The following is a 57,671-nucleotide window of genomic DNA, read 5'->3' as shown; positions in this document are numbered from 1 at the left end:
GGTGTTTGCCGAAATATCGCCTGGCGTATATCAATCTTCTGTAGATGGTATGAGAGGGCAAATTGGTACATCATATGTTTTAAAAATAGAGCTAGAAAATGGGAAAAAGTATGAGTCACTAGCGGAGATCATGCCTCAAAATGTAGGAATAAAAGATTATGCTATAGACTACACCAGTAAGAAGTACTTGGCCGATAACCTTGAAAAAACAAAAGACGGGCTAAACATTTCTCTGATACCTAATGGATTTGATGGAACATATGAGTTCTATAGATGGAGATGGGAAGGAACCTATCAGGTTGAAACTAATCCAGAGTTAAAAACTAAGAATGTAGAAGGTCAACAAGTGCCCGATCCACCACCTTGTACATTAGAAACAATACCAGATGATGTAAATGATGTTAGATGTAAGTGCTGCATTTGCTGGGTCACTGAACCTTCAAATTCATCAATAGTCTCTTCTAAAACACTGGGTGATTCAAAAACGCTTCTCCACTTTCTTGAAAATACTCAAGGGCGTTTAACAGGTAAATACTATTTCTATGCCCAACAATTATCAATAACAAAAGAAGCCTATGAATTTTGGAATATTATAAAGCAACAAGAAGATAGTGGGTCCCCTTTCTCGATTACAAATACTGAGGTTCCTTCTAACATTGTTTCAATTGAGGATAAAAATGAAAAAGTGATGGGCTTCTTTAGTGCCGCTTCAGTAAAGGATATTGCTTTCTTCGTCAATAAATCTTATTTAAAAACAGATCCTGTTCCAATGGATGTTTTCAAGAACGATTGCCGGGTACTTAAGTATTCTACGAATGTTAAACCTTCATTCTGGTAACTATGAAAATAAAATCCAAAGCTTTATTTTCTGTCATTCTGCTGCTTATTGGGTTTAAATTTTCCATAGCCCAGAATTTAATTCACTTAGCTACAGATCAGCCTTTTTATTTTGCTGGTCAGGAAATGGAGTTTTCCTTTTTATTGGTAGATGCTTTCACTAAAGTAAAGTCTGAAGGTGATGAAGTTGTTTACATAGTGTTAAAAAACAATGCCCAAGGCAATATTATAGAAAACAAGGTTTTTGCTAGAAGTGGTAAAGGTGAATTATCTGTTCAGATTCCGGCAAATACAAAATCAGGGTTTTATGAATTAATTGCCTGGACTAATCATCTTAAAAATTTTGGCCCTGAAAGCTACTTTAGAAAAAAAATAGCAGTATACACCCCCGATTATGATGGTGGATTAAACCCAACTAAATCTGAGCCGTCATTTACATTTGCCGCTGAAGGAGGACATTTAGTCGATAATATAGCTTCCAGAGTGGCTTATCAGCATATAGAGAAATGCGCTAATCTTAGTGCAATACTGATGGAAGATGAGGATAAAGAGATCCTTTCTATTGAATTATCTAGCCAGGGAATCGGAAGTATCATATTCAAACCAAAGACAGGGCACACCTACCAGTTAAAGCATGCCTGTTCTGGAAAACCTGAAAGTTTCTTCTCCTTACCACAAGTAGAAACCGAAGGGTATGCATTCAGCGCTATACAGCGCAGTCAAAAAACTCAACTCATTGTAAGAAGTTCCAATAAATCACATAAAAATGATTCTTTAAAAATAATTGGGTACCAGCAAAATTATAAAGTCTTTGAGGTGAAAGGGAAGATCAAAAAAGACTATTTCCTTGTAGAAATAAATAATCAAGAGCTACCAGAGGGAGTAGTAAACTTTATACTATTAAATGAAAGTGGAGAAATTGAAGGTAATCGAATGGTATTTAATACAGTAGGTTCAGCAGACTCGCTAGATATCAATTTAAATGCTGATAATTTATCAACACGACAGACCGTCAAAATAGAAATTGGAAATAATAAAGAAAATGCCCTTTTATCAGCTTACGTTCTGAGCCAAGAGTCCTATGACCATTTTAACAAGTTATCTGACGGCTTACTTACTTTTTCAAATCGCTATTTTGACTCGAACCCGCTAAATATTAACCAAACCAGAGACTTAGAAAGCAGAATGATTATAGAGTCTGAGAAATATAAAGAGATTCCTGATACATTTATTCCCACCCGTTACTTCCCTAAAGAAAAATACTTTTTAATGAGGGGTAATTTAGTAGATGATAAGCCACTGCCAGATACCACCACGGCCTTTTTCTTTGTGCCTGAGATTAATACCATTTATCAACTAAAAATTGATCGCCTCGGTTTCTTTGAGGAAGCCATACTTTTTGAATATTATGGTAAACAAGAAATTCCGTTCTATTTAATGGCTGGGGATCATCAATTTAAAAATCCTAGAATCATATCCCGTGACTTCGAAGTACTATCGAAATATAATCTTGCACAGGAATTACCCTGGACAGATCACCATAAAACAGCACAAGCTGAGTTTAATGCCAGGCAGCAAATAGAGAGCGTTTATAATCATTATAGCAGCTCAAAAGAAGATGAAAACAATGATGCATCTACCTTTGATATCAGTCAAATGCTACCCGCACCCGATGCCACCTTCAACCTTAATGAATATGTTGCATTCAGCACCATGGAAGAAACGATAAAAGAAATTATTGCAGGTTTATCTGTTAGAAAAAAGAAAGGAGAGGTAATAGTTAGAATATTTGAAGAGAACTGGCTGAAGTTTTATGGTTTGGAAAAAACCTATGCTTTTGAATCTACACCACTTATCCTAATTAATGGAAGACCTTCAAGTGCAGATCAATTACTTGCTCTTAATCCAGTTGATGTTGAAGAAATAAAGATAATTTCTGATTACGAAAAACTCATGAAGCACTTACCTTTTGGGGTTGGTGGTATTGTATTAGTAAAAATGAAAGAAAATGCTGAACTACCTGATATCAATAATTTTGATTTTTTCAATACTACTGGAGTGACCGAACCTATAGAAAAGAAGAATAGCATACCGGTATCTAATGTCCCTGATATGAGGAGCACACTTCTTTGGCAACCATATCAAAAAGTTTCTGAGACTACAACCTTAGAGTTTACAACCTCAGACAGACCAGGGGAATATGTTATACTTGTCGAGCAAATTGATGAGAATGGCAAAATTAGTTATGCTTCAAAGAGCTTTACTGTATCCTTCAATGGGCTGGTTAAAAATGATAAACCTGACTAGGGGTTATACAAAAATCTAATCTAATATCTGTTGTTTCTATAAATTCTATTTTATCAAGATTGGGTAATAATGAAAGTCCTACTTTTTTAGCTTCTGGTATTTTTTCTAAAAAGCGATCGTAAAAACCCTTTCCATATCCAATTCTATCACCAAGTTTGTCAGATATGATAAGTGGCACCAACACTAAATCAATTAAGCTATCATCAGATAAATCACCCTCTACAGGCTCAGGTATTCCCCACTTATTCTCTTCTATAATACAATTATCGTTCAGTATATAATTCTCCAAATGTCCGTTCCTCAATGTTTTGGGAACAAATATTTGGACTTCGGGTCTAGTTGTTCTGACATATTTAATCAACCGGAGTGTATCTACTTCACGTTTGGAGATAATAGGCAGAAAAGTATGAATTGCATTAAAGCTGTAATTCTCAAGCAGTGATATAAATTTCTCCTTAATTTGATGATTACGAAGCTCGTACTCATCATCACTTAAAAACTGTCTTTTAGCTAGATAGACCTCTCGAAGGATTTGTTTACTGGCCATTGTCAAAAATATGAAACCTATAATCAAAAGGGTCAAGTTGATCAATTAGGTTTTTGACAAATTTTGGGTTGGCTAAATAAAAATTTAGAAAATTATCAGTTCTTTCCTGCAAACCTCCATTAGGGAACAAGTAGTCTAATATTGAATCAATTTGGTTAATCTTATCAGAATGCTTTCTCTTCTCAGCTCGAATAAACTTCTTTTCAATAACCTCTAGCTTGTTCTGGGTTCTCACACTTTGAGCTTCAACATGTGCTTTTAAAGTTGGGTCTATCAACTCAGCCTGAGCTTTGATCTTATCAAAAAGATCAACCAACTCATTCATCTGACCATTTAAAAGCACTTTATTATCGGTATTGTCTAAAGCTATCTGCTTAAAAATTTCATTCTTGTCTTTAAGCATCTCCTCCCATGAGATCCCTGTTTTTTCTATCTTATTAAAGATATGTTTGGGTACTACCATGGCAAAATTTCTTGGCATAAGTGCAGGAAATGAAATTTGATAATGGTCAAATATTGGCTTCAATTGAAACCAATAAGCCACTTCTGATGGACCACCTATGTACGCCAGATTAGGTAGTATCACTTCCTGATATACTGGCCTCAGAATAACATTAGGACTAAACTTTTCTGGAGCCTCCTTTATTAATTTTTCAAGCGTGCTTTGATCAAAACTTATATCCGTATCTAAAACTTGATATAGTCCGTCCTGATACTCAATTCTACTTCTCAATTGATCATCAAGATAAAAAAAGTTGATCTCACGTGGAAAAACTTGAGTTTTGTAACCTATCGATTCTAACTTATCAGTGCAGTCACCTACCACCTTTTTTGCAGAATGATTTATTATATCATCCTCAATAACAGGGATGAATAACCTCTTCAGATCTGTATCATCAGCATCAACAACAACCAACCCCTCTTCTCCAAAAAGCTCATTGACATAGATTCTTACAGCCTCCGCCAAGTTTTTGCCTTGTTTATATGCAGATTTAAAGAAATCCGGTATCCCTGGTATTTCATTCGCCAGTTTAGAAAGTTCTTTGGTATCAAATCTGCCTACTGCACCATTTTGATCTGTTTCCCAGATATGCTTCTTGCCATCTAATCTGAAATATTTTATTTCATCATAATCATGATCTTCAGAAGCCATCCAATACACGGGAACAAAATTACAATCAGGATATTTTTCCTTTAACACCTTACAGGTGTTGATAACTGTAATGATCTTATAAATGAAGTAGAGAGGGCCTGTAAAGATGTTGAGCTGGTGACCCGTTGTAATTGTGAAGGTTTTTGATTCAGCTAGCCGCTTAAGGCTTAATTCAAGGCTAGTTGACTTTGAAATATTCGAGTATTGTTTATCCAAAGTCTGACAGAGAATTTTTCTATTTTCCGCACCGAATTTTCTCTCTTTGATCAGCTCCTCAAAATTCTCTACATGAGGAAAAACATTATAATAGTCCTTCAGTGAATCGTTCTCTTTTATGTAGTCAATGAATAGCTTAGAAAATTTATTAGTGACTTCCAGATCAAGAGATGCTAGCTTCATAAAGAGTTATAATCTATTATTTAAATTTATTTCACCACATCGCCATACAAATCAAACTCAGTGGCATCGTTAATTTTCACATTAACAAAATCTCCCAACCTCAGGTAATTATCATCTGATTCAATAATTACTTCATTATCAACTTCTGGTGAATCAAATTCGGTTCTGCCAATAAAAGTTCCACTTTCTGCTCTATCTATTAAGGTTTTGAAAGTTTTGCCAATTTTCGCCTCGTTGATTTCCAGGGAAATTTTTTCCTGTAAGTCCATAACGGCATTGGCTCTTTCTTGTTTCACAGAATCAGGTACATCATCTGTAAAATTATATGCATGGGTGTTTTCTTCATGTGAGTAGTTGAAAATTCCCAATCTCTCAAATCTGGATCGCTCCACAAAGTCATACATCTCCTGAAAGTCTTGCTCTGATTCACCCGGGTAACCCGAAATTAAAGTTGTCCTCAGTGCAATACCCGGCACCTTTTCTCTTATCGTTTGAATTAGCTCCTCCTGCTTCTCTCTGGTTGTTCCTCTTCGCATAGCCTTAAGCATATTGGTAGATCCGTGCTGGAGCGGCATATCCAGATAATTGCAGATATTGTCTCGCTCGGCCATTACATCCAAAATATCAAGCGGGAAGCCAGTAGGAAAAGCATAATGAAGTCTTATCCACTCTATACCTTCAACATCAGAAAGCTTTGACAAAAGCTCTGCAAGGTTTCTTTTTTTATAGATATCAAGGCCGTAGTATGTGGAGTCCTGAGCAATTAAAAGAAGCTCCTTAGTTCCATTTTTAGCCAAATTTTGAGCTTCTAACACAAGATCTTCGATAGGTTTTGAAATGTGTTTACCGCGCATAATAGGTATAGCGCAAAACGAGCATGGTCTATCACATCCCTCTGCAATTTTAAGATAGGCATAATGGTTTGATGTTGTTAAAATCCTCTCTCCAACTAATTCCTTTTTATAGTCAGCCTTAAATTTTTTCAACAACAACGGCAATTCCATTGTACCGAAAAAAGAGTCAACCAATGGTATTTCCTTTTCCAAATCATCTTTATACCGCTGAGACAAGCAACCAGTAACATATAATTTATCAATTAGACCTTCGCTCTTAGCGTCAGCATATCTGAGAATGGTATCTATAGACTCCTGTTTAGCATTATCAATAAAACCACAGGTGTTTACAATTACAATATTAGCATCATCCTCAGCAGATTCATGAGTGGTATCAATTTTGTTGCCACGTAGCTGTGTCAACATTACTTCTGAATCAACAATATTTTTTGAGCAACCTAACGTTACAATATTTACCTTGTCCTTTTTTCTTCCCTTGGTTTTCAAAATCAGTGGTGTTTAAGGAGCAAAATTAAGAAAAATAAAATTGCTTCTTGGTTGACCGAGGGATAGTTATATTTGCAGCCACTTAATGAGAAAAATAACCGGAATTTTGTTTTTAGCCTATCTATTCTTGGTAGGATGTAATGATCCAGATTGTATTCGTCTGGCAAGTACTACAATGGGTATTGGGTTTTATGATATAAATACCGGTGATGCAATGGCTATTAGAGTAAATAAACTACAAGTAGTTGGTATTGAGGCCGCCTTACTTGAAAATATTGAGTCAACAAATAATGTGCTACTCCCTATTAACCCATCAGATACAAGCATAGCGGCTGTTTTCGATACAGAGTTTGGAGTTGATACTCTAATTATAAGTTACAACACCGTGACCCGATTGATTTCTGAAGAATGCGGAGCAGAAATAATGATTGAAAATTTAAGAAAGGTGAGAAACGACTTCGATTCAATAAGATTTGTTAATAGATCTTTACAAATAACATTAGGTGAGTCTAACGTAGTAACAGAAAATGTTAAGATTTTTAATTAGTATCTTATTTGTTCAGGCTTCGCTGATGTCTTTTGGTCAATCAACCGAAAGTAAAATAGATAGCGCATCAGTAGCTAAACCGGTTCAAAAAGATTCGATACAGAAAGCCCCTTCTAAATTTAAACCCACCGGGCTACGAGTAGGTATTGACCTGGTTAGCTTTGGCCAAGGCGTTCAAAAAAATGGTATTAGAGCTTTGACTCAAGCAGATGTAAGGCAATGGAAGTTTAGTGCAGATATAGATATTTACAGATATTTTCTAAATTTTGAATACGGAAAATTTGAAAGATACTGGATTGCGCCAGCGTCAGAATATTATAATGAAGGTACCTTTATTAAAATAGGCCCCGATGTAAATTTCTTCCATAAAGACCCGAAAAAGAATGCGCTTTTCATAGGGCTTAGATATGCCAGATCTAAATATTCAGACTATATAGTCTATGATTATACTAATCCGGTTTATGGAGATAATTCTAAACGTGCCTCAAACGCTGAATTAAAAAGTAACTGGTTTGAGATCACCACTGGATTAAAGGTGCGTTTGACGAAATATGTATGGTCAGGGTATACAGCACGTTTTAAGTTTAGGGTAAATGATAACTATGATAATAATGCATTAGCTCCTCACTGGATCCCAGGTTATGGTGCTGCCACACGTGAATCAGCTTGGGGTCTGGAGTATTGGCTGATTTTTAGAGTTCCTTTCAAGAAGGATAAAATAGAAGAAATAAAATAGGGAGCTAAGCCTCGACACTTACCTCCCTAAAACCAACACCTGTGAATTTTTGCTTTCTAAAATTACATTTCCCGCTATACTACGACTGCTGAAAAATTAGACTATCAGCAAGATGATCGTCATGATTAAGATAAATAGCTCGAACCGATTGATTGACACATTCATATTATTGAATATGCAATGTCATAATTATTAAAATTTTAGGAAATACCTAGTAGCGGGTATTTTGTGAGTTAAATCTAATGAGCAACCTCCATAAATATGCTTTCCGTTCTGTATTTAAAGAAATGAAGTCACGGCAATCACTTACCTCTGAATTACAATTCTATAGGTACCTTTAACATTGCCGCCCGTTGATCCTAAGGTCACTATGTAGCTTCCTGCATTCAGGTTACTGACATCCACATGCGCCTGATCTTTAGCAATGGTTTGGTCTGAAATTTTCGTTCCAGACTTATTATAAATTATCATATGAAGCTCTTCATCTTCAGAGTCCCATTGGATATGTATCTTGTCTGTTGCGGGGTTAGGATAAGGTAAAAACACAAGATTACTTGCTTCATCAAGTCCTAAAATTGATTCAACTATTACCTTTCTGGTTGCAGAAGTAAGTATTAAACCTGGCACTTTCACATTGGTGGCTTCAACATAATACTCTCCGTCATTAATTTCGTCAATTCCATTAAAATAAAGCTCATTTCTGATGCTATCAGCAAGAATCACATCATTCTTAAACCATTGATATTCATTACTTGAGCCTTCAACATTAAAAGATAGTGAGAGAACACTCCCTTCATTGACTATGGTGTCTATTGGAGTGTCTAGCATGAATTGATTACTGTAAGTCAGACCTGGCATAGCTGCTATACTTTCCAAATCAGCAAAGTCTAAATAGTTACTATCGAGTTTAATAGAACTCAATTTCAATAGGCCTGTAACATTTGGAACACCTGTTATTTTATTATCAGAAAAATCCACCTGCTCAAGTTCTGTCATAGTCAAAAATTCTTCTGAGATATCACCATCAAGGTTGTTTTTAGGCAAATTCAGAGTTCTAACATGGCCATCTTTAATAGCAACTCCTTCCCACGAAGAAACCGGATTCATTAACCAATTATTATTTTTATTCCAGTTGACTCCATTAGTAGAATTGTATAAAGCAACTAATGCTAAAGAGTCACTTCCCACATCATAGTTTACCATCAGCTTTCTAATAGCTGAGGTAATAACCAAATCCGGAACTTTAGAACTGCTAACTTCCGCATAATACTCCCCTTCATTCTCTGATCCTATAGTATTAAAGTAGATTTCACTTCTAGTGCTATCTGACAGTATCACATTATCTTTATACCATTGATACTGATTACTAGAACCTCCAACAATGAATGATAAGGCAAGGCTTTTACCTTCATCGATTAATGTGTCTAAAGGAGAATCAAAACTGAATTGATTATCATATGTCAGACCAGGCAGGGCTACTATTGGCTCTAAATCTCCAAAATCTAAATAATTACTGTCTAGTTTGATTGAATTGAGTTGGGTGAGACTTGTTAAATCTGGTACACCAGTTAACTTATTATCTGCTAAGTTTAAACTTTCCAGCTCAGTCATACTTGTAAAGTCCTCGGGAATTTCTCCATCAAGATTATTACTTGGAAGAACTACTCCATTTACAGCTTGATTTTTTATAGAAACTCCTGCCCAGGATGCTACTGGTGCTTCCAACCAGTTGTTATTTCTATTCCAGTTGTCCCCAGAAGTTGCATTATACAATGCAACAAGTGCTAAAGAGTCTGCCTCAAAGCTATGCTCTTTAATAGTCAATCGCTTATTTATCTCAAGCTCTGTAATCTTCTGTTTTATGCCGGATGGCCAGTTGATTACTACCGAGTCTATGGCCGTATTTGTACCAAGACCTACCTGTGCGGTTAGAGAGTTTTGATTAGCGAAGCCATTGGTAGTTAGTATTTGCTGATGGTTTCTCTTCCCATCTGGAGTGTACACATCAACCTTTGCACCTACAGCACTTCTGTTGGAAATAGTACCTTCCAGCTTTATTTGAAGCCAATTGTTTGCGTTACCTTTATTATGGTACAGTCCATTATAATCCAATCCCCAAGTGGCTGTTAGTATATCAAGAAATCCGTCATTATCGTAGTCAACCATCGAGACTCCCCCAAAACCGCTTCCTTCCCCAAATGATGAATTTACTTGCTTTGTAAAGGTATGATCACCATTGTTTTTATAAAGTGCCCATTCAGCACCACCAGACGCTTGCTTTCCTATTAGCAAATCAACCAAACCATCATTGTCGTAATCACCAAAAGCACTCCCTCGCCCACCTTTTACAATCTCTCCAAGTACATCTATGGAAGGCAAAACAGTAAAATTACCGGTACCATCGTTAATATAAAATCTACTTTCAGATTGAGAGACAGAAGGCTGACTTGCCAGATATGCATCATAATCACCATCATTATCAATGTCTGCAAAGGAAATACCCCGATTATATTTGCTGGTATCCGAGGCTACAATTGTTTCATCAAGGACAAATATGCCATCTCCATTATTAAGATATGGCATGCGAATCTTAAAAAGATCCTGCGCAACCCCGTCTAAAATAAAAACATCAATAGCACCATCATTATTGATATCTAAGGCAACTGGGGTCCAACTACCTCCTATTGGAAAAGTATTTGTGTCCTTTCTAAAAGAATCATTGCCTTCATTAATGTACAAATAATTTCCTTCATAGGTTAAGACTAATAAGTCCAAATCTCCATCATTATCTACATCTAACCAGGTACCTGACTTTAAGGCAACATCATCATTAAGGTAAATAGGGGAAAAAGTGCCGTCTCCATTATTCTTTTGAATTGAAGCATAAACTAAAGTATCTGTTGGAAAAGTAACTGAAGGTTCGATTAGAAGATTGGGTGAAAAATAGTCAATGAAACCATCATTATTATAATCACCGAATGCTGCATTCCTTCCTGATGCAAACCCATAATTATTTGAATTGACCTTGGAAAATTTACCATTGCCATCATTTTTAAACATATATGATCTTATGGGATGATTTGCTGCATAATTAGTAACAATCACATCTTCAAAACCATCATTATCAATATCTGCCCATTGACCACCATAATTAAGCTGGAGGTCCTTGCCGTATTGAGTAAGATCTCCACCATCTACTCTATCAAAAAGTTCTCCTTCTATAGGTAGGTCGGGTAAAATAAATGCAAGCGCGGGTGCGCTTTTAAGCACAAGATCAGGGACTAATGAATTTGTCACTGTTAGCTGGTAATCCCCATCATCATTAAGGGTTACCGGCTCAACAGAATACTCTGGGCCAAGAATCTCTTCCCCCCTTATTCTATAACTATTGGCTGAGCCTGGTACATCAAAACTAAAAGTGAAAGCATCTCCAAGATGCACATACCTTTCCTGAATGGAACCAAATTCCTTTTGAGGAACATATACAAATTCATTAATGCCTTCAGGAGCACCCGACTCGAGATCATCAAACTCTAAATAGTTAAGGTCAATAATCAGGCTTTCTATTGCTGAACCCGATAAATCCGGAATATCATAGAACCTATTATCACCAATATCTAGTGACTTTAAAGATGGAGGCAATGAAGGCAAGCTATCCAATTTACTGCTTCTAAATACAAGTTCTTCCACATTAGTTAGTGTTGTCAAATCTATTCCCCAATTGGGATTATAAGATATATCTAAGGTAGTGAGACTTAAGTTCTTTAGGCTTTCAGTCAAGGGTATATCAATTTTAAGATGTTTTAGGTTGGTTAAATTTTCAATACTGGACGGTAAAGAGTCAGCAAATGGATTAAAATACATTCTTAGTGTCTCCAAATTTGTCAAAGACATTATTATTTCTGGAAAAGCACTATTGCTCTTAACATCTCTAATACCCGATAGGCTCAATGTTTTTAAATTGATCAAATTTCCAAACTCACTTGGCAATGGAAGGTCTAATCTATTTTCATTGCTGTAGACAATAGTCCGCGATAACCCATCACCCAAATTGAGATACTCCAGTTTCGTCAAACTTCCTAACTCAGCTGGTAAAGAACCTCTTAGATAAATAGAACTAAGATTTAAATGCTTTAAATTAGAGAGCATGGCAATTTCTGGAGGCAGTGACATGCCGTCATATTCTTCTTTGCCTTCTTCAAAAAAAGAACTATTTGAGATATCAAGTGCCTCTAATGCAGTCAACTGCCACAACTGATCTGGTAAAAATCCATATAGGTTATTATTTGGAAGCAAAATTTCGGATACTCTCCCGCCTTTTAGCTTGATACCATACCATGTATTAACAGGGTCATTGAGCCAATTGGCATTATTTTCCCAATATTGTCCCCCCGTTGCATTGTAAAGTGCAACTAATGCTAATGAATCTGTTTCTAATAAAGGCAACGATAAAGTGATCGGGTTGCTCTTTAACACTACTGAAGGAAAATCAGAATTTGTTACCTTTAAAATATAAACACCCTCATCTGAGCTTGATAAACTTGGAATATTGTAGGTAGGTGCATTTGCAGCATTAATATTTTCAGAATTCTTTTCCCACTGCAAGACATTATTTGAAGATGCATCTGCCCAGCTCGGATTCAATGTGATATTATCACCCAGGTTTAAAGTCCTGAAACCTATTTCGCCAAAGGGCTTCTGAGAAGTATTTGATGTAATTACAGAAGCGTTTAATTCAAAATCTTCAAATGTTAAATAATTATCGGATATACTAAATTCAGATAGGACAGGTAAGGAAGTAAGATCTGATAGCCCATCTAGCTCATTACCATCAATTACAAGACTTTGTAGTGTAGAAATATTGGCTAACTCTGCAGGCAATGCTCCAGACAAACCATTGTCTTTTAAGTTTATCTCAGTCACACCGCCATCCTCAGCAGTAATACCATACCAATAAGAAACAGGTGAAGTTAGCCAGTTGGTCTTTTTATTCCAGTTTGAACCATTAGTACTATTGTAGAGAGCAACTAAAGCTAATGAGTCTGACTCAGAAACAACTGAATATGGCAACTGATACATTTGAAATTCAAATGGTACACTCTCCCATGTGTCAAGCCATTCAATCTTAATCGTTTGGCCTAAGGATAATTCAATGGTTAATTCAGATTGATAGATTGCTGCTCCAATGTCTATGTCATCATTTTCAGCAAGTACAATTCCCCCGCATTCATCGTAAACTTTAAGGTGGGTGTCGCGACCTGTACCTGCTGTCGATATGGTTAGTGCCTCCCTTTGAGTGGAAGTATAGGTAAAATAGTATGGAGCAGTCGGTGTGTAATTCACACCAATCGAAGCAAGAATAGCGGTTTCACAGTCGTTACTCTGAGTGTGTCCGTAATAAGATGATAATAGGGCTAAAATTAAAAACGCAAGCTTTCTCATAGCCTACAAAGATAATTTTATCCTTAAATACTTAAAAAGTATAATGTTTTTATTATTGAAAGAATATTATAAGAGGAGATTGAAATAAAATAAGTAGCTAAGAAGCTGTTAGTCAGTGGTTTGAGGAATTTCAGTTTCTAACTGAGCTAGAATAATTATTTCTTAAACAAAGAATCCACAAACTCTCCTTTATTGAAGACTTGTAAGTCATCTACTTTTTCGCCTACCCCAATGTAACGAACAGGGATTTTGAAGGCATCTGATATGCCAATGACAACACCGCCTTTAGCTGTACCATCAAGCTTTGTAATGGCCAGTGAAGTCACTTCAGTTGCTTTGGTGAATTCCTTTGCCTGGATCATGGCATTTTGGCCTGTGCTGCCATCCAATACTAGCATCACATCATGAGGGGCAGTTTCTACAAACTTCTGCATCACTCTCTTGATCTTAGTTAACTCGTTCATAAGGTTAACCTTATTATGTAACCTGCCTGCAGTATCTATAATAACTACATCTGCATTGTTTTTAACTCCGTACTCCACAGCTTCAAATGCCACAGCCGATGGATCGGTATTCATGCCTTTAGATATCACCGGAACTCCTACTCTTTCTCCCCAGAGTATTAATTGATCAACAGCAGCTGCTCTAAATGTATCAGCAGCTCCTAAAACAACATTGTACCCGGCTTTTTTAAATTGAGCAGAAAGCTTCCCAATAGTAGTGGTTTTACCTACTCCATTGACCCCAACTACCATGATAACATATGGTTTGGCTCCAGTAGGAATAGAAAATTCTGCAAGGTCTTGCGTATTATTTTCAGAAAGAAGAGCGGCAATTTCTTCTTTCAGAATCTTATCAAGCTCATCAACACCAAGATATTTATCCCGCGCAACACGCTCTTCAATTCGCTGAATTATTTTAATCGTTGTGTCAACACCCACATCAGAAGTAATCAATACCTCCTCAAGTTCATCAAGAACTTCATCATCTACCTTTGATTTACCTACAACGGCTTTGCCGAGTTTAGTAAATAAACTTTCTTTAGTCTTCTCAAGACCTTTATCTAGAGACTCTTTTTTTTCCTTTGAAAATAAACCTCCGAATAATGCCATGAACGTGTTTGAGTTGGGTGGATATTCAAATAAAACAAAAAAGTCCCACAAGGGACTTTTTTATAACACATATTTTAAAATGTATTACTTAGTTTTTTGCTAGTGTTTCCTGAATTTTATCAAGAGTCACCATTTCTTCTTTGAAAGTATAAGCTCCAGTCTTGTCAGACTTTATTGCTCTAATCACTTTCGCGAAATTTTTACCTTCACCTTTCTGGAGTGATGCTACTACTTTCTTTGCCATGATTATTTAATTTCTTTGTGAATAGTCATTTTCTTCATGATAGGATTGTATTTTTTCAATTCCAATCTATCAGTAGTGTTTTTTCTGTTCTTAGTAGTAATGTACCTAGAAGTTCCTGGCAAGCCGCTGGCTTTGTGCTCAGTGCACTCCATAATTACTTGAATTCTATTACCTTTCTTAGCCATGATATATTATTTTATAAGCTAGGGTTATACTAATGTGTTACCGTTAGCTCTTGCCTTTTTCAATACAGCACTAATGCCATTTTTGTTGATAGTTCTCAACGCAGAAGTAGTTACTTTAAGTGTAACCCACTTATCCTCTTCAGGGATATAAAATCTCTTCTTCTGGAGATTTATATCAAACCTTCTTTTGGTTTTATTGTTTGCGTGAGAAACATTGTTTCCTACTTGAGGTTTCTTCCCTGTGATCTGGCAAACTCGTGACATCGTTATTAATATTAAATTAAATCCTCTTTTTATTTTGGGTCTGCAAATATCACAAAAAGTATTTTAATTGCCAAACATTGATTTTAAATATTATTTAACCTTTTTCATCATTTCAATCCCAACAAAATTTTCAACTTATATAAGTAAACACCTTTCATGAAAATTAGTGCTGTATTTGCCCAAAATATCTATTGGCCTATCTTCCTTCTTTTTGTCCATACTATAAAGCCCTTTTTGATTGTATTTTCTTAATTTTGACAATCGGATGATTTCTCTCCCGCTTAATGAATGAGGAAAGGATGGCTACTCTCCGAGACGAGTAGTGATGTTCAATCTTTAATCCTTTTAATTATGGAAGCTATCATTAATCAAAAATTCACTTCTCAAGATGCTATTGACTTAGAAGATAAGCATGGCGCGCATAACTACCACCCACTGCCAGTAGTTTTGGCCAAAGGCGAAGGTGTATATGTTTGGGATGTTGAAGGCAAGAAGTACTTCGATTTCCTTTCAGCATATAGTGCAGTTAACCAAGGTCATTGTCACCCAAAAATAGTAGGGGCACTTAAAGACCAAGCTGAAACATTGACATTAACATCTCGTGCCTTTTATAATGACGTTTTAGGTCCTTATGAAAAATACATAACTGAATATTTCAAGTTCGACAAGGTGCTACCGATGAATACCGGAGCTGAGGCGGTAGAAACTGCCATCAAGATCTGTAGAAAGTGGGCCTATGAGAAAAAAGGAATTCCAGAAAACGAAGCTAAGATTATAGTATGTGAAGGAAACTTCCATGGAAGAACAACAACCATCGTTTCTTTTTCTAATGATGAAGATGCAAGAAAGAATTTTGGGCCTTATACTCCCGGCTTTATAAAGATACCTTATAATGACCTGGCAGCACTCGAGACTGCTTTGAAGGAAGAAAACGTTGCTGGTTTATTAATTGAGCCTATTCAGGGCGAAGCTGGGGTTTTTGTTCCGGATGAAGGTTTTATTAAAAAGGCTGCGGCATTATGCAAAGATGCTGATGCTCTTTTTATTGCAGATGAGATTCAGACAGGTATTGCCAGAACTGGTGGGCTATTAAGAGTATGTGGCGATTGTAGCTGTGAAAACAAATGTGAGCAGCAAGCTACTTATACCAGACCTGATATGCTCATTTTAGGTAAAGCGATTTCTGGTGGTGTGTTCCCAGTTTCTGCAGTATTGGCTGATGATGGTATAATGAATGTGATAAAACCAGGCCAGCACGGAAGTACTTTTGGAGGAAACCCACTCGGTGCTAAAGTTGCTATGGCAGCGCTTGACGTTATTTATGATGAAAATCTTATTCAAAATGCAAGAAAGCTTGGCAACATTTTCAGAGAGCGCATGGAGAAATTCATTGCCACTTCAGACCTTATAAAATTAGTTAGAGGTAAAGGCCTTCTTAATGCCATTGTTATTAACGACTCACCGGACAGCTCAACTGCATGGGATCTTTGTGTGGCACTAAAAGAAAATGGACTTCTTGCTAAACCAACACATGGAAATATCATAAGATTTGCCCCTCCATTGGTTATGACAGAGGCCCAACTTCATGAATGCTGCGATATTATTGAAAAAACCATTACGGATTTCTCCAAATAATTATATATATTGTATCATAATTATGGATTACGCGTTTAAAAACTCACCTAAAGACCATTTAACACAAATGGTTTTAGGTGAAAATGGATTTAAAATTGTAATAGATGGAGCTACTTATAATTATAAGTATAGCGACATTACTCGTGTGTGGCTAAACAACCCAGAAGGGTTTATTGCACCGGGTGAATATTCATGTACAGTTAATATCGTTGACAAGAAGCCCATTTATATTACAAGCAAAAATTTCGATCAAAACGGCCTGTTTATTGAGCAGTCCCATCATTACAACTCTTTTGTAAGGGTGCTGCACATGCACATAAAGTCAAATAAGGCCGCTGAATTTAAATTTGGGACTACTCCTGCCAGATACTTAAAGCGTGTAGCAATTATTGCATTGATTTTAACTGCATGTATTGCCAGCATTATAACTTTTAACTCAAATCCATTCTATTTCATTGTACCTTCTGTATTCGGAGTTTTTGTGACCATATACGGGTTGCAGTTTTGTATAACAAGATTTCCTAAAGGGTATAACCCCGATAATATTCCTCTGGAACTATTGCCGGCATAACCATTTGCTAAGGTTTAGAACATCAACTGAACAATAACTTCAGATAGAATGAGGGTTTTACTAATTCCTTTTTCAGGTCTACGTTATCTAGCATTGAAGTTAATAGCAATTTCACAGATTGATTCTTATTAGCCTTTCTCACCACAAAGTTGAACAGCCTTGGAAACCTTAACAGTTTTTGAAGTCCTCTACTCAACCGAAGTTCATTCCACATTTTGTGATAGACAACCTTTTCATAGCCCTTATTATAAGAAGCATCAAATCGTTTTGACTTAATGCAGTTGATAATATGCTCGGCTGCAAGTCTTCCACTTCTGATGGCATTGCCAATTCCTTCTCCAGTAAAAGGATCTATTAAACTTGCGGCATCGCCTAACAGTAAAAATCGATCTCCTGATATTGGCCTTTTTTTTGAGCCAATGGGAAGACCGTATCCTTTAACTGATTCTAAAGCCCTGGCATTCTTAAACCTTCCTTGAAGTAATGGGTGGTTGCTTACCAGTTGATCCAATTTAGCTTTCAAATTCACCTTTTTCTTGCTCACCTCACTTGACAACATTCCCAGACCAACATTGGCCTCTCCATTGGGTAATGGAAATATCCATAGATAACCCGGTAATACATCCTTAATAAAATGAAGCTCAATATGACCTTTTTGATGAAACCCCTCAACACCTGCATAGTATTGCCTTAAGCCTGCACAATAATGATTTTTTTCAACTTTGATTTCGCCTAGACACCTGTTAACAATAGAATGTGCTCCATCAGCCCCTATAATAATAGGTGCATGTAATTCATCCGAACCAACAAATACCTTTATGGTCTCATTATCTCTAATAATTTGATCTGCCTTTTGGCTTAGAAATATTTCAACATTCTCTAAATCTTTGATCTGATTAAAAAAGAAGTTATCGAAATGCTCTCTTTTGGAAATATAACCTGCCGCACCACCATGTTTTTCATTTGAAAAATCAATATCCAATCTATTTCCATTCGGGGCAAAAAACCGAACACCATGCGACTCTTGTTTATCAAAAAACTTTTCAAATCGTTCACCAAGATCTTTATCCATTCTGAACAGTTGATTCACCACATCAGCACTTAGCGCATCACCACATATCTTATCTCTCGGGAATTGATCTTTATCGATAACAGCAATTTTGATAGGTTCATGCCTTAAGGCATACGCACATGCGCACCCAGCAGGACCTGCGCCAACAATTATAAGGTCAAAAGATTTTACAGACATGAGTCTCAAAAATATCAGTAAATTTGCTTTAAGGATTACAATTGATGAAAAATGAATATTAGACCCAGAAGAAATCGGAAATCGGAAGCGATAAGACAAATGGTTCAGGAAACCAGATTACACCAATCTAACCTCATGTACCCATTATTTCTACTAGAGTCGCCTAATAAAACAGCTGAAGTACACTCTATGCCGGGAATCTATAGATTAGGCATTGAAAAAATGCTGAAAGAGATAGAGGAGTGCATGAAACTTGGAATCAAAAGTTTTGACATTTTCCCAGTTGTTGAAGAACATCACAAGGATAAAACGGCTACTAAAAGCTATCAGAATGACTTCTTTTATCAGGCTGCACTTAAAAGAGTAAAACAAGAGTTTCCTGAAGCCTGTATTATGACAGATGTAGCTATGGACCCTTATAGCTCAGACGGACATGACGGACTGGTTGACGCAAATGGTAATATATTAAATGATGAAACACTTGAGATACTTGGAAAAATGGGTGTTTCTCAAGCTGAAATGGGTGTTGATATCATCGGCCCATCTGATATGATGGATGGGCGTGTTGGCTATATAAGGGAAGCACTTGATTTAAGTGGTTTTAGTAATGTATCAATCATGTCATACACGGCTAAATACGCCAGTGCCTTTTATGGACCATTTAGAGATGCCCTGGATTCAGCTCCAAAAAGTGGTGATAAAAAAACCTATCAGATGAACCCTGCCAACAGTCAAGAGGCACTAATTGAAGCAGATTTAGATACAGAAGAAGGTGCCGATTTTCTAATGGTTAAACCAGCATTATCTTATCTGGATATCATAAAGCAGTTAAAAGATAATTACGATCTACCAATAGCTGCCTATAATGTAAGTGGTGAGTACGCTATGGTTTGTGCCGCTGCCGAAAAAGGTTGGTTAGATAAAGATGCCATAATGAAGGAGGTTTTATTATCTATAAAGCGAGCGGGTGCTGATATAATTCTTACCTATTATGCCAAAGAGTGGGCAAAACAGCAATAGTTAAATCTCTCTTATCTCAAAGTCCTTGCCTCTGCCAAAGGCGATAAGTTCAGAAAATTCATAATACTCTAATGTATTGATGTCTTTGAGTTTGAAATTCTCGCTACTTAAAAATTCCATAACCTCAAACTCATAGGTATCTCCAAAGTTCTTTAGCCTGTACTTCTTGTTTAACCGTATTACATTCAGAGATATTCCTTTCATAAGACACTAAGGTAATAACTACTGTAAACAGAAAAACAACTTGCTCTGTTTATTAAACTTTTTCTAATGCCTGATTAATATCCCAAACCAGATCATCAGGGTTCTCTACACCTACAGATAGCCTTACCAAACTTTCAAATATGCCATATTTAAGTTTCTCATCTTTATCAACACCGGCATGTGTCATTGACGCAGGATGTTGAGCCAATGACTCAGTACTACCTAAACTTACTGCTAGTTTTATCAGCTTTAGATTGTTTAAAAATGTAAAAGCCTCTTTTTCGCCACCTTTTAATATGATCGACAGCATAGCTCCGGCAGAAGAATATTGCTTTTTAAATATCTCATATTGTGGTGTTCCCTTCGGAATGGCTCCTAAATAGCCAATGCGCTCAACTTTTGGATGATCCTTAATTACATTGTAGACATAAGCTGCATTTTCAGATTGTTTTTCCATTCTAATTTTAAGAGTTTCCAAACTGCGCAGCAATAACCATCCTGTCCATGGTCCAGCCATATTTCCCAGAAAAGTTCGCATCTCCTTAATCTTAGCGATATGTTCTTTTGAACCGAGGCAAGCTCCTGCTATCACATCGCTGTGCCCTCCAATGTATTTAGTGGCTGAATATATAACCAAGTCAGCACCAAACGCTAAAGGGTGCTGCCACAATGGCCCCATGTAGGTATTATCAACAACAACTAGCGCTTTTTCTTCTTTAGAGAAATGGTCAGCTACTCTTCGACACAGTTCAAGATCAATCAGGTGATTAGTAGGATTTGCCGGGGTTTCTACATAAACCATTTTAAGTTTATCTGCTTTACCACTGGCTTCTATCTTTTCTATAATGTTCTCTTCAGATTCTAATGGATCAAACCCAATTACATTAATTTGAAATCTTGGAAGAACATGCTTAATAAAATGATCTGTTCCGCCATAAATAGGATTACTATGTAGAATTAAGTCACCTGGAGATAAAAACTGAAGTAATGCTGTTGTAATGGCACTCATTCCACTTTCAAAAACTGCAGCATCTTCGGCTTCATCCCACAAAGTCAACCTGTTTTCAAGAATTTCTAAATCCGGATTATTTAGCCTACTATAAATCAATCCCAGCTCTTCCCCTTCACTTTTCTCTCGTAGTCCGTAGGCAACCTCAAAAAACGCCTTTCCTGCTTCAGCACTTTCAAATGCAAAAGTAGAGGTTTGAAATATCGGTGATTTAATTGCTCCTTCTGATAGTGATGGTTTGTAACCATATGACATCATTAGACTTTCGGGGCTCATTTTCTTATCCATAGCAATACTATTTTATACCTCAATTAGTAAATTATTTATATTAATCGCCACATAGTCAGATATATCAACTAATATTTAATTATATATCAGTTGATATATACTGTATTTATATATATTTTAAAGCAAAACAGTATAAGTCAATGGATTCAATTGATAGAAAATTAGTCTCTTTACTACAGCACAATGGCAAGCTTGCCATGAAAGAGTTAAGCCGAGAATTAGGCCTGAGCATTACACCTATCTATGACAGATTGAGAAGGCTTGAACAGCAAGGGATAATTACTGGCTACCATGCCCATATTGATGAGAAAAAGATGGGCTTTGGTCTTGAGGTATTCTGCTCTGTTACCTTAGAGTCTCACAAAGCTGACTTCTTAAAGCAATTTGAAGGAGATATCAAAAAATTTGATGAGGTATTGGAATGTTACCATCTGGCAGGCTCATTTGACTTTTTATTAAAAGTGCTCGTCAGGAATATGGATGACTATGGTGATTTTGTAAATAAGAAACTGGCCAAGCTAGAAAATATTGGGTTGGTTCATAGCCATATGGTACTTAATAAAATAAAGCAAACACGAGTGCTACCTGTTGACTAGTCTTCAGCTTTATCTAGTAGCTTTTGAGCAATAGATTTACTCGCTTTTGCCCCAAGCTCCTTAAGTCTTTCAGTCTTTCTCACAAGGTTGTCATTTCCTTCATAAAGCTTTTTAGAAGCTTCAGAATAAATGGCTTTTGTTTGGTCAAGACTCTTACCAATCTTTATTAAGTCCTCAGAGAAGTTTACAAACTTGTCATACAACGCACCGGCCTGACGAGCAATCTCAATAGCATTTTTGTTTTGCAGGTCTTGTTTCCAGATATACGAAATGGTTCTAAGCGTGGCCATTAACGTTGTGGTGCTCACCAAAACTATATTTCTATCCAGTGCCTTTTCATACAGGTCTTGATCTTCCTTAAGCGCAACTGTCAAAGCGGGCTCGTTGGCAATAAACATCATCACATAATCAGGTTGATTGATGTCATGAATATTCTGATATTTCTTATCGCTAAGCATTTTGATATGGCCATTAACACTGTCAAGGTGCTGTTTTAATAACCCTGGCTGACGATCTGGTTCCGCATCAAAATAATTTGCATAGGCTGTTAATGATACCTTTGAATCCAAAACAATAGCTTTGTCATCAGGCATCAATATAATATAATCAGGCCGCTGATTTTGCTGATCTTCAGTCTTGAAATTCTTCTCTTTAAAATAATGGACATCCTTTTGCAAACCTGCCTTTTCAAGTATCAGTTCTATTTGCATTTCTCCCCAATTGCCCTGAGCTTTGCTATCTCCTTTTAAGGCTTTTGTCAGGTTTTCAGTCTCCTTGGTCATCTGCCGATTTAGTTCTTTCAAACCAGTAAGTTGCTCTTTCAAGGCAGTGCTATATTGTAGATTCTCTTTACTGCTTAGTTCCACCTTTTTCTCAAACTCACCAATCTTCTCTCTCAGCGGATTGAGTATTTCAGAAAGGTTAGTTTTATTCTGGTCAGTGAACTTCTTAGTCTTTTCTTCAAAAATCTCATTTGCCAGGTTTTTGAACTGTACTGCAAATTGATCCTGAAGACTTTTTAACTCCTGCTTCTGCTCTGCTAAACGCTCCTGAAGGTTTCGGTAATCAGCTTCGGTAGCAGCCAGACTATTATTAAGCTCTATAACTTTTGTGCGCTCAGTTTCAAGCTCCTTTTTAAACTCTACATTTTGATTCTTAAGATCATCAACCCTTTCACGCTCCATCTTAAGTTCAGATGCTGAGCCATTATTTCCTGAAAACTTAAATTTAGCTATAAACCAGGCAGCTATTCCGCCAACAACAATACCTACCGCTAACCAGAGTAATTCAATCATTATTCAAATATCAATTAACAATTGGCAATTAGCAATTTAGGATGATTATAAAAAAAGCACTTTTGTAAATAGTTGTAAGACCAAGAGTATTAACTTGAATGTTATCAAAATATTCAATGCACTTATTTCACACTTCACTACATCTATCCCACAGCTGATGTTTGAATCCATTTTTTTTGAGCCACGTTATCTATTTTAGCAATGGTCAAAAACTCAAACTCATGTTACAAACATTTCTCAAAATCACCTTTAGAAGTTTCCTACGTCAAAAACTCTATACCTTCTTAAACATCTTCGGGCTGGCTCTTGGGTTAGCAGCAACGATTATTATTATCACATTTTCCACACACGAACTGACTTATGACCAATATCATGAAAAGTCAGAGTCCATATTCATGGCTTACAAAGAGCGGATTACCCCTAATGAAACTCAAGCCACCTATGATACCTGGGTGCCAATGGGTGAGCGTCTAGTTACTGAATACCCAGAAGCAATTAACTCCACTCGCTTTTTTACAGACAACAGCTTATTTGAAATTGGTGATGAGCGATTTGAAGGTAGCTTAGCTTATTCAGACGAATCTCTTTTTCAAATGTTTGACTTCGACCTGATAAAAGGTGACGTTAATAACCCTTTTCCTATTAAAAATGCCATTATTTTATCTCAGGAAATGGCAACAAAATACTTTGGTGATGCCGATCCTATAGGCAAAACTTTAAGAATAGACTTTGAAAGGGTATATGAGGTGACAGGTGTACTTCGTCCTATTCCAACCAACTCATCCATTCAAATTGACCATTTAATATCACTAAAAACAATACCAGAATACCCAGATTATGAGAATAACTGGGGCGGTTCATTTTTACATACTTATGTACAGCTCGATAATCCAAACAATGCTGCATCACTTGAGGCTAAATTTCCAGATTTAATCAAAAACATTTGGGATGCAGAAGTTCAAAATAGAACCAATTTCAAATTGTTACCATTACACAACGTATACAGCACCATTATAGGCGATACTGATATCGCATATATCTTGTTATACATTGCAGCTGGCATATTGTTAATATCGTCTATTAACTTTATCAACCTGTTTGCCAGCAGCGCCTTAGGTAGATCAAAAGAAGTAGCAGTTAAAAAAGTGATTGGCAGCTCAAGGAAGCAATTAGCAAGACAGTTTTTAGGTGAATCTTTGGTTGTTTCCTCTATCAGCATGGGAATAGCAATACTACTGGTATCACTATGCTTACCTTTTATTAATTCCGCTTTTGATCTTCAGCTTGCTGTTGGCTTCAATCAGTTCAGTACTATTGCAGTTTTAGTGAGCCTTACTTTGATTATAAGCATGCTGTCCGGGGCTTACCCAGCCTACTTAATTTCCAGGTTTGGAATTATTTCTTCGCTTAAAGGGAGTTTTGATAAATCAATGGGCAAAAACAACCTCAGAGATTTAATGATTGCATTTCAGTTTGTAGTATCCATACTTCTAATTGTAGGCACTTTAGTGATCAATGATCAAATCAGCTTTATGCAAAACACCGATATGGGTTTTAAGAAAGATAATCAGGTGGCTATCCCTCTTTCACTTCGCGATTTTGAAAGCAGCGATTCCACTACCATTACCAGAATTGAAACCTTCAAAAATGAAATTGCCAAGCATAGTGATGTTATCTCAATTACTACCTCAAGAAACATTCCCACAGACTGGACTAACTCCTATCTTTTTGTAAGACCTGACGGCTGGGATGGCGACCCATTGAGAATGGCATATACATATCATGATGCTAAGTTTTTTGAAACCTACGGAATAGAAATTATTCAAGGCTCAAACTTTAATGATGATGCCTATGGGGATCAAAGAGAATCTGCTGTGCTTAATAAATCTGCAATGGAAGCATTTGGTTTTGAAGATATTGAGGGGAAAGCCATTAGGATTGGGAACAATAGGATAAATGTAGTGGGTGTAATTGATAATTTCAATTTTGAAACCATGCGCGATGAAGTTAGGCCCATAATTCATTTTCATCGAGTGCCTTCCAATGCTGCCCATAGCTATCTAACAATAAATGCAAGACCTGGGAAAGCCAAAACGATCATTGACTTTGCAGAATCTAAGTGGTCAATTTTAAACTCAACTTTACCATTCGATTATGCTTTCATTGATGAAAATGTAGCTACAATGTATGAGTCAGAAAGCAGGCTTTTATTGATGAGCACGATTTTTTCAACGGTGGCAATCATAATAGCATGCCTGGGCCTATTTGGTATTGTCTCTTATAATGTAGAAAAGAGGAAGAAAGAAATTGGTATCAGAAAAGTTTTGGGGGCATCTATATACTCAATAGTGCAGCTCATGTCAAAAAGGTTTGCAGCGCTAATCCTAATCGGATTTGTTGTTTCAGTGCCTATCGGAATTTACTATCTAAATGATTGGCTAAACGGATTTGCTTATCACATTGAGATTAGCCCTATGGTATTTGGCATCACAATATTGGCCGTACTAGCAGTTGCTATGATAACTGTAAGTGCTAAAACCATCCAGGCCGGACTAGCGAACCCTGTTAATGTTTTGAAAGAGGATTAATTAGAACTTACAAAAAGGGATGCTTCTAAATGTTACCAAGACAGGATTAAATATCTCCGATGCTTAGGTCTATGTAGTTGGATATAAATTTATCGACAGTAATACCTTGAAAATCATCATGCTGGTGTGTGGTTGTAACCACTACTAAACTGCACCCAGCAGCTACCGCAGCCTTGGCTCCAGTTGGACTATCCTCAAACACCACACAATCTTTGGGGTCAACCCTGATGGCCTGGGCTGCTTTCAGAAATACTTCCGGATCAGGCTTGCCTTTGGTAACATGCCCAGCATGAAGCGTAGCTTTAAACAAGGATCGTATTTCTAAATTATCAATTATGAAATCCATGTTGATTTTTGGTGCAGCAGTGGCCACCGCCATGGGTATCTTTTTGCTTTTTAGGACATGGAGGAAATCGTGTAGCCCATCTAAAAGGGTAAGCTGAGGGGCAAATAGCTCTCTATACCTTTTTTCCTTTTTGGCTGAAATAGCTGTTCGCTCTTCAAATGTGAACCTCTCTTTAAAAAGTCGTGCAAGAATCTCTTCATTAATTCCATGCACTCTTTCCATTACTTCTTCAATACTCATTTCAAGCCCTAGCTCACTCAAGGTCTCCTGCCAGGCTTTATGGTGAATCATCATGTTATCCACCATGGTTCCATCTAAATCAAAAATTACACCCTTCATTATTAAAAGTCTATTTCAGGTCATCCATCAACCGATTTATTTTTTTATCAATTTAGGTGCTCCATCTCGATAACCATATAGTTTAATTTGCTGAGCAATATCATAATCGTCTAAATACTTCCCTACCAGAAATTAATGTAGAATAATACGGTAAGTCCAATAATAATAACAGAATGGATTATATCCCATTTATTCCAACTCTTGCGACTAGCAGCTTTCTGTTCTGCAGTGGCAGATCCAAAAGTCAATCCAGCAATTTGCGCAGCGGGTGCAGATTTAGTGAACATACTTACAATGATGATGACAAACATACTGAACACCAACATGCCTCCACAGAAGAAAAGCCAATTTACGTCATAAAATAAGTTATAGAAGAAATTGTCAATGCCATTCTCAGAGGCCCAAAGTTTTACATCTTCATACCCAGCATTACCAGCCTTGGTTGTATAAAATACTTTAGCTCCTAAGCGAAACACTCCAATAATAAAACCTGCAATCATCCCCCACATTCCACCAAGCGGAGTTGGCTTGGAAGAAAGTATTCCAAGTAAAAATGCGGCCGCTATTCCAGGTGCCAAAACAGATTGCACATCTTGCAAATAGGTATAGAGAACATCACCTATGCTACGCATAATTGGAATCCATAGTATACCAAGTATAACAATTACAACAGTGGCCATTCTGCCTACACTTAACAATTTCTTTTCAGAAGCTTCCGGTTTAAACTTCTTATAAAAGTCAATTGTAAATAGCATTGCCGATGAGTTAAATAATGAGGCCAATGAACTCATTAATGCTGCCAGAATTCCGCACACCACTAACCCCTTAACACCAGCTGGCAATAACTTGGCAACCAAAGTCGGAAAAGCTGCATCAGAAGACGATAGTGTAAATACTTCTCCATTGAGAATTACTCCTTTTTGCGCCATAGCAAAGGCAATCATACCTGGAATCATAAACAAGAACACAGGTGTTAATTTTAAGTAAGCGCCAAAAATTGTTCCTCGTCTCGCTTGTGTTTCGTCTTTACCAGACAATACTCTTTGAACAATATATTGGTCCGTACACCAGTACCAGAATCCAATCACGGATGAGCCTATTAACACACCCAACCAAGGGAAACTCTCATCTTTATTACTTCGAACAAGATTCGTCATTGAATCGCCATATTCATTTACTTGAACGGCACTGGTAATTCTAAGCACCTCTTCCCATCCGCCAACAGCTTGCAAGCCCAACACTACGATTATAATTGAGCCCAACAGCAAAATTGGTGTTTGAAGTACCGATGTATAAAGTACGGATTTCATACCTCCTACTACGGTATAAACTGCAGTCAGAATTACCAAACCTATTGCTGAAATCCAGAAGAAATCGATGCCCCACAGTGTTTCAATCCCAAATACCTCTTTAAACACTAATCCTCCTGCATATACAGTAACAGCAACCTTAGTCAGCACATAACTCACTAATGAAATGATAGATAATATTGATCTTGACTCCTTATTGTAGCGTTTTTCAAGGAATTCGGGCATAGTGGTAACCATACTTCGCGTATAGAATGGTACAAAAACCCATCCTAATATAAGGATCATCCAACCCTGAATTTCCCAGTGTGCCATAGCCAAACCACTGGATGCTCCAGCACCTGCTAACCCTATTAAATGTTCAGAACCAATATTAGAAGCAAAAATTGAAGCCCCGATGGCCACCCAGGAGGCATCTCTTCCTGCCAGGAAATAATCTCCTGAACTGGATTGCTTTTGTTTAAATACCCAAACAATAATACCAATTAAAGCTGCCGCAAAAATGGCGAGTACAATCCAGTCTAAAGTTGCAAACTGCGTCATAGCATTAATCCTTTTGTACTAAAAATTTAGTCAATGTTTTAGTTGAATATGTCTCTCCTGGTTTTAAAACTACATTAGGAAATTCCGGTTTATTTGGAGAGTCTGGATAATGCTGTGTTTCTAAACACAATCCCGATCTGAATTGGTAAGTGGTATTGTTTTTACCTGTGATGGTACCATTAAGAAAATTACCTGAGTAGAATTGAATTCCAGGCTCTTCAGTATAAATATCCATTCTTCTTCCAGAAGTTGGCTCAACTAATGAAGCAGCAAAAGTTAATGCATCATCTGACTCATCAAGCACCCAACAATGATCATATCCAAGGCCGTTTTTAAGTTGCTCATTCTCCTCATTGATTTCCTTTCCAATCACTTTGTAATCAGTAAAATCGAATGGAGTGCCTTCAACAGATACAACTTCTGAAGGAATTAATGTTTCATCCACTGGCAGATACTTGGAGGCATTTAATTTTAGCTCATGCCCTAAAATATCACCACCGCCAGCCAAGTTGTAATAAGCGTGGTTGGTAAGGTTAACGATTGTAGCTTTATCTGTAGTGGCTTTATAATCGAAGATAAGCTCATTGTCATTGTTTAGCGTATAAGTAACTTCAACGGTAAGGTTTCCAGGATACCCTTCTTCCATGTCAGGGCTCACGCGTGTCATTTTAACACCAACACTGTTTTCACCTTCTACAGCTTCACTCGCCCAAACTACCTTATCAAAACCCCGCACACCACCATGTAAGTGATTTTGGTCGTTATTGGTGGCAAGTTGATATTCTTCACCATCTAGTGAGAATTTACCTTTGGCAATTCTATTCCCGAAACGCCCAATAATGGCTCCGAAATACGGAGTAGCCTCTAAATAACCGTCCAAATTATCATACCCTAAAACAATATCATCGTAGTTTCCATCCTTGTCAGGAGCTGTTAATGTGCGAATAATACCGCCATAGGTGATTACACTCATTTCCATTCCCTGACTGTTTTTCAGCTTAAATTCATGAACCTCTTCACCATTTGGCATGGTTCCGAAAACTGATTTTTCAATTGTTGCTTTTGGTTCCTCCATTTCTTCTGTTTCTGTTTTTTGACTAGTTGAAGTGCAAGAAAAAGCAACTAATAGTACAACCAATCCTGATAAATATGTTTTCATGTCTTATAGTTTATTTTCGAATAAATGATAATATACTTCATTCCACTTTAAGCCATCTTTGAAGGCTCTCATTCTTGTTTCTTTATCGATAACAACAAGCTCTATGCCCGCCATATCAGCAAAATCCTCAATATATTCAGTGGTAATTGCTTTGCTAAATACAGTGTGGTGGGCCCCACCAGCGTGAATCCAAGCTTGTGCTGCAACATCCAGGTTAGGATGTGCATCCCACAGTACTCGTGCTACAGGAAGGTTAGGTAACTCATGCTCTGGCTTAACTGCATCTACCTCATTTACCAATAATCTAAATCGGTTACCCATATCAATCAAAGAAACATTAATTGCTGGCCCAGAATCCACATCAAACACCAAACGGGCAGGATCTTCTTTTCCTCCAATTCCTAAAGGATGCACTTGAACTTTTGGTTTACCCATTGCAATGGTTGGGCATATCTCAAGCATATGCGCACCAAGCACTCTGGAATCGCCATTATGGAAATCGTAGGTATAATCTTCCATAAATGAAGTACCCCCAGCTAAACCTTGATCCATTACTTTAATAGCATGTAAAAGTGCTGAAGTCTTCCAATCACCCTCGGCTCCAAAGCCATAACCATCTGCCATTAAACGCTGCGCAGAAATCCCTGGTAATTGCTTCATACCATGAAGGTTTTCGAACGTGTCTGTGAATGCCTGAAAACCGCCTTCTTGCAAAAATGATCTTAACCCAAGCTCGATTCTTGCTGAATCTTTTAATGACCCGCTTTTTAATACTTCGCTTGTAACTTCATAGCTATGAGCATACTCCTTAAGGAGCTGCTCAACCTGGCTGTCTGAAATTTCATTTACATATTTTACGACATCACCAACACCATATCCATTCACAGACATTCCAAAGCGAATTTGTGCTTCCACTTTATCACCTTCAGTTACGGCCACCTCGCGCATGTTGTCACCAATTCTTGCGACCTTCATGTTTTGCATGGCATGCCAACCTGATGCCACGCGCGTCCATTTGGCTAATTTAACGATAACATCTTGCTGCTTCCAGTGTCCAACAATCACCTTTCTCTTCATGCGAAGTCGAGAAGTCATAAAGCCGAATTCACGGTCGCCATGCGCTGATTGGTTTTCGTTCATGAAATCCATGTCTATTTCCGCCCATGGAATCTCAGCATTGTATTGCGTATGTAAATGAACGAATGGCTTATTCAATATTTTAAGACCATTGAGCCACATTTTTGCTGGAGAGAATGTGTGCATCCATAGGATTAAACCGATACACTTGGGTGTATTATTAGCCTCCTGAATTATGCTTAACACTTCACCTGGTGACTTTACTACTGATTTATATTTTACCTGAACAGGAATGTCAGCATTACCGTCAAAATATTTAGCGATTTCTTCAGAATGATTGGCTACGTTTTGTAGCACAACATCTCCGTATAAATGCTGGCTACCCGTAATCAACCAAACTTCAAATTGATCTAAACCTTTCATATTTATTAATTTTGCCCATAATAGGCGTTTTTACCATGTTTTCTTTCGTAATGCTTTTTGATTAGCGCATCCTTCAACCTTGGAGCTTCCGGATTAATACTTAATGCTATGTGTGCCATCTTACCCAATTCATCAAGCAGCTTTGAATTAAACACTGCCTTATCGGCACTTTTCCCCCAAGTAAACGGGCCATGGTTACCGATAAGCACCATTTCCACTTCTTTGTAGTCAAGTCGCTTATTGGCGAAACAGTCTAATATTTGTTGCCCCGTGTTGTGTTCATAATCACCTTCAATAAGTTCATCACTCATCGGTGGTGCGCAAGGAATATCATGCGTTAAATAATCAGCATGAGTAGTTCCCATAATTGGAATATCTCGCTGCGCTTGTGCCCAGGCAACGGCATAGGTAGAGTGCGTATGGCATATTCCACCTATGGTCTCCCAATGTTTATATAAAAAAGCATGTGTTTTCGTATCAGATGAAGGACGCATTTCGCCTTCAATAATATTATTGTCAAAATCAACGATTACAATGTCATCTGCTTTAAGCACATCATAAGGCACACCGCTTGGTTTAATAGCAAAAACACCTTTTTCACGATCAACTGCACTTACATTACCGAAAGTGTAAATCACTAAATCAAGTTTTGGAAGCTGCATATTGGCCTCAAAACATTCTTCTTTAAGTGCTTTATATTTTGACATGTTATTGATTGTTAATTTTTGTTTCTACAAATTCTCCCAGCGTACTGTATGTTGCGTACAGCTTGTTGTATACGTCTTTATTCTCATCTTTCGGATAATAAGTGGTTTCAAAGCCATTACCCATTGCCTTAATAGCATCATTCACATTTGAATAAATACCAGCAGCTGTTGCTGCGTACATAGCGGCACCCAATGCCGGAGCTTGCTCTGAATTGGCTATTTTAATAGGCATATCAAGTACATCAGCCAAGGTTTGCATAATAAAGCCAGACTTTTTAGCCACACCACCAATACCAACTACAGTTTTAATTTCTACTCCTTGATCTCTAAAACGTTCTACTATTTTTCGTGACCCGAAACAGATTGCCTCGACTAATGATCTAAAAATTTCAGGAGCTTTAGTTCCTAAATTTAAATTAACAATAGCACTTTTTAGTGCCTGATTAGCATCTGGTGTTCTTCTTCCATTGATCCAATCCAATGCAACCGGAGCAGTTTCAACTAATGGTGTTTTTTCTGCCTCTGCAGAAAGTCTGGCAATCATATTGTCTTTTAGGCTTTCCTTTTCTTCGTCTGAAATGTCCAACATATTGTTGATTGGCCATGCCAATACATCTCTAAACCAAGCTAAATAATCACCAAAGGCTGACTGACCCGCTTCAAGTCCAACCATATCAGGTATTACAGAACCATCTACCTGGCCACAAATTCCATCTACCGTATTTTCACCAATTACTTCATTTTTCGAGACAATAATATCGCACGTTGAAGTACCCATTACTCGTACCAATGTGAACTCTTCTACCTCAGCACCTACAGCACCAGAATGTGCATCGAATGTGCCAACAGCAACAACTGTATCTTCAGTCAGGCCGGTTCTATCGGCCCAGTCCTGCGATAGTGTTCCTGCTGCAATATCAGAAGTAAAAGTATCATGATACATATTGTCTTTAAGCTTCACCAATGAAGGATCCAATTGTTCTAAAAATTTATCCTCAGGTAACCCGCCCCATGACTCGTGCCACATGGCTTTATGCCCCGCTGCGCACCTGCTTCTTTTAAAGGCTTCCAAATCCGTAGCCCCTGTTATTATATAGGTCATTAAATCGCAATGCTCCATCCAGGAGTGGGCAGCTTCTTTTATTTTGGCATTGGTCCTGTTAATATGCAATATTTTCGCCCAGAACCATTCAGAAGAATAGATGCCCCCTTCATATTTTGTATAATCAACACCGCCCCAGCTTCTTGACAGCTTATTTATTTCTTCAGCCTCTTTGATAGCCGTATGGTCTTTCCAAAGTACCATCATTGCATCTGGGTTGTGTTCATATTCCGGCTTCAGACAAAGGGCCGTTCCGTTTGAATCAACTGGGATGGGAGATGAGCCTGTTGTATCAATACATATGCCTTTTACCGCTTCCGCTGCAACCCCAGAATTTTTAACAACCGTGGAAATTGTTGCTTCTGTACCCTCGATAAAGTCAAGCACATGCTGCCTGAATTGCGATTTTGAAGGATCACAATACTTACCTTCTTTCCACCTTTTGTAGTAATGAACATCAGTGTTTAATGTAGTCCCATCTAGTGCATCTACGAGCACTGCACGAACAGAATCCGTTCCAAAGTCCAAACCAATTACATACCTCTTTTCCATTAGTTAGTTCACTTACAAATTATAGATCTTCCATAGCCGCTTCAGGTATCCACACCTTCATTTTACCAATTCCTCTATTAGACCAGGCATAATAGGGTATTGCCGAAAATTCGACATTATCGTTTTTAGAATTAATTATACTGATGCCTTCCAACAATTCTGGCTGAGGCTCTACATTAAATTCCTCGCTACCTGTTATTGCGATTTGATCAAATTGATTTTTATTGTCTATCTCCTCGATGGCATACACCAAAGGCCCATACTCTAAGGCCACTTTCCTACTATCATCTTTCACCAATGGGTGCGCTTTAACTTTGCGTACTTCCATTGGGAATTTCACTTCAATCGAAGCTTCCTTACCCCAATCGTTTTTTAATACTACATAACCATCAATAACCTCCACAATCTTAGAGTCTCCATTTACCGTAAGGGTAATTTTTGAATCAATCGTACCTACATATGAATAAAGGTTACTTGGAAGCACCTCGTTTTGTACCCAACCAGGCACACGAAGTTTAACTACATAATCAAAATCGCTTTCCGACTTAAGGCTAAGTTTTACACCTCCACTCCAAGGGTAATTTGTTTCCTGCTTTGCCATTACTGTCTTACTATTTAAGTTGATTTTGGCTTCACTGGCAGCATATAGATTTACATAAACCGTGTCAGCTTGTTTAGAGTAAATCAGCCCTGGCATAGAAGGAATGAATCGAATCACATTCGTTGGACAACATGAACAATCGAACCATGATTGTCTTGTACAAGCTCCGCGATTGAATTTGTACTTACCATCTGACTCTAAGGCGTTTGGGTAGAAGAATTGAGTGCCATCCAATGACAACCCAGAGATTAGTCCATTATAAAGTGTGCGCTCAATAATATCATAATATTTTTTATCACCAGTTAATCTGAATAGACGGTGATTCCAATAAACATCACCGATAGCTGCGCAGGTTTCGTTATAGCCTGTCAGGTTTGGCAACTCATAATTTTCGCCAAATGCTTCACCATCATGCCTGGAACCAATACCACCAGTAAGGTACATTTTCTTATTCACCATGTTCTCCCAAAGTGAATCAATGGCATTTTTATAAGCCTCATCATCATACATGGCAGCAATGTCTGTCATGCCAGCATACATATACACCGCACGAACGGCATGACCAACAACTTCGCGTTGATCAATTACGGGAATATGATCTTGAGAATAGGGACCAAACAAAGTCCTATGGTCACCATGTCCGCGGTAATCAAGAAAGTACTTCGCTAATTCTAAATATTCCTTTTTGCCAGTTACTGAGTAAAGCTTAATTAATCCGGTTTCTATGATTTGGTGCCCCGGAACTGTTTCTATCTTACCAGGCCCAAAAGTATTCACAATCAAGTCAGCATTTTTGATGGCGATATCTAAGAAGTTTCTTTTTCCAGTAGCCTGAAAATGTACCACTGCAGCCTCATACATATGGCCAGGGTTGTACATTTCATGACTTGCGTCCAACGACTCCCAACGTTTCCCTTCAATCACCTTAACCCAAGGTGCAGGTGGACTTGCTGGATCAATGGTTCGCCATGTAGTTAAATAGCCATCAGCTTCCTGCCCAATACCAATAATAGTTATTAATGAGTCCAGTAGAACTTCAAGCTCCTTATTAGGTGAGCTAATTAAAGAAGTTGAAGCGCCCTCAATAATTTTATAAACATCCGTGTCATCAAAAGGCATGGCTCCTTTGGTAGTGCCTTCCATTTGATTTCCAGCAATCAGGAAGTTTTCTAAGCGGCCTTCCTCTTTGCATTTTTCTATAGCATATTCAATGGTTTTTTGTTGTACTCGCTGAATTATCGGTAACCAAAAATCATCAGTCACCTTTACATTGCGGATATCAACAGGCTCTATTAGATAGTCCGACAGAGCATTGTCTACTTCAACAATAATATCCTTATTAGCTGACTGGCATGATATACCAACTAAGCCAATCAAGAAAAATACCATGTAAAAAAAATTCTTCATTATTTATCCTATAAATATGGTAGTCCAACTCAATAACCACTGCAGAAAAAGAGGCGCCTCAATGCTCACTCCAGTTTTTGATATGAGTTGCTAAATGTAAATATGAAAAAATAAATGTATTATTTACAATTATAATTAACTATTTCTCCCAACTTAGATGAGGTTAGTTTGACATATTGCAGGAATTACCATTATTTAGACATTCATTCTGCAGGAAACTCATATTTTCATGCACCCAAACTCAATGTTTCATGCATAATAAATATAATAACGAAGCCAAAGTATTTGTTGCCGTAGATTGTATCATCTTCGGATTTGATCCTAATGCTGAAGAACTTAAGATCTTACTTATTAAGAGGAATTTTGAACCTGAAAAAGGCAACTGGTCATTAATGGGTGGGTTTATGGAACCGGGAGAAACATTGAAGGAAGCGGCCAACCGTGTTTTGAACACACTTACCGGCCTCGAAAACATCTTTTTGGAACAACTTAAAACATTTAGTATTGTAGATCGAGATCCTGCCGAGCGTACTATATCTGTGGCCTACTTTGCTTTGATCAATGTTGTAGATTTTAAGGACGAATTATACAGGGATTTTTCAGCTACATGGTTCAAAATATCGGAAAAGCCAAAACTAATATTTGACCACAATGACATGGTGACCCTCGCAATGGAGCGACTTCGTTTCAAAGCTTCAGTTGAGCCAATTGGATTCGAATTGCTTCCTGCAAAATTCACCATGCGCCAGCTGCAAATGCTGTATGAAGAAATTTTTGAAGAGAAATACGATAAAAGAAACTTCTCTAAAAAGGTAAACTCTTTCGGGTTGTTAAAGCGACTTGACGAAAAGGACAAGTCATCTTCTAAAAAAGGCTCGTTTCTTTATGAATTTGATATGGAAAAATACAAAAAACGAAGTAATGGATTCCAGATCAGACATCAGATTATGAACTAGTCTCATCCTACTTTCACCAGATAAAGAATATTTCACGCTTACTCCGTCCAGCTCATAGGATAATTCTTATCCACAAACTCCATAGCATCTTCTGTTAAGAAAAGTGGCTTGAAAGTATCAACCATGACGGCATATTCATGTGTTTCTTTGGCTCCAATACTTTTTTCAACAGTGCCAGGATGTGGGCCATGTGGCAAGCCTCCAGGGTGCAAAGTGAATGAACCTCTATCAATTCCTTTTCTGCTCATAAACTCACCTTCGGTGTAGTAAAGTACTTCATCCGAATCAATATTAGAGTGATTATAAGGTGCAGGAATAGCCAAAGGGTGGTAGTCAAACAGCCTTGGCACAAATGAGCATATCACAAAACCGCCAGCCTGAAATGTTTGATGTGCGGGTGGTGGCTGATGAATTCTGCCCGTTATTGGTTCAAAATCATGAATAGAAAAGGCATACGGCCACAGAAAACCATCCCAACCTACCAAATCAAATGGGCTATGGCTGTAATGATATTCATGCAATTGATCATGTTTCTTTATTTTAAGAAGGTAATCGCCTTCCTTGTCTTCTGTTATTATTTCTGAAGGCGGTCTGATATCACGCTCACAAAATGGGGAGTGTTCTTCCAGTTGCCCCAATTCATTTCTATATCTTCTAGGTGTTTCTATTGGGCTTGCAGATTCAATTACCAAAAGTTTTAAAGGTTCGTCATTCCATTTGAACTTGTAGATTACAGTTCTTGGTATAACTACATAGTCACCCTTTTTCACTTCTATTTTTCCAAATTGAGAACGCAATTCGCCACTACCATCATGAATATAGATTACCTCATCGCCTTCGGCATTCTTATAATAGTAATCCATTGACTTGCTCTTAGGTACACACAAGGCAATAGATACATCGGCATTCTTTAAAAGCACTTTTCTTCCACTTAAAAAGTCATCTCCTGTTATACCTATTTTAGAGGTATTAAGGTGTGTCTGCTTCAGACCATAGTCGGTCATGATTTTGCTACCAAAGGGAGTGACTTTTCCTACGGCTTTTATTTTAGTAGGCGCATATATGTGGTACAAATTGGAGTAAATACCTGAAAACCCTTTCGAACTTACCAGCTCTTCTTTATATAGGCTATCATCTTCCTGAAGGAACTGAATATGCCTTTTTGGCGGTATTTTACCTAACTTATGATAATACATATTATAATTTTGATCTATCTAGTTTCTCAGCCTGATCAAATAATTTCACAGCCTGCTGAAGTACTTCATTTGTTTGATTGAATATAGGATAAAAGCCTTCATTGTCCCAAATCTGTCTTGCAATTTGTGCTCTAATATGTAGATCAAACAGGGCCTGATTTTTCTTCATATCATTAAGATCGGGCTTAACACCATTGCCTTTGCCTATTGAGGCCAGCTCATCTCTCATTTGCTTAGTCACTTTAAAATCATTGAAGTAGTCTTTGTAGTCCATCCCCTCAAGCATTTTCTTGTTATCGTTTACATATTTAAATGTGAACTCCTGAATAGAGTTGCTTATGAAAAGCTTATTCAAATAAGTTGAGTTGGCAGATGTATCTAATGGTACAAAATAATCAGGCATTATGCCACCTCCCCCATATACGGCTCTACCGCTTAGTGTCTCGTACTTCAATGAGTCATTAAACTGAATACTATCTGCACTAAAAAACTCACCATGCTTGTATCTGGCAATCAGGTCTCCAGAATAATCATCCATGTCGTCATATGGCTTTTGAATAGATCTTCCACTAGGCGTGTAATATCTGGAAATAGTCAGTCGCATTTCCGAGCCATCGCTCAAGTCCATTGGGGCCTGCACAAGTCCTTTTCCAAATGATCTTCTACCAACTACCAATGCTCTATCATTATCTTGTAAAGCACCAGTCACAATTTCTGAAGCTGAAGCGCTACCTTCATTAACCAGGACAATCAATTCACCCTCTTCAAAAAGACCTTTTCTCTGTCCATTAGCTTGAGAATTATACCTGGTTTCTTTACCTAAGGTGTAAACAATCTTTTTATCTCCTGAAATAAATTCATCCGCTATATTAATGGCGTGGTTCATATAACCTCCTCCATTACCTTGTAGGTCAAGAATAAGTTTGGTCATCCCCTCACCTTTAAGTTTGATCATGGCCACCCTAAACTCCTCATAAGTAGTTGCAGCAAAACGACTGATTTTGATGTAGCCTTTCTCATCATCTATCATATAGCTGGCATCTACAGAATATTGAGGAATCTTATCTCTTATGATTTCGAAATCAATTGGGCTCTTTTTATTCTTTCTTTTAATAGTAACCTTTACCTCGCTTCCTTTTGGCCCTTTCAAATGCTTTTGCACATCACGGTTAGTAAACCCAACCCCAGCTACATTTTTGTCATCAATAGCTATTATCTGATCTCCGGACATAATACCTAAAGACTCACTTGGTCCACCACTTAAAGGCGTAACCACTACTATAGTATCTTTGAAAATATTGAACTCAATGCCTATGCCCTCAAAGTTTCCTTGCAGATCCTCATTGGCAGCTACCTTATCCTTTGCAGATATATAATAACTGTGTGGATCCAGCTTATTGAGCATGTGAGATATAGCATCCTCCACCAAGTCACTGGTATTAACCTCATCTACATAGTTTCTATCTACTAGGGTTAGTACTTCTTTAAATTTTTGAATGTCTTTGTTAAGATCATTCTGAACAGGAGAAGACTCGCTAAAAGTTGCTCCAATGAAGATTCCTCCTGCCAAACCTATAGCAAGGATTAGAGGAAGTCTTATTTGATATTTTGTGTTTTTGTATTCACTCACGTCTTATTACAGATTAGTGTTAAAAATCAATTAACCCGATTTGACCAAATCTAGGGAATATTAACTCTATAACGAAGAGACAAAATATTTTGTTGGCCTAATTACTATATGCCGTATTAGCTCTTTTTTTGATAGAGTTTTTGTAAATTTAAAACAATATTTATCATGAGCGAACTCGACAAAAAACGGATTATTGATATAGTTGACTGCAACTACATTCACGCCTCTGTCTTGTTTTATTTTGGCATAGAATTCTACAATTATTCTGAACTAACTTTAGAACAAGCTTGTGCTGCAAAGGGTTTAAAATTGGAATCTGTGGTTAAAAAGCTAGAATCCTCCACGCTTTGCGAAGAAGATGTGGCACTTCAAGAGTTCCCAATTGACCTTGTGATTGAATATTTAAAGCATGCTCATTACATTTTCATCAAACAAAAGCTGCCCTATATCAGCAGATTAATCGAATGTCTTGATAATCAAACCGAAGGCTATACCGCAGTGGTTAAAGACCTGAAATTTGTTTTTCCATTGTTTGTTGAAGATTTCATTCATCATATTTATGAGGAAGAAGATACTTTATTTTCTTATTTGTTAAGTCTGTATCATTTCAAAAAAGGCAGAGGTAACATTTCGAAAATGTATTTCGAAATGGAAAATCACAGCCTTTCTTCCTATGCTGCAGAGCATCAGGAACATGATGATGAAATGATGGGCATCAGACAAATAACCCAGCAATATCAACTGAGTGAAAAATCACCATTGCACTTAAGGGTAGTTTATGCTGAACTGCAGGCGCTGGAAAGCGAGCTGAAAACACACGCTAAAGTGGAAAATGAAATATTGTTTCCTAAAGCGCTGGCGCTGGAGAGAGAAGTAAATGAATCTTTCAAGAAGAAAATTCAATACAACTAAGTGGGTAGAATATTAGCCATCGATTTTGGCACAAAAAGAGTTGGTTTAGCCTCCACAGATCCTTTACAAATTATAGCATCTCCATTGGACACCGTGCCTAACAAAGAGATATTAACATATTTGAAATCATATTTAAGTAAGGAAGGGGTAGATAAAATAATTGTTGGAATGCCCAAAAACCTTCAAAACGAAGACACCCATTCCACTGAAAGTGTACGCAAGTTTGTATTGAAATTAGAAAAAACTTTCCCAGAGGTTAAAGTCATCACTGCCGATGAAAGGTTCACCAGTAAAATGGCCTTTCAAACCATGATTGATGGTGGATTAAAAAAGAAAGATCGTCAGAATAAAGAAACGGTTGACAAAGTGAGTGCAACCATTATACTTCAATCCTACCTCCAGTCGAACTCATCTTATTGAAAATTAGTTACTTTTGCATTCTAATCAATTAAAAAATACCCGATGATTTATCCCATCGTAGTTTACGGAGACCCGGTACTTAAGAAGAAGGCGGCAGAAATTGAAAAAGGGACAGACCTTACACAATTGGTAGAAGATATGTATGAAACCATGAAAGGCGCACATGGCATTGGCCTTGCTGCCCCACAAATTGGCAAAAGCATTCGCCTTTTTGTTGTAGACGGACGGCCTCTTGAAGATGAAGAAACGAATGATTTTGTGAAGGTTTTTGTAAACCCGGAGATTGTTGAAGAGTTTGGTGAGGAATGGGCTTTTGAAGAGGGTTGCTTAAGCATACCTAATATAAGGGAAGACGTGGAGCGTCCTGAGAGCCTGAAAATCAAATACTACGATGAAAAATGGGAATATCATGAAGAAGAATTTGACGGCATGAAGGCTCGAATTATTCAGCATGAATATGATCATATAGAGGGCATACTATTCACCGACTATTTAACTCCTTTGAAAAAGAGAATGCTGAAAGGTAAGCTTACCAACATCACCAAAGGAAAAATGAAAGTAGAGTATCGTGTCGCTATTCCAGTGAAAAAATGAGGAATGGCCTTTAAATCAAAACTACCCAATGTAGGAACAACAATATTCACTGTCATGTCACAGATGGCAGCTGAGCATAATGCACTAAATTTATCTCAGGGTTTTCCAGATTTTCGCATTTCTCCAAAGCTTATAGAGCTGGTTAACCGCCACATGAAGCAGGGTTATAACCAGTATGCTCCAATGCCAGGCCTGCCTGCACTTAGAGAGCAAATAGCTGAGATGATAGATAATTGCTATCAGTCTAAAGTTGATCCTTATAAAGATATAACAATTACAGCAGGCGCCACTGAAGCTATTTATGCTACAATAACTGCCCTTATTGGCAACGGAGATGAGGTAATACTATTCGACCCAGCTTATGACTGTTACGCCCCTGCCATCCGATTAAATGGAGGCATTCCAATTCACATTTCTCTTAAGCAACCAGATTTTTCAATTGACTGGGAAGCGGTAAAAACTAAAATTAGTGCTGAAACTAAACTCATCATTATCAACTCGCCACATAACCCGAGTGGTGCAGTGTTATCAGAAAATGATTTCAAAACTCTCGAAGAAATTGCTGTCAAGCATGACCTTTTGATTTTAAGTGATGAGGTTTATGAACACATCATATTTGGTCAGCAACACCAGAGTATTTTAAAATATGATGCTTTAAGAAAGAGAAGTATAGCCGTTTCCTCTTTCGGAAAAACATTTCATGCCACGGGATGGAAGATTGGTTATTTAATAGCGCCTGAAGAAATAACCAATGAAATAAGAAAGGTACACCAGTACCTGGTGTTTAGCGTAAATACGCCTATGCAATATGCCCTTGCCGACTATCTGAAGGAGCCCGATCACTATTTGCATATTGCCGAAATGTATAATAATAAAAGGAAGTTCTTTGTTGAACGTCTGGCAGCTTCCAAATTTGAGATCATTCCTAGCTTTGGCACCTATTTCCAATTATTGTCATACAAAAACATCTCTGATTTGGATGATATGAGTATGGCCACCAAACTGACCAAAGAAAATAAGTTGGCCTCAATCCCTATTTCCGTATTTTATCAAAATAAGGAAGACAATAAGCTTTTAAGATTCTGCTTTGCTAAAAATGAAGAGACCTTAGAACGAGCCGCTGAAATATTATGCAAGATTTAAAAGTAACACTTATACAATCTGAAATTCACTGGCAGAATGCTGGTGCTAACCTTGCGATGTTTGAGGAAAAGATATGGCTAATAGAGGGCAAAACAGACTTAATTGTTCTTCCTGAAATGTTCAATACAGGATTTACAATGAATGCAGAACAAGTAGCTGAGCCAATGAACTTCACAACATTTAAATGGATGAAGCAGATGGCGGCTCAAACAGGAGCCGTGATCACTGGCAGTGTTGTTATAAAAGAAGGCAATAACTATTATAACCGGCTTATCTGGATGCAGCCAGATGGCGGCTATGACTGCTATGATAAAAGGCATCTCTTCAGAATGGCTAATGAACATGAGCATTTCTCTGGAGGAGAAAAACGAATTGTTAAAGAATTGAAAGGCTGGAAAATTTGCCCGCTTGTTTGTTACGACCTAAGATTTCCTGTTTGGAGTAGAAATACATCTAAAAACAATGAACTGGATTATGACTTACTTCTCTTTGTTGCCAATTGGCCTGCAGTAAGGGTTAATGCCTGGGACATTTTATTAAAGTCTAGAGCCGTTGAAAATGTCAGTTATTGTCTTGGCTTAAACAGAGTCGGTAAAGATGAAAATGATATTGACTACAATGGTCACTCTGCTGTATATGGCCCTAAAGGGGAGACTTTATACTTTTCAGAGGATAATGAAAGTATCTCTACTGTCATCCTTTCAAAACAAGATTTAGATCAATTCAGAGAGAAGTTTCCGGCTCATCTTGATGCTGATGAGTTTGATATTAAATCTTAGTGAAGCAATACTCTAGGATCACCATCAAATTCTGGATTATTTGTCAATCTGCTAATTTTCTCTCCCTCTAGTTGAAATGAATATATCTCCCAATTACCATCCTTATTACTTCCAAAGAAAATATATTTATCGTCTCTTGACCATCTGGCAATCAACTCTTGACCATCACTATTAGCAATATTGGTTAACTCTTGAGTCTCAACATCCAATATATAAATGTCTTGATTTCCTTTATGATCTCGATCTGAGCTAAAGACCAATTTCGATCCATCACTGGACAATGAACCTCTCTCGTCATTTGAGTCAAAATCAATAAGCTTAATCGCATTCTTTGAGACAATGTCCATCTTATAAATATCATTACTACCTGACGAGTTATTTGTAAACAGCATACTCTTAAAGTCATGTGACCATGCAGGGTAATTTGAAACGCCAGATAATTCTTCTGTTAAATTAACCTCTGAATCAGTTATAGCATCCCATAGAAAAATGTCCTTTCCGCATAGATAAAGGGCTCTTTTACCCTGATCAGCAAACAGTGAATTTTTATCATCCAATATGCAATTGGTTGGTTGAGGTATTTCCTCTTCCTTTTTTGACTGAATGTTAAGCTTGTGCCTAGTGATCTTATCTCCATCCTGTCTTAAAAAGCTAATCTTCTCTTTTGTAATCCATACCGGAGCCCATTCTTCTAAATCCGAAGATGTGAGTTGCTGCATATTAGACCCATCGTAATTCATTATAAAAATATCTCCGTTGCCATTTCTACTGGATGAAAATAGAAATTGATCCTTCTTGTTAGAACAAGATATTATTATAGCTGCTGATAAAGTATATTTAGTGAGTTGAGTTAAAATGTTCATTACACCTTAACAAAAAATCCTCTGTTTTGATTTTTTCACTCCCCATAAGTACTAGCATCTTATCCAGTTTTTCATGATTCCCTGAATGTAGTAAAAGAGAATCTCCTTTATGCTTCATTATTTTTTGAATCACCTTCATTAATAACCCTAGGTCATGTGAACCATCAATCTGAATAAAAGCAAAAATCCTATCTGACAAGTCAATAGCTTTATTGATAGTTTCTACCATTGCGGCATCTGAAAAATTATCTATATCAATATACTGGCAACCTTCAATGTTAATTGATTCACTAAAATTGAATGCGTCTTTACAAACCTTGATATGAAGAATCAAATTCATTTATAGACTACAAAACGGATAGCATCTGACTTGCTCCCGTCTACAGGAGATAGGATATAAAGTCCTTCTTTTAAAGCTGATATGTTAACAATAACATCTTCATTAGCCGCCAATTCAATGTTCTTCATCACAACCTGACCTGAAGTAGTTACAACATTAGCAAGGAAGGATTTTTTTGATCTGACAGTCAATAGCTGATCGGGTCTAATTGGATTAGGATACAGACCTACATTTCCATTACCAGGGTTTGAAGAAGCCGTCTGATTTCTCAATATTGAAATACCACCCTGTCCTGTTCCAATAGCTATTGCTGGTTTATTTTCATTAAAAAGGTTGACGGCCACTGGTGCTATTTTACTTCCGAAATTAAAACTGCTTAGACTATCGTTAACAATTACTAATTCAGTTAGCCCTTCAACAGGATTCTCAATAGTCGACAGAAAGTCATTATATAATGTGAGATTCCCTCTGGCATCTCCTATTAGCATGTCTGCATTTCCATCAACATCAAAATCCGTGATTTCAATTGATGGATTTTGTCTAAACGGACTAAAATCAAGATCGTAAAATGATTGATCTTCCTGCACAAAGTTTGGTGTTTCAAAATTTCCAAGATTACGATAGTACTCAACCCTACCAGTAGAACGGCCCACCAAAATATCAAATTCTCCATCGCTGTCCACATCATAAATTTCGAAATTCTCATCAGTTCCTAAAGGGCCAAAAAACTGCGTGATTTGAGAATCAAACTTTGTTGAAGTATTTCTGCCCAACAAATAAAATATGCTAGTAGAAAATGTAGAGGTCTGCGTAGCGCTAAAAACCATATCCATAAGACCATCTTTGTTGATGTCCATAAATTTAGGTTTATAGCCAATAGCGCCAATGTTAGAAAACCCTAAAAAATCCTCTTCTTCTAATGAAAATTCAGGAAGGCTTGAAGTACCAATGTTTTTATAATATCTAATGGCTGATGAGAAGCGACCTGTATTATCCAGAGTGCTTCCAACAAACATATCTAGGTCTCCATCACCATCATAATCATGAAATGCTGGCACAGCATTCTCCCCAAATTCTAGCATCCCATCCTGAAGAAAATCTAATTGAACCCGGGAGAAAGAGGGGTTTTCATTGGTTCCATTATTCTTATAAAACCAACTCGACCGCTTGAAATCAACCCCATAGCCAACATTGGTAGGCACGTTAGGAGCTGCTATCAGATCCTTCACTCCGTCAAAATCTACATCCTCAAAATAAGTAGCAGGAAAAATATTAAAGGCAATAGGCTCTTCAACATTTGGGAAATTAATGGAGGCCTTATTTATATCAGCCAACTCTTTTGTTCCATCATTGGGGAGTTGATTAATAAAACCACAATCCTCCTCACCAAACAATGCATCATGATCACCATCCCCGTCAAGATCTAGTGTTAGTAAAGACTTACCCGATTGATGCTCAGTCCTTCCTCCATTTGGACAATCTTCTCCATTAAAAGCAAAGCTTCTGCAGCCACACTCCTGAAAATCACCCCAACTCTGTGTAATGCGCTCAAACTGCATAGAGTCACAGCTGGCAGTACGTTCCATGCTCAGATTTTTGTGAAACTCCACTGTTGAAACTGAAGAAAACCTGAAGAGTAAAATGTCCAAGTCTCCATCATCATCAACATCATCAATAGACGGAATGTCAGAGCTGTTCATTTGAATGTTAATAGGGGATGCAGAAAATCCTTTGGTTAGTAAGGGTGAAGGTTGTGGTGCCCTGGAATTAAAAAGCCTCCACTTCACATTTTCGCCATCACTCTTATTTACATACACTCTAATCCCTAAAGGATCGCTTGTAAAAATGTCTTTGCGTCCATCACAGTCATAATCTCTTAGAAGCATCCAGTTACTTATTCCAGTAGGGAAATGGGAGGCATATTCGGGATGATATTTGTATTCATTTTCCTCGTTGATGAACACGTTGATTTTTGATGATGTTCTATCAAAAACTACTAAGTCATCTACCCCATCAAAGTTGATATCAATGGTGCTATATTGGCCAGAATTTAACCCTCCGCTCCATGCATTGGACAGATATCGATCTCCTTCTTTAACAGGAATCGACTGATCAATAACATAAGTTTGACTTAATACAGATTGTGCTAAAAAGAATAGCAGGACACTCAAAAGTATTCTCATATTTCGAAATTGATATAAGCGTAACGAATTGGTCCTGATTGAAGTTTACAACTTCTAAATTAAAAATTAAACATAACTTTATGCATACTTGCATTCCAATGATTGATAAACTCTACCAACATTATTTAAAGTATCCAGTCATTTGCACTGACACTCGAAAGATCACTGAAGGTTGTATCTTCTTTGCGCTTAAGGGTCCCAATTTCAATGCAAACAGTTTTGCGAAAGAAGCTTTGGAAAAAGGAGCTAGCTTGTGTGTCGTTGATGAGTCAGAACACGCCCTCAATTACAAATACCTATTAGTTGCAGATGCGCTTCTGGCACTTCAGAATCTTGCTAAAAGACACCGTTCTGAACTAAAAATACCAGTAATCGGATTAACAGGTTCTAATGGTAAAACCACAACGAAAGAACTTCTTACTGTGGCACTATCTCCGAAGTATAATGTACTTGCCACAAAAGGCAATTTGAATAATCATATTGGAGTGCCGTTAACCATATTATCGATACGACCAGAACACGAGCTGGCTATTATTGAAATGGGCGCTAACCATGTGGGTGAAATAGCCATGCTTTGCGGCATAGCAAATCCAACACATGGACTAATAACTAATATAGGGAAAGCACACCTCGAGGGCTTTGGAGGTATTGAAGGCGTGATTAGAGGTAAGAGTGAACTTTATCATCATTTGATTCAGCATGATGGTGTGGTTTGGATAAATTCTAAAAATGAGATTTTATCCAATATGGCAAAACGATTTAAAAATCCACTTTTCTATCCAAATGAAGGTGATTACTATCAGGCTGAATTTATTGAAGCAAATCCAAATATCATTTTTAAAACTGAAGATGGTGCCACGGTAAATACTCATTTGATTGGAAAGTACAACTTCGAAAATATTGCAGTCGCACTTTGTGCCTCCAAATATTTTGAAGTACCTGCAGACCTTGCAAATAAAGCTGTTGCAGATTACAACCCAGAAAACAATAGGTCTCAGGTGCTTAAGCAAGGGTCTAATACTATCATTTTAGATGCCTACAATGCCAATCCAACATCTATGGTTTCCGCTTTAGAAAACCTATCTAAAATGGATAATATTAATAAAGTAGTGATCCTTGGAGATATGAAAGAGTTAGGAGAGGATAGCATTAAAGAGCATGAATCTCTAGGCACTCTTCTATCTCAATATAAATTTGACAATGTCTTTTTATGTGGTGTGGAAATGAGAGCAGCAGCTGGCAAATACCCAAATGCAAAGCATGCTGTATCTCGTGAAGCGCTACTGGAAATTCTGAAAAACATTGATCTTGAAAATGCCTTGATACTAATTAAGGGATCAAGAAGTATGGGGCTTGAGGAAACACTTAAGGTGTTATAAATTAAAGCACATTTAGAAGCTGCTCTTTTATTTTTTCCAACTCTTCCTTCATTGACACTACATGCTTTTGAACTTCAGAGTCATTAGCCTTTGATCCAATTGTGTTAATCTCTCTACCAATCTCCTGAGAAATAAAACCAAGTTTTTTTCCAAGGCTGTCGCTTTCGTTAATTATCTCTTCAAAATGATCCAGATGATTTTTTAAGCGGACTTTCTCCTCAGTAATATCAAACTTCTCGATGTAGTAGATCATCTCTTGCTCAAGACGATTTTGATCAAGGCTTTCCTCTTCTACAAAAGCTTTTAGATTGCCATAAATCCTGTTTCTCACTTTAGCGACTCTTTGGGGGTCAAGCGTTTCAACTTCTTTGAGGCTAGTAGCAATACTTTTAATATATCCTCTAAACTTGCTTTCTAATACTGCTCCCTCCTTAATTCTGAACTGGTCGCACTGTTCAAGTGCTTGCTTCATCAATTCGAGAATCTTATTCCAGTCGCCTTCATTTTCTTCCTCACTGCCGGACCCAGAATTGACAATAACATCGGGCGAACCAAGTGCTAACTTGAACAATTCATCATTTGAGGCACCTACCTTATCGGCAAGCTCCTTCAATGACTGATAATACTTCAGAAAAAGCGCCTCATTGTATTTTTGCTTGAGCTCAGTCTCAGCTTCATTTTGCACATCGATAGACAAGGAAATTTTACCCCTTTGAAGTACATCAGAAACAACATTTCGCATTTCCAGCTCATTCATCGATAAACTCTTTGGAAAACGAAGGTTCAAATCAAGAAATTTAGAATTGAGGGTCTTTACTTCGATATTAATAGAGACATTGCCATCAGATTGCTTGGCAGCGCCATACCCAGTCATTGACTTTAGCATAACAAAAACTATAAAAAATTAAGCCGCTAAAATACTGGAGTTAAAAATCGTATCCTAATGTTACCTGGTAGCGAGTATCCTGAACAGTATAGTCTTCAACCGGCCAAGCAATATCCAATTTGGCATAATAGCCAAGAAGCATTGTTCTAAACCCAAAGCCATAGCTGTACAACCATGGATTTCGATAATTTTTCAGGTCAATTGTAAAAGCACCTTCTCGAATAGTTTCGTTACTAATGCGATTCTCCTCATTGAAAGGTGATTTTCCTGACCAGGCAGAACCGATATCAAAGAAACCAGTCATCTGGAAGTTTCTGAAGAAATTTGAGGTAATCGGTCCACCACCGTTCAGGTACCTAATCAAAGGAATTCTTAGCTCCGTATTGAGCAGCAATACATTGTTGCCGAATAATTCTGCATAGTCAAAACCTCTCAGATTAGTCGCATATTCTACAAACAACAGGTCTGAATTAGTTCGCTCACGATTGTCTTGCAGCGGATTTCTATCTCCATCTGTATTTACTTGACGTAATATCCAGTTGTCCATTCCACCTAGTAGATATTGTTTAGGGCTATTGCCAAAGAATGAGCCATAGAAGCCTTTTACTGCAAAAACAATCTCTCTATGAATCTTTTGATAATGTCTTATGTCCACCTTGAAATTGCTAAAACTCTTTTCCTTATCAGACACCCCCTCATAATGCCTTAAGGAAATCTTTGCCCTACTGCCTTCTATCAAATTCATTCCGTTGATTATGGAGTTGTCAAATACAAATTCAGCAGTAGCTCCTAAATATTGATCACTTTCTGAAGCCAAAAATCTAGGTGGATTGCCTGAGCCCTGAGGAAGAAGATTTTCAAACTGTGTGATGGTTACAAAAGGCTTAATACTGAACCTTGTTTTAGTATTTATTGGTAAAGAAGCTCCTACCTCTAAAGTGTTTTTTGTGTACTCCTGAAGGTCAACATCATTTTCCCAATAGATCACATTTCTGTCAAAGCGAATATTATAATCTAAGAAGTTTTTGAGGTATTGATATTGAGTCCAAATATCACCACTCTTGAAGTCAGTATTGGCCATAATTCCTCCTGTAAACTTGTGATTCTCCAACATGTCATTCATCTCAACTTCGAGCAATATCCCGAATCCTCGTAATGGATCAATAACAAAAGAAGTTAGTAACTGGTCTGCACTGAAACGGCTCTGATATGGAAATGGGCCACTTATCTTTTTATCTGTTCTGGTTTGTCTGTATTGTGCTAAAAAAGAGTCCTGCTTATCTTCTCTCAATAAGTCTTCTTCAAAAACATAGTTATCGGTATCAAGTACTTCTTCAGTTTCAATAGTGTCAACTTCAACCGTTGGCTCCTCAAACGAATAATTCTGTATGTCAATTAGGCCAGAGTCCAACGGAAGTGAAGATATCGATTCAACTGAATCCACTTTGGCTTTCTCTAATTCCTGTTCTTTCTTTCTGTTGGCCAGTCTTTGCTCTACAATCTGCTCAATGGTCAGACCTTCAGTTTTCTTAGCTTGCTTTCTGGCATTATACTCCTTGGCCTGAATAACCTGTTGCCTAAGCGTTTGTGGCGTAAATATTTGCTGGTTGTAATTGAAGTTTGGATCGAGATAAATGAAATCAGCTCCTTTATCAGCGGTTACTATAGCTAATGAACCATTAGAAAAATTAATGTCATAGTTCTTGAGGCTTGTAGAGTAATTAGTAACCTGAGAATATATGCCTGTTGATACATCGAAACTGAATAAATTTCTGATCCCCTTCTGATCACTCAAATAAAATATTTTGTTGGTACTAAGGGCCATAGGTTTAGTGTCCTTGCTGATGGTATTAGTCACCCTATGAAGCACATTTTTTGTAGTATCTAAATCGAAGAAAAACAGATTGTAGTTATTCCCTACTTCTTCAATATTTCTTTCTTTAACATCCAAAGTATCCGACACTCTGTTTGAAGCAAATACTATAGTATTTGAATTTGGAACAAATGATGGGCTCAAATCATCAAATATGTCATTGGTTAATCTTTTAGTTCTATCTCTTCTGGTACTAAGAAGGTATAAGTCATTTCTTCCTTCAACTACAGCACTTACTATACAAAGTCTTCCGTTTTCAGAAAATTCCATGCTCTTCACCTGCTCAAGTCTCTGTAATACTCTTGGTAATTTGCTGTCTGTGGTAACATCATAAAGGACAAAATGCACCTTGCCATATTTAGTATAAATAATACCCAATGTATTATCATCAGCCCAATCAACAATTGGCATTTCATAATCTATTTGCTGACCGATAACTTTATATCCTCCAGATATGACATTGATCTCCTTGTGTGTATTGAGATCCTTAATTTTTACATGATATCTGCCATTATCATTCACAGTAAAAGCCACTCTTGTGGCATCATGACTTATTTTGATGTTTTGATAAACAAGATCACGTCTATTCTTGGAACCAGTAATAGAAAGGTCAATCAACGGATTTTCATAATTCTGTTTAACCTGGCGGTCATTATCTATATAAAAGTTTTGCCACTCAAGCATCAATTGATCAAAAGACACACCAAGTGTAATCGCTAAACTTTTTTCCTCATTTCTTATTATTCTGGTGTAGTTCAGAACATTTGAAATATTGCTCCTTCCATATTTATGAGCAATGAAATTCCACAGAGACTGTCCTGCCAATGCGGCTTCTTCACCTGTCAATCTGCTAAACTTTCTTGCAGTTCGTGTATTTACAAGTTCTCTGGCATAATCATCCATTTCTATGCTCCACCCTTCTGCCACATAAAGTGCTGCACCTGCAATAAACCATTCAGGCAAATTCAAAAGCACCGCACTTTGAAACATGTCCTTCAAGCTACCTCCAAACATCATTTCATTAACCATAAGCGCAGATACTTTGGTTAATAGTTCCTTTTTAAGCTCAGAAATACTTCCAGGATTGGCAACTTCAATATAGGGCTTAACAAATTGAGTTTCTCCACCAGGAGTGAAGGTTCCTTCACCAATACCAACATTGCTTTGCTGCATGTCAGAAATAGAATTGTAAAGGAAAAGTTTAGTTTTTGAGTATGGTGGGTAACCTATAACATCAGTAATTCTGTCAAATTCCTGTTCGAGGTATTCACTTATTTCACGCGCTATCTTTGCACTTCCTCTGTAATAGTAAACATCAAAATTATCAGAACTGAGATAGCTCCAGTCAAACGACTCAAATTGTAGCCTGTTTCTACCAAATTTCTCATTCGCCTGTTGAGCCGAAGCAGCAAGTGATATAAGTATAAGTCCTGCGACTATATAAGTAAGTTTATTCCTCATTTAAATCAAATGTAGCAGTTTCACCATCATATAAAGAGTAGTAACGCTTAATGTCAATCTCTTGGTCAAGTTCTGATTGATTAACCAAAAATCGTGCAAATTGATTCGCAAAGTAAGGTGCCTGAGATACTCCCTTAGCACCAAGACCATTAAAGATACCTACTTTGTTGAAATTTGGATGCATTCCAACAAATGGTTTTCTATCTTTTGTTGCTGGCCTGATGCCCACAAAATGATCTACAACCTTATAATCAACGTTTATCAGTTCCTTTAGTTTAGCCTCAATCTCACTTTTGCCTTTGTCGGTTGGGGTTAATGTCAAATCATAATTCTCATAGGTAGCACCCACTCTAAAACGATTTTTAGATTTTGGTATTACAAAAACCCCCCGATTTATAATCCTATTGTTTTCTGATAGGTCCGATTCAATCTCCAGAAGTTCTCCCTTCACCAGTTTGTACGGTAGCCATGAGAAGAACTTATTGCTAAGACTCATAGCGCCATCACAGAATATTAATCTGCTCGCTTCAATATTGTTATATTCAACTAATGGTTCATAAGCCTTCAACTTTTGAACCTCGAAGTTTTCTTCAACAATATTAACTCCATTCTCTTTTAAGTAATTTCTGACCGAACTCAGGTACAAACCAACATTTAAATAACCAGCATTGGCTAATGATATTCCACCATATTGATCGCAGTAATTTTCGTTCAGAGATTTCTGATGAATAGTGTTTATATAAGGAATGAAATTTTCATCACCAGATCTTGACATCCATTCGTTTTGCTCTTCAACAGAATGAAATGGCCTATATATTTCCTTTTCAACCAAAAACTTCTGGTTTGTCCTACGTTCAACTTCTCTATAAAATTCATTGAGATAAGGAAATAAAAGATCAGCCTTCCAGGTTTTTACCATTTTACGGCCAGTAATAGGATTATACAAGCCTGCTGCCACTCGAGATGCTGACTGGGTATTTAACTTGTCATACATAATCACAGACTGATTCGCCTCTATTAGGTGATAAGCTAATGTGCACCCCGCTATGCCACCTCCGACAATAATATAATCAACCTTCTCTTTCAAATTGGGTATTTAAGAATAGTCTTACTTAATTTTCCTAAAATTGTGGAAAGCGTACCATTAAAAAAATGATTCAAGTTAAGTCTTTTGTTTTCAATCCATTTTTAGAGAATACCTATGTGCTTTTTGACGAAACCAAAGAGTGTATTATCATTGACCCTGGCTGTTATGAAAAGTTTGAGCAAGATAGCTTAAAAGCTTTCATTGATGAAAACAGTCTTAAAGTGGTGAGATTACTAAATACCCATTGCCATATTGACCATGTTTTTGGCAACCAGTGGGCTAAAACTACTTTTGGTGTTGATCTTGAGATTCATAAATTTGACGCTGCTACATTATTGGCGGTAAAGGCCTACGCACCCAGCTATGGTTTCCAGCACTTTCAGGAATCCACAGCTGATAAATTCTTAAAAGAGTCAGACAAAATAAAGTTTGGCACTAGCGAGCTTGAAATCATGTTTGTGCCAGGCCATGCTCCTGGACATATAGCATTTTACAATAAAGCAGAAAAAATCTGCATAGGAGGAGATGTTCTTTTTCAGGGCAGTATTGGTCGTACAGACCTTCCTGGAGGAGACTTTGATACATTAATTCACAGTATTAAAACTAAAATGTTTTTATTAGATGATGATACTGTGGTTTACTGTGGGCATGGTGATAGTACTACAATAGGAGAAGAGAAAATGCATAATCCATTTTGCGGAGTTAACAGTTGAGCATAAAAAAACACATCCCAAACCTTTTAACCTCAAGCAACTTGGTGTGCGGTTGTCTAGGTATCATCTATTGTTTTCAAGGTGATCTTAAATTTGCCGTCTATCTAATATGGATTGCCATGCTTTTTGATTTTCTGGATGGTTTTGCTGCTCGGTTGTTAAAAGTATCATCCCCAATAGGTAAAGAATTAGACAGTTTGGCTGACATGGTCACTTTTGGGGTACTACCTGCTATACTTATTCTCCAATTGATTGAGCAACATGAAACTGGACCCATCAAGTATATTGCACTACTTATTGCGGTGTTTTCGGCATTGCGCTTAGCCAAATTTAATGTAGATGATAAGCAACAGTCGGTGTTTATTGGGCTTCCCACTCCGGCTAACGCGCTTTTTCTTTCTTCCCTGATTTTTGTTTTTGAGCGATTTCCAGCATTTAATCAATTATACTTTTTGGTTGGAGTAGCAGTAATATTCTCTTTATTACTGGTTGCTCCTCTGGAATTATTTGCTCTGAAGTTTAAAAATTATGCATGGAAAGGAAACGAAGTGAGGTTCGCTTTCCTCTTATTATCATTAACTTCCATTGTTTTTCTTCAGTTTTTAGCCTTACCACTTATTATTTTGGGATATATTCTGTTATCCTTTGTTATTAAGGTTACTTCATCGTAAAAGTCATAATAAAGTGCTTGTAGAAACGTTTCATCCTATTATGTTGTTTCTTAGCTATTACAAGTGAAATAATACTTCATGCCAAGACGTCTACTTCTGGTTTTAATCATTTTATCATCTTCCGCAGCTAATCTGTTGTCACAATCTTCAGTATTTGATAGTGGACAATGGTTTAAAATGAGAATAGATGAGCGTGGAGTATATAAACTCACATATGATTATTTGAAGAGTGCAGGTTTAAATGTTGACAATATCGATCCGCGTACGCTCAAGATTTATGGACTTACAGGTGGGGCTCTCGCTCAATCTTTGGCTGACACCAGGTTCAATGACCCGCAGCAATTGGCTATTTGGGTAGAAGGCGAGCCAGATGGAAAATTCGACCCGGGTGACTATATTCTTTTTTATGCAGATGATGGTGATAGTTACACTTACAATGGCTCGGAATTAACCTATAGCCATAATCCTTATGCAGACGAAAATTATTACTACATCACTTCATCAGGTGCCAACGGCTTAAGAATACAAAGTCAGGAAAACCTAGGTAATGACTTTCCAGCTATCAATTCATATGATGATTTCAAGTACCATGAAATTGAAAAATACAATCTGCTTGCCTCAGGAAGAGAATGGTATTCTGATAGATTTGATCTTACAACCAATATTGATTATGATTTTAATTTTGGAACACTGGCCACCAATTCTTCAATAAAAGTAACCGCCAACTTAATGGCCCAGTCGTTTCAGCCTTCCAGTTTTGATATTACTCTAAACGGCACTGTGCTTGGCAACACTCCGATTGAAACAGTTCCAGATTTCAATCAAAAAGTATATCGCTATAGCATAAAGGGTAAAGAGTCAACTGCCGCTTTTACATCAGGTTCAGAGTTAGCTGCAGATGGAAATATCAAGGTTGGGTTGACCTATAAAAAAGCTGCTAGTGGGCAATCAGTGGGTTTTTTAAATAATCTTCTAATTGAGGTTAACAGGCCATTAAATTATAATAATGGTGCATTTTCATTCCGATCGTTAGAAAGTATGGCTAATGTCAATAGCACATTCAACATATCAAATGCTAATAATAATATTTTGGTTTGGGATATTTCAAATCATCTATCCCCGACCAACCAGAACTATTCGCTTGAAGGTTCAACCATAAAATTTGGAGTTGAAACTAGTAGCTTAAAGGAGTTTGTTGTGCTAAATAAAACAGAAAGTAATTTGGTGCCATCGAACATCACCTCCATGGATAATCAAAATATAAAGGCATATACTGATACTGAATTCATCATAGTAGCACATAACAATTTCTACAATGAAGCGGTGAGATTAGCAAATTTTCGAATGCAGAATGATGGGATCAATAGCAAAGTTGTCCAGCTTAATCATATTTACAATGAATTTTCAAGTGGAAGGCAAGACCCGACAGCCATTAGAAATTATGCCAAATACCTTTATGACAATGGCAGCATAAAATATCTTTTGCTTTTTGGCAGAGGGTCATATGATTATAAAAATGCAATTAATAACAACACAAACTATGTCCCTGTATACGAATCTAGAAACTCCCTGCATCCTTTAGATTCATATATTTCTGATGACTACTACGGTTTTATGGAAGATGACGAAGGTGCGTGGCTCGAAGAGAATGGTGGTAATCATACAATGGATATTGGCATAGGTAGATTACCAGTTACTACTACAGCCATCGCCACAGGAGTTGTGGACAAAATCATTAACTACAGTTCGAATACAGCTACAATTGGCGATTGGAGAAATGATGTTGTTCTGGTCGCTGATGATGGAGATTTTAATTTGCATCAAAGACAAGCTGATGAGCTTTCAGTCTTTATTGACACTACATTTTCAGCTTTTAACTCTAATAAATTTTATTTAGACGACTTCCCTCAAGTTGCCAAAGCAAGTGGGGAAAGTGCTCCTGCCGCCAGTAAAGCGTTGGATGATACTGTAGAAAAAGGTGCTCTAATAGTAAACTTCACTGGCCACGGTGGTGAAAATGGATGGATGCAGGAGCAAGTGCTCGATGTAGTTCAGATTGAAAAGTGGGATAACATAAACAGACTCCCTCTTTTTGTTACTGCCACTTGCGAATTTGGAAGACACGATGATCCTAGACGGATATCGGGGGGAGAGCTTGTTGTGACCAGTGCTAAAGGCGGAGGAATTGCAATAGTAAGTACTTGTAGGCCTGTTAGTTCAAGCTCTAACTTTGCATTAAATAAGGCATTTTATGAAGTGGTTTATAGCAAAGAAAATGGCGAATATCTGAGACTTGGGGATATATTTAGATTGACAAAAAACGCTAGTACAAATCTGGCAACGGACTTCAATAAAGTGGGCAACCGAAACTTTTCTTTGCTTGGAGACCCTACGCTTCGATTATCATACCCAAATAAGAACATTGTTATTACTGCCATCAATGACAACACTTCAAAACAAGATACTTTAAAAGCATTAAGTAGAGTCAAAATGTCTGGCGAAATCAGATCATCCAGCAATCAACTTGATGGCCAGTTTAATGGTGAGGTTTCCTTTGTTATTTACGATAAGCAGGTAAAGAAAACCACCTTAGGAAATGAAAATTCTCCCTTCACCTATATGTCTAATGAAAATGCAATATTTAGAGGAACATCTACAGTTAGTAATGGGCAGTTTGACCTTAGTTTTTTTGTTCCAAAAAGTATTTCATATGAAGTTGGGATGGGTAAAATAAACCTATATGCATTTGATTATAATGGTCAGGATGATGCTAACGGATCCGATATAAGCTTGAAAATTGGCAGCTCAGAAAACCAAGTTACTAACAATGACACCATTGGTCCTGAGATTAAACTATTCATGGGCGATTCGCTAAATAGCAATCTAAATCAGGTGAGTCATAACACTTTTCTTTTTGCCAAGCTGTCAGATAAAAGCGGTATAAATATTTCGTCATTCGGTAATGGAAATAGCTTTACGGCAACCTTAGATGATTCAGAAGAATTCATTCTTAATGATTACTATAAAGCAGATATCAATTCCTTCCAAAGAGGCACATTGCAATTCCCTCTTTCGGAACTAGAAAAAGGACCTCATAAAATAACGTTGAAAGCCTGGGACACCTTTAATAACTCCTCAGAGGCTGAGATTAATTTTACTGTAGCAGACCCAAACTTAGTGGTGATTTATGATCTAGATAATTACCCTAACCCATTTAATAACTCGACAACTTTTAGGTTCGAACATAATAGATCTGGTGAAAACGTTGCTGTGACTTTAGATATTATCTCACCAATTAGTGGCACCGTGTTTTCTGCTGATTTTAATATAGAAAATAGCCCGTCAATAGTTGATTTGTTTGAGTGGAATGGTGAAAATTTGTTTGGGCAAAAATTAGATGCAGGAATATACGTTTATCGTCTTAAACTTCGTTCTATTCGAGACGGGGCAAAAA

46 protein-coding genes (1 of these 46 running past the window's edge) are annotated in these 57,671 nt (G+C 37.3%); 19 read left to right on the top strand and 27 right to left on the bottom strand.

Going from position 1 to position 57,671, the window contains the following annotated elements; all coding sequences use genetic code 11:
* Both E1140_RS19915 and E1140_RS19910 read left to right on the top strand, forming a co-directional pair.
* Positions 1–838, top strand: partial view of a DUF4249 domain-containing protein gene (locus E1140_RS19915; protein ID WP_221412732.1) — the 3' portion only. 269 nt of this gene lie to the left of the window's left edge; the window shows 838 of its 1,107 coding nt (coding positions 270–1,107); its start codon lies beyond the left edge, outside the window; its stop codon occupies positions 836–838.
* A gap of 2 nt (positions 839–840) precedes the next feature.
* Entirely contained in the window at positions 841–3,144 is a 2,304-nt protein-coding gene (locus tag E1140_RS19910) for a hypothetical protein (RefSeq protein WP_155188312.1), read from the top strand.
* Here the strand turns inward: E1140_RS19910 and E1140_RS19905 are convergent.
* The 3 genes from E1140_RS19905 to rimO are packed head-to-tail and all read right to left on the bottom strand — an operon-like array spanning position 3,122 to position 6,583.
* Positions 3,122–3,691 (bottom strand): 5-formyltetrahydrofolate cyclo-ligase, encoded by a 570-nt coding sequence (locus tag E1140_RS19905; RefSeq protein WP_155188310.1) that lies wholly within the window; start codon positions 3,689–3,691, stop codon positions 3,122–3,124. The genes E1140_RS19910 and E1140_RS19905 overlap by 23 nt on opposite strands.
* Positions 3,681–5,243 carry a bacillithiol biosynthesis cysteine-adding enzyme BshC gene (gene bshC, locus E1140_RS19900; protein WP_155188308.1) on the bottom strand — a complete coding sequence of 521 codons (1,563 nt, stop codon included), beginning with the start codon at positions 5,241–5,243 and terminating at the stop codon, positions 3,681–3,683. Before bshC ends, E1140_RS19905 begins: the two co-directional genes overlap by 11 nt.
* A gap of 26 nt (positions 5,244–5,269) precedes the next feature.
* Positions 5,270–6,583 carry a 30S ribosomal protein S12 methylthiotransferase RimO gene (rimO, locus tag E1140_RS19895; RefSeq protein ID WP_155188306.1) on the bottom strand — a complete coding sequence of 438 codons (1,314 nt, stop codon included), beginning with the start codon at positions 6,581–6,583 and terminating at the stop codon, positions 5,270–5,272.
* Positions 6,584–6,668: 85 nt separating this feature from the next.
* Between rimO and E1140_RS19890 the strand changes: the two genes are divergently transcribed.
* Positions 6,669–7,130, top strand: coding sequence for a DUF6452 family protein (locus E1140_RS19890; protein ID WP_155188304.1), 462 nt, complete (start codon positions 6,669–6,671; stop codon positions 7,128–7,130).
* Positions 7,111–7,866, top strand: a complete 756-nt coding sequence (locus tag E1140_RS19885) for a DUF6048 family protein (protein WP_155188302.1) — start codon at positions 7,111–7,113, stop codon at positions 7,864–7,866. The genes E1140_RS19890 and E1140_RS19885 overlap by 20 nt, the downstream gene beginning before the upstream one ends.
* 306 nt (positions 7,867–8,172) lie before the next feature.
* Here the strand turns inward: E1140_RS19885 and E1140_RS19880 are convergent, their stop codons facing one another.
* From E1140_RS19880 to rpmB, 5 genes are all read right to left on the bottom strand, one after another.
* Entirely contained in the window at positions 8,173–13,308 is a 5,136-nt protein-coding gene (locus tag E1140_RS19880) for an FG-GAP-like repeat-containing protein (RefSeq protein ID WP_155188300.1), read from the bottom strand.
* A 155-nt stretch (positions 13,309–13,463) separates the two neighbouring features.
* Positions 13,464–14,420, bottom strand: coding sequence for a signal recognition particle-docking protein FtsY (gene ftsY, locus E1140_RS19875; protein ID WP_155188298.1), 957 nt, complete (start codon positions 14,418–14,420; stop codon positions 13,464–13,466).
* Between the two features lie 88 nt (positions 14,421–14,508).
* Positions 14,509–14,664: a DUF4295 domain-containing protein gene (locus E1140_RS19870; protein WP_155188296.1), complete on the bottom strand. Its 156-nt coding sequence runs from the start codon at positions 14,662–14,664 to the stop codon at positions 14,509–14,511.
* A 2-nt stretch (positions 14,665–14,666) separates the two neighbouring features.
* On the bottom strand, positions 14,667–14,849 hold the full coding sequence (gene rpmG / locus E1140_RS19865) for a 50S ribosomal protein L33 (protein ID WP_155188294.1): 183 nt from the start codon (positions 14,847–14,849) through the stop codon (positions 14,667–14,669).
* A gap of 24 nt (positions 14,850–14,873) precedes the next feature.
* The gene (rpmB, locus tag E1140_RS19860) at positions 14,874–15,113 is read right to left on the bottom strand and encodes a 50S ribosomal protein L28 (protein WP_155188292.1); all 240 of its coding nucleotides are present in this window, start codon (positions 15,111–15,113) and stop codon (positions 14,874–14,876) included.
* Positions 15,114–15,464: 351 nt separating this feature from the next.
* Between rpmB and rocD the strand changes: the two genes are divergently transcribed.
* Together rocD and E1140_RS19850 are read left to right on the top strand one after the other, a co-directional pair.
* Positions 15,465–16,748 carry an ornithine--oxo-acid transaminase gene (gene rocD, locus E1140_RS19855; RefSeq protein WP_155188290.1) on the top strand — a complete coding sequence of 428 codons (1,284 nt, stop codon included), beginning with the start codon at positions 15,465–15,467 and terminating at the stop codon, positions 16,746–16,748.
* Positions 16,749–16,770: 22 nt separating this feature from the next.
* Positions 16,771–17,319, top strand: a complete 549-nt coding sequence (locus tag E1140_RS19850) for a hypothetical protein (RefSeq protein WP_155188288.1) — start codon at positions 16,771–16,773, stop codon at positions 17,317–17,319.
* Between the two features lie 22 nt (positions 17,320–17,341).
* Here the strand turns inward: E1140_RS19850 and E1140_RS19845 are convergent, their stop codons facing one another.
* The gene (locus E1140_RS19845) at positions 17,342–18,568 is read right to left on the bottom strand and encodes an NAD(P)/FAD-dependent oxidoreductase (protein ID WP_155188286.1); all 1,227 of its coding nucleotides are present in this window, start codon (positions 18,566–18,568) and stop codon (positions 17,342–17,344) included.
* A 51-nt stretch (positions 18,569–18,619) separates the two neighbouring features.
* On the opposite strand from E1140_RS19845, the gene hemB reads away from it, so the two are divergent.
* A complete protein-coding gene (gene hemB, locus E1140_RS19840) occupies positions 18,620–19,588 on the top strand; it encodes a porphobilinogen synthase (RefSeq protein ID WP_155188284.1) in 969 nt (322 codons plus the stop codon).
* On the opposite strand, the gene E1140_RS19835 is transcribed toward hemB, so the two are convergent.
* Positions 19,589–19,792, bottom strand: a complete 204-nt coding sequence (locus tag E1140_RS19835) for a hypothetical protein (RefSeq protein WP_155188282.1) — start codon at positions 19,790–19,792, stop codon at positions 19,589–19,591.
* Positions 19,793–19,844: 52 nt separating this feature from the next.
* On the bottom strand, positions 19,845–21,089 hold the full coding sequence (locus E1140_RS19830) for a cystathionine gamma-synthase family protein (protein ID WP_155188280.1): 1,245 nt from the start codon (positions 21,087–21,089) through the stop codon (positions 19,845–19,847).
* A 140-nt stretch (positions 21,090–21,229) separates the two neighbouring features.
* Between E1140_RS19830 and E1140_RS19825 the strand changes: the two genes are divergently transcribed.
* Positions 21,230–21,685: an Lrp/AsnC family transcriptional regulator gene (locus E1140_RS19825; protein ID WP_155188278.1), complete on the top strand. Its 456-nt coding sequence runs from the start codon at positions 21,230–21,232 to the stop codon at positions 21,683–21,685.
* Here the strand turns inward: E1140_RS19825 and E1140_RS19820 are convergent.
* Positions 21,682–22,980, bottom strand: a complete 1,299-nt coding sequence (locus E1140_RS19820; protein WP_155188276.1) for a DNA recombination protein RmuC — start codon at positions 22,978–22,980, stop codon at positions 21,682–21,684. The genes E1140_RS19825 and E1140_RS19820 overlap by 4 nt on opposite strands.
* 221 nt (positions 22,981–23,201) lie before the next feature.
* Between E1140_RS19820 and E1140_RS19815 the strand changes: the two genes are divergently transcribed.
* Positions 23,202–25,568 (top strand): ABC transporter permease, encoded by a 2,367-nt coding sequence (locus tag E1140_RS19815; protein ID WP_155188274.1) that lies wholly within the window; start codon positions 23,202–23,204, stop codon positions 25,566–25,568.
* 46 nt (positions 25,569–25,614) lie between these two features.
* Here E1140_RS19815 and E1140_RS19810 read toward each other — a convergent pair whose 3' ends face one another.
* From E1140_RS19810 to E1140_RS19780, 7 genes are all read right to left on the bottom strand, one after another.
* Positions 25,615–26,253: an HAD family hydrolase gene (locus E1140_RS19810; protein ID WP_155188272.1), complete on the bottom strand. Its 639-nt coding sequence runs from the start codon at positions 26,251–26,253 to the stop codon at positions 25,615–25,617.
* 122 nt (positions 26,254–26,375) lie between these two features.
* Complete coding sequence (locus tag E1140_RS19805; RefSeq protein ID WP_155188270.1) at positions 26,376–28,103, bottom strand: sodium:solute symporter; 1,728 nt, start codon at positions 28,101–28,103, stop codon at positions 26,376–26,378.
* Positions 28,104–28,107: 4 nt separating this feature from the next.
* On the bottom strand, positions 28,108–29,262 hold the full coding sequence (locus tag E1140_RS19800) for an aldose epimerase family protein (RefSeq protein ID WP_155188268.1): 1,155 nt from the start codon (positions 29,260–29,262) through the stop codon (positions 28,108–28,110).
* A gap of 3 nt (positions 29,263–29,265) precedes the next feature.
* On the bottom strand, positions 29,266–30,762 hold the full coding sequence (gene araA, locus E1140_RS19795) for an L-arabinose isomerase (RefSeq protein ID WP_155188266.1): 1,497 nt from the start codon (positions 30,760–30,762) through the stop codon (positions 29,266–29,268).
* Between the two features lie 5 nt (positions 30,763–30,767).
* A complete protein-coding gene (locus tag E1140_RS19790) occupies positions 30,768–31,469 on the bottom strand; it encodes an L-ribulose-5-phosphate 4-epimerase (protein WP_155188264.1) in 702 nt (233 codons plus the stop codon).
* A 1-nt stretch (position 31,470) separates the two neighbouring features.
* The gene (locus E1140_RS19785; protein WP_155188262.1) at positions 31,471–33,123 is read right to left on the bottom strand and encodes a ribulokinase; all 1,653 of its coding nucleotides are present in this window, start codon (positions 33,121–33,123) and stop codon (positions 31,471–31,473) included.
* Between the two features lie 19 nt (positions 33,124–33,142).
* The gene (locus E1140_RS19780) at positions 33,143–35,131 is read right to left on the bottom strand and encodes a glycoside hydrolase family 127 protein (protein WP_185153694.1); all 1,989 of its coding nucleotides are present in this window, start codon (positions 35,129–35,131) and stop codon (positions 33,143–33,145) included.
* Between the two features lie 251 nt (positions 35,132–35,382).
* Here E1140_RS19780 and E1140_RS19775 point away from each other — a divergent pair, with 251 nt between their 5' ends.
* Positions 35,383–36,087, top strand: a complete 705-nt coding sequence (locus tag E1140_RS19775; protein ID WP_155188260.1) for an NUDIX hydrolase — start codon at positions 35,383–35,385, stop codon at positions 36,085–36,087.
* 38 nt (positions 36,088–36,125) lie between these two features.
* Here the strand turns inward: E1140_RS19775 and E1140_RS19770 are convergent, their stop codons facing one another.
* A complete protein-coding gene (locus tag E1140_RS19770) occupies positions 36,126–37,283 on the bottom strand; it encodes a homogentisate 1,2-dioxygenase (protein ID WP_155188258.1) in 1,158 nt (385 codons plus the stop codon).
* 1 nt (position 37,284) lies between these two features.
* The gene (locus E1140_RS19765) at positions 37,285–38,913 is read right to left on the bottom strand and encodes a S41 family peptidase (RefSeq protein WP_185153693.1); all 1,629 of its coding nucleotides are present in this window, start codon (positions 38,911–38,913) and stop codon (positions 37,285–37,287) included.
* Positions 38,914–39,078: 165 nt separating this feature from the next.
* Between E1140_RS19765 and E1140_RS19760 the strand changes: the two genes are divergently transcribed.
* Genes E1140_RS19760 through E1140_RS19740 form a run of 5 tightly spaced genes read left to right on the top strand, consistent with a single transcriptional unit; the run spans position 39,079 to position 42,761 of the window.
* Positions 39,079–39,825: a hemerythrin domain-containing protein gene (locus E1140_RS19760; RefSeq protein ID WP_155188256.1), complete on the top strand. Its 747-nt coding sequence runs from the start codon at positions 39,079–39,081 to the stop codon at positions 39,823–39,825.
* Positions 39,826–40,245 (top strand): Holliday junction resolvase RuvX, encoded by a 420-nt coding sequence (ruvX, locus tag E1140_RS19755; protein ID WP_185153692.1) that lies wholly within the window; start codon positions 39,826–39,828, stop codon positions 40,243–40,245.
* A gap of 42 nt (positions 40,246–40,287) precedes the next feature.
* Entirely contained in the window at positions 40,288–40,839 is a 552-nt protein-coding gene (gene def / locus E1140_RS19750) for a peptide deformylase (RefSeq protein ID WP_155188254.1), read from the top strand.
* A gap of 3 nt (positions 40,840–40,842) precedes the next feature.
* Complete coding sequence (locus tag E1140_RS19745; RefSeq protein ID WP_155188252.1) at positions 40,843–41,982, top strand: methionine aminotransferase; 1,140 nt, start codon at positions 40,843–40,845, stop codon at positions 41,980–41,982.
* Positions 41,970–42,761, top strand: coding sequence for an amidohydrolase (locus E1140_RS19740; RefSeq protein WP_155188250.1), 792 nt, complete (start codon positions 41,970–41,972; stop codon positions 42,759–42,761). Before E1140_RS19745 ends, E1140_RS19740 begins: the two co-directional genes overlap by 13 nt.
* Here E1140_RS19740 and E1140_RS19735 read toward each other — a convergent pair.
* The 3 genes from E1140_RS19735 to E1140_RS19725 are packed head-to-tail and all read right to left on the bottom strand — an operon-like array spanning position 42,758 to position 46,147.
* Entirely contained in the window at positions 42,758–43,624 is an 867-nt protein-coding gene (locus E1140_RS19735) for a TolB family protein (RefSeq protein WP_155188248.1), read from the bottom strand. The genes E1140_RS19740 and E1140_RS19735 overlap by 4 nt on opposite strands.
* Complete coding sequence (locus E1140_RS19730) at positions 43,599–43,964, bottom strand: hypothetical protein (protein ID WP_155188246.1); 366 nt, start codon at positions 43,962–43,964, stop codon at positions 43,599–43,601. The genes E1140_RS19735 and E1140_RS19730 overlap by 26 nt, the downstream gene beginning before the upstream one ends.
* Positions 43,961–46,147, bottom strand: coding sequence for a T9SS type A sorting domain-containing protein (locus tag E1140_RS19725; RefSeq protein WP_155188244.1), 2,187 nt, complete (start codon positions 46,145–46,147; stop codon positions 43,961–43,963). Before E1140_RS19725 ends, E1140_RS19730 begins: the two co-directional genes overlap by 4 nt.
* Positions 46,148–46,227: 80 nt before the next feature.
* Here E1140_RS19725 and E1140_RS19720 point away from each other — a divergent pair, with 80 nt between their 5' ends.
* Positions 46,228–47,526 (top strand): UDP-N-acetylmuramoyl-tripeptide--D-alanyl-D-alanine ligase, encoded by a 1,299-nt coding sequence (locus E1140_RS19720; protein ID WP_246203065.1) that lies wholly within the window; start codon positions 46,228–46,230, stop codon positions 47,524–47,526.
* Between the two features lies 1 nt (position 47,527).
* Here the strand turns inward: E1140_RS19720 and E1140_RS19715 are convergent, their stop codons facing one another.
* From E1140_RS19715 to E1140_RS19705, 3 genes are read right to left on the bottom strand one after another with little or no spacing between them, the layout of a single operon-like run.
* On the bottom strand, positions 47,528–48,412 hold the full coding sequence (locus E1140_RS19715; RefSeq protein ID WP_155188242.1) for a YicC/YloC family endoribonuclease: 885 nt from the start codon (positions 48,410–48,412) through the stop codon (positions 47,528–47,530).
* A gap of 40 nt (positions 48,413–48,452) precedes the next feature.
* The gene (locus E1140_RS19710; protein WP_155188240.1) at positions 48,453–51,746 is read right to left on the bottom strand and encodes a TolB-like translocation protein; all 3,294 of its coding nucleotides are present in this window, start codon (positions 51,744–51,746) and stop codon (positions 48,453–48,455) included.
* Positions 51,736–52,833, bottom strand: coding sequence for an NAD(P)/FAD-dependent oxidoreductase (locus tag E1140_RS19705; protein ID WP_155188238.1), 1,098 nt, complete (start codon positions 52,831–52,833; stop codon positions 51,736–51,738). Before E1140_RS19705 ends, E1140_RS19710 begins: the two co-directional genes overlap by 11 nt.
* A 65-nt stretch (positions 52,834–52,898) precedes the next feature.
* Between E1140_RS19705 and E1140_RS19700 the strand changes: the two genes are divergently transcribed.
* From E1140_RS19700 to porU, 3 genes are all read left to right on the top strand, one after another.
* Positions 52,899–53,546, top strand: a complete 648-nt coding sequence (locus E1140_RS19700) for an MBL fold metallo-hydrolase (RefSeq protein ID WP_155188236.1) — start codon at positions 52,899–52,901, stop codon at positions 53,544–53,546.
* Positions 53,543–54,217, top strand: coding sequence for a CDP-diacylglycerol--serine O-phosphatidyltransferase (gene pssA / locus E1140_RS19695; protein ID WP_155188234.1), 675 nt, complete (start codon positions 53,543–53,545; stop codon positions 54,215–54,217). The genes E1140_RS19700 and pssA overlap by 4 nt, the downstream gene beginning before the upstream one ends.
* 78 nt (positions 54,218–54,295) lie before the next feature.
* Positions 54,296–57,671: type IX secretion system sortase PorU (gene porU / locus E1140_RS19690; RefSeq protein WP_155188232.1), on the top strand; the 3,376-nt coding region annotated here is incomplete at its 3' end.

Source organism: Fulvivirga lutimaris (genome assembly GCF_009711525.1).
GTDB lineage: Bacteria > Bacteroidota > Bacteroidia > Cytophagales > Cyclobacteriaceae > Fulvivirga > Fulvivirga lutimaris.
This window is presented reverse-complemented; position numbering and strand designations above follow the sequence as displayed.

Bases quoted from the DNA above. Each gene is read 5' to 3' on its own strand.
- E1140_RS19910 (WP_155188312.1), top strand. From the start codon at position 841: ATGAAAATAAAATCCAAAGCTTTATTTTCTGTCATTCTGCTGCTTATT.
- E1140_RS19905 (WP_155188310.1), bottom strand. From the start codon at position 3,691: ATGGCCAGTAAACAAATCCTTCGAGAGGTCTATCTAGCTAAAAGACAG.
- bshC (WP_155188308.1), bottom strand. From the start codon at position 5,243: ATGAAGCTAGCATCTCTTGATCTGGAAGTCACTAATAAATTTTCTAAG.
- E1140_RS19890 (WP_155188304.1), top strand. From the start codon at position 6,669: ATGAGAAAAATAACCGGAATTTTGTTTTTAGCCTATCTATTCTTGGTA.
- E1140_RS19885 (WP_155188302.1), top strand. From the start codon at position 7,111: ATGTTAAGATTTTTAATTAGTATCTTATTTGTTCAGGCTTCGCTGATG.
- E1140_RS19880 (WP_155188300.1), bottom strand. From the start codon at position 13,308: ATGAGAAAGCTTGCGTTTTTAATTTTAGCCCTATTATCATCTTATTAC.
- ftsY (WP_155188298.1), bottom strand. From the start codon at position 14,420: ATGGCATTATTCGGAGGTTTATTTTCAAAGGAAAAAAAAGAGTCTCTA.
- E1140_RS19870 (WP_155188296.1), bottom strand. From the start codon at position 14,664: ATGGCAAAGAAAGTAGTAGCATCACTCCAGAAAGGTGAAGGTAAAAAT.
- rpmG (WP_155188294.1), bottom strand. From the start codon at position 14,849: ATGGCTAAGAAAGGTAATAGAATTCAAGTAATTATGGAGTGCACTGAG.
- rpmB (WP_155188292.1), bottom strand. From the start codon at position 15,113: ATGTCACGAGTTTGCCAGATCACAGGGAAGAAACCTCAAGTAGGAAAC.
- rocD (WP_155188290.1), top strand. From the start codon at position 15,465: ATGGAAGCTATCATTAATCAAAAATTCACTTCTCAAGATGCTATTGAC.
- E1140_RS19850 (WP_155188288.1), top strand. From the start codon at position 16,771: ATGGATTACGCGTTTAAAAACTCACCTAAAGACCATTTAACACAAATG.
- E1140_RS19845 (WP_155188286.1), bottom strand. From the start codon at position 18,568: ATGTCTGTAAAATCTTTTGACCTTATAATTGTTGGCGCAGGTCCTGCT.
- hemB (WP_155188284.1), top strand. From the start codon at position 18,620: ATGAATATTAGACCCAGAAGAAATCGGAAATCGGAAGCGATAAGACAA.
- E1140_RS19835 (WP_155188282.1), bottom strand. From the start codon at position 19,792: ATGAAAGGAATATCTCTGAATGTAATACGGTTAAACAAGAAGTACAGG.
- E1140_RS19830 (WP_155188280.1), bottom strand. From the start codon at position 21,089: ATGGATAAGAAAATGAGCCCCGAAAGTCTAATGATGTCATATGGTTAC.
- E1140_RS19825 (WP_155188278.1), top strand. From the start codon at position 21,230: ATGGATTCAATTGATAGAAAATTAGTCTCTTTACTACAGCACAATGGC.
- E1140_RS19820 (WP_155188276.1), bottom strand. From the start codon at position 22,980: ATGATTGAATTACTCTGGTTAGCGGTAGGTATTGTTGTTGGCGGAATA.
- E1140_RS19815 (WP_155188274.1), top strand. From the start codon at position 23,202: ATGTTACAAACATTTCTCAAAATCACCTTTAGAAGTTTCCTACGTCAA.
- E1140_RS19810 (WP_155188272.1), bottom strand. From the start codon at position 26,253: ATGAAGGGTGTAATTTTTGATTTAGATGGAACCATGGTGGATAACATG.
- E1140_RS19805 (WP_155188270.1), bottom strand. From the start codon at position 28,103: ATGACGCAGTTTGCAACTTTAGACTGGATTGTACTCGCCATTTTTGCG.
- E1140_RS19800 (WP_155188268.1), bottom strand. From the start codon at position 29,262: ATGAAAACATATTTATCAGGATTGGTTGTACTATTAGTTGCTTTTTCT.
- araA (WP_155188266.1), bottom strand. From the start codon at position 30,762: ATGAAAGGTTTAGATCAATTTGAAGTTTGGTTGATTACGGGTAGCCAG.
- E1140_RS19790 (WP_155188264.1), bottom strand. From the start codon at position 31,469: ATGTCAAAATATAAAGCACTTAAAGAAGAATGTTTTGAGGCCAATATG.
- E1140_RS19785 (WP_155188262.1), bottom strand. From the start codon at position 33,123: ATGGAAAAGAGGTATGTAATTGGTTTGGACTTTGGAACGGATTCTGTT.
- E1140_RS19780 (WP_185153694.1), bottom strand. From the start codon at position 35,131: ATGAAGAATTTTTTTTACATGGTATTTTTCTTGATTGGCTTAGTTGGT.
- E1140_RS19775 (WP_155188260.1), top strand. From the start codon at position 35,383: ATGCATAATAAATATAATAACGAAGCCAAAGTATTTGTTGCCGTAGAT.
- E1140_RS19770 (WP_155188258.1), bottom strand. From the start codon at position 37,283: ATGTATTATCATAAGTTAGGTAAAATACCGCCAAAAAGGCATATTCAG.
- E1140_RS19760 (WP_155188256.1), top strand. From the start codon at position 39,079: ATGAGCGAACTCGACAAAAAACGGATTATTGATATAGTTGACTGCAAC.
- def (WP_155188254.1), top strand. From the start codon at position 40,288: ATGATTTATCCCATCGTAGTTTACGGAGACCCGGTACTTAAGAAGAAG.
- E1140_RS19745 (WP_155188252.1), top strand. From the start codon at position 40,843: ATGGCCTTTAAATCAAAACTACCCAATGTAGGAACAACAATATTCACT.
- E1140_RS19740 (WP_155188250.1), top strand. From the start codon at position 41,970: ATGCAAGATTTAAAAGTAACACTTATACAATCTGAAATTCACTGGCAG.
- E1140_RS19735 (WP_155188248.1), bottom strand. From the start codon at position 43,624: ATGAACATTTTAACTCAACTCACTAAATATACTTTATCAGCAGCTATA.
- E1140_RS19730 (WP_155188246.1), bottom strand. From the start codon at position 43,964: ATGAATTTGATTCTTCATATCAAGGTTTGTAAAGACGCATTCAATTTT.
- E1140_RS19725 (WP_155188244.1), bottom strand. From the start codon at position 46,147: ATGAGAATACTTTTGAGTGTCCTGCTATTCTTTTTAGCACAATCTGTA.
- E1140_RS19720 (WP_246203065.1), top strand. From the start codon at position 46,228: ATGCATACTTGCATTCCAATGATTGATAAACTCTACCAACATTATTTA.
- E1140_RS19715 (WP_155188242.1), bottom strand. From the start codon at position 48,412: ATGCTAAAGTCAATGACTGGGTATGGCGCTGCCAAGCAATCTGATGGC.
- E1140_RS19710 (WP_155188240.1), bottom strand. From the start codon at position 51,746: ATGAGGAATAAACTTACTTATATAGTCGCAGGACTTATACTTATATCA.
- E1140_RS19700 (WP_155188236.1), top strand. From the start codon at position 52,899: ATGATTCAAGTTAAGTCTTTTGTTTTCAATCCATTTTTAGAGAATACC.